Here is a 47,015-nt window from a genome sequence, read left to right on the forward strand (position 1 = left end):
GCGTGCGTGCGGCCATTTCCTGCTCGACGGCAACGGCGGCGGCACGGCGCACTTCGGCGTTGGCCTGGGCGATCTTCTTGTCCGTCTCGGCCTGCGCGGCCTGGAGTTGGGCGCCGATGTTCTCGCCCACATCCACGTCGGCGATATCGATGGAAATGATCTCAAACGCGGTGCCGACGTCCACGCCCTTCTGCAGCACCACCTTGGAGATGCTGTCCGGGTTTTCGAGCACGTCCTTGTAGCTGGCGGAGGAGCCGATACAGGTGACGATGCCCTCACCCACACGGGCAATGACGGTCTCTTCCGTGGCACCACCGATGAAGCGGTCCAGGTTCGTGCGGACGGTCACACGGGCGCGGACGCGGAGGGAAATACCATCGCGGGCCACGGCGTCGATCTTGCCGCCCTTGCCCATGTCGGCGCCGGGGCAGTCGATGACCTTGGGGTTAATGCTGGTACGAACCGCTTCGATGACGGTCTTGCTGGTGCCTTTGACAGCGAGGTCGATGGCGCAGGCGCGGTTGAAATCGAGTTCGATGCCGGCCTTGGCGGCGGCGATGAGGGAGAGGACGACCTGGGTCACGTTGCCACCGGCCAGATAGTGGGCTTCCAGTTCATCGGTGCCGACGCGGAGACCTGCTTTCACGGCGGTGATGCGGCTGTCCACGATGAGGGCATTGGGCACACCGCGGAACCACATGGCCAGCAGCGTGGGGATGCCGACGGGCGCATTGGACACCAGGGCGCGGAGCCAGAGATTGAAAAACTTAAGCAGGATGAGCAGGAAGACGAAACCGACGATGACCGCGATGCCGATGCCAATGTAGGGGAGCATATCCATGATGCGTGAGGTGTAGAGTGCTGTGGGGGGTGCGTTCAACAAGAGTGTCCGTGAAACCGCGCCAAGGACGCAAGCCTTTTAAGCCGGGCGGTGTTCGGAATCAACCCTGCATCGGCCGACAACTTTGCGCGGCATTTGTTTGATCTCTTTTTCACGACGGGATGGCTTTTCTGACATGATTGCTATTGAGTCAGGCGAGGAATGTGCCTTACCATTTTGGGAAAACATGATGCGGATCATTACCCTCTCTGTCCTGGTCTTCTGGGTGGCCATGACAGGGCTGCTGGTGCGGATGGTTTATTTCCCAGACCACTCCCGCTTTGTCGAAGTGCCACCACGGCTGGTGCTCAAAGGCTTCCTGGAAGGCGGGGCCACGATCAACACGCTCCACGTGTACAAGAAGGATCAGAAGCTGGGCCACGCCTCGGTGAGCACCCAGCGGGTCTGGACAGGTGGGGTGAACCAGTACCGGGTGCACTTCTCCGGGGTGCTGGACAAAGGGGCGATCGAGATGGTGGATGCCCCAATCAACTGGCGGCTGCAGCTCTTCCTGGAAGATCTGGACACCTGGGCCGGGGCCAAGGGGCAGGTGCGTCTGGGGGATACGAACACGGTGCTGGATTTCGAGTGGAGCAAAGATGAGCGGATGCCCCGCTTCACACTCAAGCAAAAGGGGCAGGTGGTGGCGGATGACGACAGCATCCAGCCTATGCTGGGAGCCTTCATGGGGCCGCAGGCCGCCGGGGCGGGGCCCGTGCTCCCAGAGGGACTGGGGCTGGCACCGGGGGCAGATGTGGCGACGCTCTTTCACCTGAAAACACTGCAGGGCGTGATGATGCTGGCCGGGACAGAGCGTCAGGCCTTCCTGCTGGAACTGAGTGCCATGGACCACTGGAAAGCCAAGGCCTTCTTCACCGACGCCGGAGAGCTGGCGCTGGTGGACCTGCCCGAAGGCTGGCGGCTGGTGGAGCCCGTGATCTATGGTCTCGTGCCCGAATATCCGGAAAATGAGGAGATCCCCGTGCCCCCCATGGAGCAGCCGGGGGCAGTGCCGACGCCTCCACCCTTGGACGGGACGGCCGTGCCAGCTTCTCCGGGTGGCGGCGCGACCTGAAGGCCGGGAATCGGGGCAAGGCAGATATCGGGTGACGCGAGGATGAAGGGAGCCGCTTGCAGCGGGCGGGGGACCGCGATACAAAAGAACGAGGGAGCGGAGCCGGGGCAGGCGATGAAGAACCTGGCCCACCTCATCATCCAACGGAACTCAGGCAACAAACATCACAGCAGTGACAACACACGGGCGGGCATAGCAGGGGAGACACAGGCACATGATTGAAATCAAAGACCTCACCATGGACTACGGGAGCTTCCGTGCTCTGGACGGACTCACGCTGACCATCCCCCAAGGGGAATTTTTTGCCTTCCTGGGACCCAACGGAGCGGGGAAGACCACCGCCATCAAGTTGCTGACCGGGCTGATGAAGCCGGTCAAAGGGACGGTGCATCTGGGCGGGTATGACATGCAGGAGGAACCTCTCCTGGCGAAGGCCCTGCTGGGCTATGTGCCGGATGTGGCGGTCTTTTATGAAAAACTTACCCCGCTGGAGTTCATGCGGTTCATCGCCGACATCTTTGAGATGGATGAGGTGAAAGCGGAGAAGACCGGGGCGGAGTTGTTTCAAAAGTTTTCCCTGGGTTCCTATGCGCACCAGCGCATCGAGAACCTGAGCCACGGCACCCGGCAAAGGCTGGCCATCGCTGCGGCATTGCTTCATGAACCCAAGGTGTTCATCATTGACGAACCCATGGTGGGGCTGGATCCCATCCATGCCCGGACGGTGAAGCGCGAACTGAAAGAACGCAGCCGGGCGGGCATGACGGTGCTCATGAGCACCCACCTCCTCAACATTGCGGAGGAGCTGGCAGATCGCATCGGCATCCTGCACAAGGGGCGTCTCATCGCGCTGGGCACCATGGATGAAATCCATCAGGTGAAATCGACCACGGGCAAGCGTCTGGAAGAAGTCTTCCTGGAGATGGTGTCCGATGAGACCGAGCAGAACGGGAACGCAGCGTCAGAAATCTAAGATCCAAGGGCAGAGAGAATGAGCAGACCAGGAACTTTCATCATCATGGGCGTGTCGGGCTCCGGCAAGAGCCTCATCGGCAGCAAGCTGGCAGAGGCCCTGGGGGCGGACTTTGAAGATGGGGATGACTTTCACCCCCCGGCTAACAAGGCGAAGATGTCTGCGAAGATCCCGCTGACGGACGAGGACCGCTGGCCCTGGCTGCGGGCGATGCGCGACCGGATCGAGGAAAAACGAGCCGCAGGCCGCAGCTATGTGCTGGCCTGCTCGGCCCTGAAGGCGGTGTACCGGGACCTGCTATCTGGTGGGGAGCCGCGCTCCTCGGTGGAGTTTGTGTTTCTGAAGGGATCTCCCGAACTCATCGCAGCACGCATGGCAGCAAGGAAGGGGCACTTTTTCCAAGGTGTCTCGACGACCGCCACGGCAGGTGGCACGGCGGCACCGACGCTGCTGGACAGCCAGTTCGCCACACTGGAGGAGCCGACGGCGGCGGAGGCCATGATCGTGAACGTGGATCAGACTCCAGACGAGATCGTGGGAGACATCCTCCGGATCGTGGGATAAGGGTGGGCTGAGGTTCGACACATGACCGGTGCAAAACCAAAACTGACATTCTGGGGCTGGGACGCCCCGGTTCTGCACAAGGCTGTGGCCGAGCTGGCTCGTGACTGGGCTGAAGGTGCGCTCGATCTCAGTGATACTCTCATCATCGTGCCCACGGCAGAGACCGTGCGACGGTTGCGGGAGGCGCTGGCGGTGGAGGCCGGTGGCCGGGACAGCGCGGTGACGGCGCCGCACCTTTGGCATGCGGGTCTGGTTTTCCAGCCGCGCACTCCCGGGTTGGCCCTGGCCTCACCCTTGCAGGAGCGGGCGGCCTGGACGGAAGTGCTGACGCGGGCGCCACTGAAGGAGATGGGGGCACTGTTCCCTTCTCCCCCAGAAGAGCAGGACCTCATCTGGGCGGCGGCGGTGGCAGAGACCATTGCGAATCTGCGCAAGACGCTGGGGGCTGGCGGACACAGTCTGGACACTGCCGGGCCCGGATTGGAAGGGCTGGACGAACTGGCACGCTGGGCCCAACTGGCCAGGCTGGAGGAGCTGTATCTCGCGACATTGAATGGTTGGGGGCTGGTGGACGGTGAGTCGGCCAAGAAAGCGGCCGCAGCTCTGGCAGTGCTGCCCGAAGGGGTGACGCAGATCAAGGTCTTCGCCGTGGCGGATGCGCCGCCACTGTTCAGCGTGTGGCTGGAGCAGGTGGCACAACGTGTGCCCGTGTCAGTGTATGTGCAGGCACCGGTGGAGCAGCGGCATGGGTTTGATGAAACAGGCATGCCGCGGGTATCCCACTGGGGTGATGATGCGCTGGTGGAGTGTCCGCTGGCTCATGACCGCATGCATCGCGTGCCGGGTGCGGAAGATCAGGCCCGGCTGGCAGTGAGACTGCTGGGGGAGATGGCGGCCACGGGGCAATCTGTGGCCGTGGGAGCCTGTGACCAGGCGCTGAACAGCGTGCTGGAAGGGACGCTCACCGCGCAAGGCGTGCGGGTCTATAACCCCGCAGGGCGTTCTGCCCGCCAGCACAGTCTGGTGCAGGTGCTGCGCAGCGGCTGGCGTGCGGCACGCAGTGCGGCATGGCGGGACTGGATGCCATTTCTCCGCATGGATGATGTGTCCCGTGCGCTGTGCGGTGAGACGGGGCTCCTCATTACGAAGTACTATGAGCTGATCGACGAGTTTGACGGCACGCACCTGCCTCCTACCATCAAAGACGCGCAGTCCATTGCGGGTCTGCACTCTGATTGGGCGGATTTGGTGCCGGTGCTGACGGCGGCGGTGAATCACGCGGAAGGCTGGGGCGCGGACACTTGTGAGGGCGCGGTGAGGAATTTCCTGGTCTGGCTGTATGGTGAGCGGGAGTTCGACAGCGCGCTGGAGCATCAGAAGTACCACGGCGAATTGTTCGGTGAGGTGATCCGGCTGGCCATGCAGGTGGATGCGGGCCGTGCGGCAGGCATAGGCTCCAGCGAGGCTGCTGCCTGGCTGGGCCTGGTGTTTGATGCGCTGGAAGAAGGCCAGCTCACCGACCTGCGCGGGGAGGCGGATCTGGTGCTGTACGGCTGGCTGGAGCTCCTGTGGGAGCCTGCTCCGGGGCTGGTCATCACCGGATTCAATGACGAACATGTGCCGGGCACGCTGGGGGCGGATGCCTTCCTGCCGGACAAAGCCAAAGCTGCGCTGGGGCTGCCCTGCCAGGCGGTGCGGCGGGCTCGTGATGCTTATTTCCTGAAGGCCATTGCGGAGCAGCGCGCTGCGGAGTGCACGCTGCATGCGGTGCTGGGGCGGCAGACGGCGGAGGGAGATGCCCTGCGCCCTTCACGATTGTTGCTGGATGCCTCTGATGCGGATCTGCCTCTGCGAGTGAAGCACCTCTTCCCGGCGGAGGATGAAGTTCACCCTGCGCCAAGGCCGCTGCGTACCCAGGCGTTCCAACTGACTCCGCAGTTGCGGCGGTGGAGCCGGAGCGCCATTTCACCCACAGCCCTGCGTCGCTACCTGGCTTGTCCCTACCGGTTCTATCTCAGTGAAGTGCTGGGCATGAAGGCGGTGAGCACCGGCCAGCGGGAGCTGACTCCGGCCACGCTGGGCAGCCTGACCCATGAGGTCTTCAAGGCCTTCGCAGACCAGCCGGAGATCGCTGAAAGCACGGATGCGGAAAAGATCGGGGACTGGATGGTGGCGGAGCTGGAGCGGCGGTCTGTGCTGATGTTTGGCCACGAACCGCTATTCTCTGTGACCTTGCAGGTGGAGTCGCTGCGTCAGCGTCTCACTGCGTTTGCCTCGCGTCAGGCGGAGTTGCGTTCAGAGGGGTGGCGGGTGCTGCGGGCAGAGGAGAAGATCCTGCCGACCTGGGGTGTGGACCTGGGCGGTGTTTCGCTCTCAGGCAAGATCGACCGGATCGACTACCATGAGCGTCACAATGTGTTCCGCGTGATCGACTACAAGACCTCCCGGAAGAAGCCTGAGGAAGCGCACCATAGGAAGGCACGCGAGGAGATGCTGGCGGATCCCAACCAGTCGTGGAAATGCTTTGATGACGCGAAGGGGCGGACCCGGTGCTGGGTGGACCTGCAACTGCCGCTGTATGCGCGGGCGGTCGCGGCACAACTGGCAAAGGGCGCACCGGTGGAGGCAGCTTATTTCCTACTGCCCGCGACCGTGGGTGAAGTAAAGCTGCACAGCTGGGAGGATCTGGGGACAACCACGCTGGATGCGGCGGAGGCGTGTGCTCGGGAGGCGGTGGGGCGGATTCGTGAAGGGATCTTCTGGCCGCCGTCGGAGGATATGCGGTTTGATGATTTCGAGGGGCTGTTTCACGGCGATGTCATGAAGGCGGCTGCACCGCCCGAGAAGTGGTTGGTGGAACCGGTTGCGGAGGTGCTGGCGCTATGACCGTGCTCAAAAATGAACTCATTCGCGCGTCGGCGGGCACGGGCAAGACCCACTCGCTGGTGCAGCGCTACCTTTGGCTGTTGGAGCACGGTGCAGAGCCGGAGCGCATTGCCGCCATGACCTTCACCCGCAAGGCGGCGGGGGAGTTCTTTGAGCGCATCCTCCAGGAACTGGCGACGCGCAGCATGAGTGAGAGTGCCGGCAGCCGGATGGCTTTGCAATTGCTGCGGAAGGTGGTGCGCCGCATGGACCAACTCCGCTTGGGCACCATTGACAGCTTCTTCGCCACCATGGCGCAGTGTCTGCCCTTCGAGCTGGGGCTTACGGGCAAGGCCGCGCTGATGAGCGAGGCGGAAACGACCCGGGCGGCTGAGGAGGTGATGGATGCCCTGCTGCTGGCCGTTGGGCGAATGAAGGACCATGCGGCCATGGATGAGCTGCGGGAGGCCTGGAAGGCGGCCAGCCACGGCAGTGAGCAAGGGCGGCCTGCTGAGGCTCTGGCCACGTGGTGTGGGCGGCTTCACCAGTTGCTCATTGAATGCCCCGATCCGGAACGTTGGGGTGGGGCGGAAGTGATCTGGGAGAAGGGGACATCGCTGCCTCTGCTAACGGCGGGTGATCAGGATCTGGCCGCCGCGGTGGAGCAGCTGGAAGGGGCGCTGGACTACAGCATCTTTGACAAACGGGCCCCGGCGAAGTGGGATGAATTCCTCCAAGCTGCGCGGGAATACGACGGTTTTCAGAAGTTCGACGGCACGCCGATCGCATACATGTTGAAGCCGGAGCGTGGTGATCCCTCGCGCCTGCGCCTGGGCGGGGCGGAATGGAAGATGTGGAAGTCCGTGCCGCTGGATGTGAGGACCGGTACGGCCCTGGCTGATGTGCTGGACATCCTGGTGGGGCGGGCGCTGCTCACGCACCTACGCCGCACCCGGGCCCAGCGGGGCATTGTGCGGATCTATGAAACGACCTACCACCGGCAGGTGCGGTCGCGGGGGCGCCTGGTCTTCAGTGATCTGGCCTGGCTGCTTTGTGGTCGCTTGAAAACCACGCCGATGGAAGTGCAGGACTGGGAGGCCTTTCGTACCGCGTTGGAGTTTCGCATGGATGCGCGGTATGACCACTGGCTGCTGGATGAGTTCCAGGATACCAGCGAGCGTCAGTGGGAGGTGATGTCTCCGCTGCTGGAGGAAGCCCGGCAGGACCCGGAGGAGCGCCGCAGCGTGTTCCTGGTGGGGGACGTGAAGCAGAGCATCTACCTCTGGCGGCAGGCGGAGCCGGAGTTGTTTCATCACGTCGAGTCGGCCTGGCAGGGCGACCGGCTGCAGACCACGCCGCTGAATGAGAGCTACCGCTCCTGCCCGCAGGTGCTGGCCATGGTGAACGGGGTGTTTCTCAATGCCGGGCGTGATCTGGAGGCATTGTTTCCCGGCTTGGGGCGGCTTTGGGTGTATGAGGAGCATCGCTGCGCAGCGCGGGTGGCCCGGCTGGCAGGTCATGCCGCACTGATCCATGCGGCTCCCCCAGACGAGGATGCTGAGGAAGAGGAAAATACCATCACCTTGGCGACGGCGAACCTGATCCGCGAGATCAATCCCATCGGCCGCGGGCTAACGTGCGCCGTGCTCGTGCGGAGCAATCGCACGGCCCGTGCCATCTCTGACGCCCTGCGTCGTCTGCTGGGGGTGGAGGTGATCTGTGAGTCTCAGGAAAATGTGGTGGTGGACAATCCCGCCACGCTGGTGTTGCTAAGCCTGCTGCAGGTGGCGGTGCACCCTGGCGATTCCATGGCGTGGCAGCATCTCCTGTTGTCGCCTCTTCGCCATGCCATCCACGAGCAGGAACTCAAGCTTCCGGCGCTCGCGGCGCGGGTGAGGTCGGACCTGTCTCACCTGGGATTCCTGCCGGTGTTGCAACGCTGGGCGGAGATATTGCGGCAGGCCTTGCCGGAGCAGGATGCCTTTACGGATCGTCGCCTGGCTCAGCTTCTGGATGTGGCGGCGGACTTCGATGAGAGCGGGAGTCGCGATGTGGAGGAATTTCTGGCCACGGCGCGGGAGCATTCGGTCCGGGAGGACAGCGCCTCCGCTCAGGCCATTCAGGTGATGACGGTGCACCAGAGCAAGGGCTTGCAGTTTGACGTGGTGATCCTGCCGGAACTGCAAGGGGAGGCGCTGGATGCCGTGCATCGGAACCGGCTCTTTGTGGCCCGCAAAGAACGCGGTGCCGTGGGCTGGATGTTGGACAAGCCGGAAAAGCTGGTGGTGGAGCGCGATGAGGTGCTCCTGGCGGAGCTGTCGCGGGAGAAAGCCCGGCAGGCTTTTGAGGGGCTGTGCCGCTTCTATGTGGCCATGACTCGCGCGAAGCTGGGCCTGTACGTGGTACTGGATCCTGCGAAGGTGAAGAACACCTCCAATGAAGGGCGCATCCTGGCCCAGCGGCTGGAGCCGGGCTTTGATCCCGTGGACTACGATCTGGTGGGCGCAGGCGGCATGGCAACTTGGGAAGTGGGAAATCGCTTCTGGTATGAAGCGCACGCTGCGAAAACGGTGGTGGCGGAAACACGGGCCGCGCCTGCCACGGAGTTGTCTCTCGGCAAGCTGATCCGCGCAGTGAACAAGCCTCTGGAGCGCCGTGCGCCATCCGGCGAGGAGTCGTTTGTGCTAAAGGGCGGGGAGTTGCTCTCCACCGCCCGCGAGGTGAAGCGGCAGCACGGGACCCGGGTGCATGAGCTCTTCTCTACCATTGCGTGGTTGGACGAGGTGGCGGACCCCGTCTCGATCTGGCGGGAGCGTGGCCTGGTTTCAGACGATGTGCTGGCAGACGGCACGGGTGACGATGCGGCGGCGGAGGTGCTGAGGGTCTTGTCCGCTCCAGAAGTGGAGCCTTGGTTTACTCTCGCGGGGATGAACCGTATGGCCTGGATGGAGCGCCGGTTTGATTTCATTGACCAAGGAAGCTGGGTCAGCGGCATCGTGGACCGTGTGGTCATTGAGCTGAACGCCCAGGGGAGCCCAGTCAGGGCCACCATCCTGGATTTCAAGACGGATCTGGTGGTGACAGACCAGGAAATGGCCTCCCGGGCGGCGGGCTACGCCCCGCAGTTGGCGCTCTATGTGCCAGCCGTGGTGCGGATGACCGGACTGAAGCCGGAGGCCATCGATAAGGCGCTGATTTTCACGATGACGGGCAAGGTGGTTCCCGTCTGAGAGGACGGTACCGCAAATGCCTCAACTTTCTAAACTTTTTGCTTAGTCGTGCTTGCGTCTCAATTTCTAGGTCACTAGAGTTGACCTCCCATGCCAAACCCCCAAGGCGCGGATTCCTCACTTTCAACCGGCAAAAAACTCCAGACCTGGGCCGCATGGCTCGTGGCGTGGATGCCTGCGCTGGCGCTACTCCTATGGCTGAACCAGTACGTGATGCCGCTTCCGTACCATGATGACTGGGAGTTCGTCAGCCAGTACCAGCATTGGACGGAAGGTGCCTTTGATCTGAAGGAACTCTTCAGGCCCATCAATGGGCAGCCTCTGGCGGTGCCGAAGATGATCTTCTTTGCGGCGCTCAAGTGGAACAATGGTGACCTTTCCATTCTGCCGTACCTGAGCTGGGTGATGTCGGTGGGCGTGGGGATTGGCCTGTGGTGGCTCAGTCGCTCGTGGCGGAAGGATCTGGCGGGGAAGGGTTGGTACGTGGTGTTGCTCTGGAATCTGGGCATCTTCTCGCCTGCCCAGGAGGGCACGTGGTTTTGGAACTGCACCTTCCATACTTATATCCCAGGTTTCTGCCTGGTGGCGGGGGTGGTGGTGATGCTGGGGGGGCTGCCGGTATGGGCCAGACTTGTGCTCGGCGGGCTGGCCTCAACAGTGGCGACCTTTTCTTTTGGCGCAGGGTTTGTGGTGCCCTGGCTGTTGATGCTGCTCATCATCGCCGGGATGCTTGGTCAGGAACGTCGCTATCGATGGTTTCATCTGACTGCATGGGCACTATTGGCGGCAGGGCTTGGCTATCTGGCGCTGTTTGGATTTCCGGAGTCGGGCGGGGGCGGTGGTCTGGGGGATCAATTGGCCAAGCAGGCAGGGCGGCCATTGCTGGTCGGGGGCTATTGGCTGGTGCTGCTAGGTAGCACCCTCGCGGATGCCGCACCTTTTGAGCCCGTCACGTTTGGGATGATGGCGGCAGGAGCATTGTTGCTGTTGGGAGCGGTGGCGACGGTAAAGCTGGTCCGTTGTGGGGAGTGGTCACAGGCCCTGCCCTGGCTGGTTTTCGTTGCTTGGGCAGGTGGAAACGCGGCGTTGATCTCGATTGTGCGGCTTAACAACCTGCTCGATACCGCGCTCGCTCCGCGATACGCCACGCACATGCATTTCTTTGTGGCAGGTGCGGTGGGGCTCCTGGCAGCGGGACTCTGGGTGAAGGGGCAATTCGGTCGCCTTGGACTGCCAGCCGGAGCTGCCGCGTTGCTCGTGATTCAGCTGTTTGCCTGGGGAGATGGGCAGCAAATGATGGAGGCGCAGTATCGGCGCATGCAACAGGACCGGGCGGTGCTCAGCTTTGTCAAAATCATTGAACCGCAGCGGGACTTGATCTGGGCGCCAGTGACCCCGTCTGAGACGGTAAACGTGGCCAAGTTCATGTCGGCTCACGGTCTGGTCCGCGGTTTGAAGTTCATGGACTCTCTGGATCCCGCGAAATACCGTCAGGGGCCACCTCTTCCGGAAAAGTGGGGTTCGTGGAAACTGATGCGTGAGGAGTCTGGGGTGCTGACTGCGACCGGCACCTGTGGATCCTCCAAGCACCTGGACGTGCTGCCTGATCTGGTCGTCCTGACGATCCCGGATGCGACAGGGGCCGAGCGGATCGTCCATTTGACCAAGCCTCTGCTGCCGGAAGATTTTGAACGCCGTATCGCGGCGCGCCGCCTGCATCCAGAACACTACTTTGGCTGGTCCTTCGAGCTGCCGCCTGGTACGCCAGCGAGTGTGAAAGCCTACGGCTTCTACGGGGAGAAGTACCATCTCCGTCTGATCCCGAAAGCGCAGGCAGCTGCAGATGGTGCAGCTCTGTCGAAACAATAATTTGCACAACGCAGTTTTGCGTCATCCGGCATGTCTATTCCGATGTCCCCACCGCCCACCTTCAGCGCCTACCCCCTGGAAGACTGCAACGCCCACCAGGAGGAGATCCAGGCGGCGCTGCAGGAGTTTCTTCGTGCCGGGAGTTATATCCTAGGTCCCGAGGTGGCGGCGTTCGAGCGCGAGTTTGCCCAGTTCGTTGGCGCATCGCACGCGATCGGGGTGGCCAACGGCACGGATGCCATTGAGGTGCTGCTTCGTGCGTTGGAGATCGGTCCGGGGGATCTTGTGGCGGTTCCCTCGCATACGGCCGTGGCGAGTGCCTCCGGGATCGGCCGGGCGGGTGCTCAGCCGATCTTTGTGGATATTGATCCGGACACTTTCACGATCAGTCCAGATGCTTTGGAGGCCTTGCTCGTGTCGCCCGCCGGGGCACAAATCAAGGCCGTGCTGGCGGTGCATCTCTATGGTCACCCCTGTGACATGAAGCGCCTGGGAGAGGTGGCACGTGACCACCATGTGGTCTTGCTGGAAGACTGTGCCCAGGCCCATGGCGCAGTGTCTCGCGGGCGCAGCGTCGGGAGCCTGTCGAGAGCGGCCGCCTTTAGCTTCTATCCTACAAAGAACCTGGGAGCGCTCGGCGATGGAGGGGCCATCACCACCTCCGATGCTGCCCTGGCCGAGGCTTGCCGGGTCGTGCGCCAGTACGGGTGGAAGGAGCGCTACATCAGTGCTTCTCAAGGAGTCAACAGCCGCCTGGATGAGTTGCAGGCAGCCCTGCTGAGAATCAAGCTGAGATCGTTGCCAGGGGGATTGAGGCGTCGTCGGGAGCTGGCAACGCTTTATGGATCCCTGCTCAAGGGATGCCCGGATCTGGTGACGCCGGTTTGCCGTGAGGAGTGTGAGCATGCCTATCATCTCTATGTGGTGCGCACCTCCCGTCGGGAGGGATTGATGAAACATCTCCTGAGCCGGGGCATCCCCGTGGCGTTGCATTATCCGGCGGCGATCCATCAACAGTCTGGGTACGCTGAGGTGGCGGAATGGTCCCCGCCACTGCCGTCTACGGAGACGGTCATGAAGGAGATTCTGACCCTGCCGCTGCATCCCTATCTGGATGAAGCGGCGGTCCGCTACACGTGCGCATCAATACGTGAATATTTGTCCGAGGAATCCGTCAATTAACGCCTTCCATGCTGAACAAAGAATATGAAACAATGCGCCAGGTGGAGGACACCTACTGGTGGTACCAGGTGCTGCATGGGTATGTGCCCCAGCAGGTGGCGGGCTTGCTGAAGGACGGTGCCGGGCGGGTGCTGGACGCCGGATGCGGTACCGGAGGTACGCTGCGGCACCTGAAGGACCGCAATGCAATGTGGGATCTGCATGGCTTCGACTTCTCGCCTTTGGCTGTGGAGTACTGCAAGTTTCGCGGATTCAACCAAGTGTGCCAGGGCAGCGTGGACGCCATCCCGGCGGAAGACCGCAGTTTTGACGTGGTGATCAGTCTGGATGTGCTTTGCCATGCCGGGCTGGATGAGACCAGGGCGGTGGCGGAGTTTGCGCGAGTGGCCAGACCGGGCGGGCATGTCATTCTGAACCTGCCGGCATTCTATTTCCTCATGGGCCGCCATGATATTGCCGTGGGCAGTGTGCGCCGCTACGACGAGCGGCGGGTGAGGGAGCTGATGGCGGGAGCCGGATTGCGGATCAAGGAAATACACTACTGGAATGCCTGGCTCTTCCCGCCCATCCTCCTCTGGCGGCAGTTCAGCCGGTTGCTGAGCTTTGGGCAGGAGAGAGAAGAGGCCAAGTCTGACCTCACGCAACTGCCGGGGTGGCTGAACAAGGTGCTGGCTGGAGTGGCCAGGATGGACATGAAACTCTGTCGATGGGTGGGGGTGCCGGTTGGTACCTCAGTCTTTGTCGTGGCTGAAAAGCCCAACTCCTGACGAACGAACATGGAACGGAATTTTCTGCACTCTGCCACGTCCGAAGCTCCCCGTGTGAGCTTCGTGGTGCCGCTGTACAATACGGGTGACGCCCTCGGCAGGCTCCTTCAGGCGTTTCGGGGGCTCGACATTGACGGTGGCTATGAACTGGTGCTGGTGAATGATGGCAGTCCTGACGGCACGGGCGACCGGGTGCCAGGGCTGATCAAAGACCTGCCCTACCCGGTGATCTTTGTAGACATGGCCAGGAACTTTGGCGAACACGCCGCCGTGCTGGAAGGGTTCCGGCATGCCCGTGGCAGGTTTGTGGTGAATCTGGACGATGATCTGCAGAATCCGGTGAGTGAGGCGCTGCGGCTGGTGGAGCATCTGGACCGGACGGGTGCGGACGTGGTGTACGCCTACTATGAGGAGAAGAAGCACGCCTGGTATCGCAATCTGGGCAGCCAGATGACCAACAGCATGGCGACGCTCCTCATTGGCAAGCCTCGTGATCTTTACCTGTGCAGCTTCCGGGCACACCGGCGTGAGCTGATTGACCGGTTGGTGCGCTACACCGGGCCCTATCCCTACATCGATGGTTTGATCATTGGCTCCACGAACCGAATCGAGCGTCTGCTCGTGGCGCATGAGGAGCGTGCGGCCGGCCAGAGTGGCTACACGCTGCGCCGGCTGGTGAGATTGTGGATGAACATGTTCTTTAACTTCAGCATCATCCCCCTTCGAATGGCGAGTGTGTTGGGGGTGGTATCGTGCCTGGTGGGGCTGCTGGGTTTCCTGGTGGTGCTGCTGGAGTACGCCTTTTTCAATGTTCAGTCCCCCGGCTGGAGTTCGTTGATGGCTGGCATAACGGTTTTCTCAGGGGTGCAGCTCATCATGCTCGGGCTCATCGGAGAGTATGTGGGGCGCACGTACATGACGTTGGCTGGAAAGCCGCAATCGCTGGTCCGAAGCGTCACTGATTATCGGGTCATGGCGAGTACTGGGATCGTGAGCAGCGCAACTGTGCAAGGCACAACCACTTCTGTGTCATGACCACGGCCTCCAACATAAAGCTGCACCCGGATGCCCGGTGTCACTCCCTGGAGGTGGGAGAGGGGGCCGAACTCGAGGCCTTTGCCTTCGTCGAGAGTGGTGCACGCGTGGGAAGGGACTGTTTCATCGGTGCGCACACCTATCTCGAACACGGCGTCAGTCTGGGCGACAAGGTGACGGTGGAGGGGGGCACTCGCTTCTATGCCGGACTGGTGGTGGAAGACGATGTCCACGTGGGGCGCAACGCCACCCTGGCCCGAGCTCACCATGGCGGTGCTACCCCAACTGCACAGACCACCCCTTCCATCCTGCTGCGTCAGGGCTGCCAGATCGGTGCCAACGCCACCATTTGCCCCGGGGTCACCGTGGGGGCTCATGCCATTGTGGATGCTGGCGCGGTGGTGACTCACTCGGTGCAGCACTACGCCATTGTCTCCGGAAATCCTGCCCATGTGGTGGGGTTTGTGAATGCGAAGGAACCAGTTTCAACCGGGAAAGGGAACATCAACCCGCAGGAGGTGGGCGTGACGGTTTCCCGGGTGCGCGGGGTGACTGCCTACGACATCCCGTACATCAGTGATCCCCGGGGAAACCTGACGGTAGGTGAGTTTGAGCGCACCCTGCCTTTCCAGCCCAAGCGGTACTTCATGACCTTTGACGTGCCGAGTGCCAAGCTGAGGGGGGAACACGCGCATCGCACCTGCCACCAGTTCTTGATCTGCATGCACGGCTCTTGCGCACTGGTGGTGGATGACGGGGTGAATCGGGAGGAGTACCTCCTCGACCGGCCGACGTTTGGCATCTATGTGCCTCCCATGATCTGGGCGACGGAGTACAAGCACACTTCCGATTCTGCCTTGCTGGTGTTTGCGTCTGAGTATTATGACGCGGGGGACTACATTCGCGACTACCACCAGTACCTGAAGGAGCTAAGGCCGCAATAGGGGGATAGAAGCTGGAAAGCCCATGCAGGCAAATCAAGGGCCTTTGGGAAATGATTGGATGAGAGGGGGGTGTGGGATTATTTTCGCCCCCGCTCAAATTCTATGTCTTCCTCAGTACTGTGCATTGCCCACCCCGGTCACGAGTTGCGTGTACTTCAGTGGCTCCGTGAGGTTCGGCCGGTGGTGTTGATTCTGACGGATGGCTCCGGATCGAGCAAGACGTCCCGTTTGGAGGCATCTCGAGCGTTGGTCACGGAAGCGGGAGGTACTGTGGGGAGGATTTTTGGGAGGTTTCCGGACCGGGGTCTCTATGAGATCATCCGCAACCAGGATCTCAAGGCGGTGATCGGGCTGGCGGATGACCTGCTCGCCACCCTGGAAGAGAATAATGCGGACGTCATCGCTGGTGATATGCTGGAGGGGTTCAACACCGGGCACGACTTGTGCCGGATGCTCATCCAGGCGACGGTGAGCCGATATGACCGACGGCGGGGTCAGCCGGTGAAGAACTTCGAAATCGTCCTGGAGCGGCTTTCCGCCACCATGGCGGAGCGCAAACCGGCAGTGACCCTCCAGCTGGGAAAGGAAGGGATCGCTAGCAAGCGGGCCTGCGTGGAGCACCGCTTCCCGCAACTGGTGGAAGAAATGGACCGGGCGGTGGCGAAATATGGCGATGTCGTGGTGGCCACGGAAGCCCTCTTTGAGGCAGCGGCGGGGTTGGATGATCGCTGGACGGAATCCGAGCCGCCGTATTATGAGACATTTGGCCGGAAACAGGTGATGGCGGGTCTCTACACGGAGGTGATCACGCATGAAACCCACATGCAGCCCCTCGCCCAGGCCTTGCAGAAATGGGCAGCACAGGCATGATGGGGTGTCGCCCGACGACTGAGCTATGCGAGTCCTCTTCACCAACCATGGCCTGAGTGTGCGGGCTGGTACGGAGCTCTATGTCCGGGACATCGCTGTCGCCCTTCTCAAGCGGGGGCACGAGCCCTGGTGCTGGTCCCCAGAGCTGGGTGTGGTGGCCGATGAACTGCGGGCCGAAGGAATCCGGGTGGTGCAATCGCTGGCAGATCTGCCCGGCAGACCGGATCTGATCCATGGGCATCACCGGCTGGAAACGACGGCAGCGGGCCTATACTTTCCTGATGTTCCCGTTGTTTCCTATTGCCATGGACCCAAGGCCTGGCAGGAGAGACCGTGCCGGTTGCCCAATGTGGCCTTCTGGATTGCGGTGGACGAGGCCTGCCGGGAGAGGCTGGTGAATAAGGAGGGGCTCGAACCCTCGCGGATCCGGGTGCTCTTGAACTTTTTTGATGCGGATCGCTTTCCCCAGCGAGGGGCGTTGCCATTGAGGCCGGAGCGGGCGCTGGTCTTCAGCAACTATGCCTCCCGGGATACGCATGTGCCGGTGCTGCGCCAAGTCTGTGAGGCAGCAGGCATCCGCCTGGATGTGGTCGGGCTGGCGAGCGGAAAGGTGGTGGAGGATCCCGGAGCTTTGCTGGTGCAGTACGACCTGGTGTTTGCCAAGGCGCGTGCCGCGATCGAGGCGATGGCGGCGGGTTGTGCGGTGGTGCAGTGTGACTCCTTTGGGGCTGGCCGGATGGTCACGCCGGATAATTTCCATGAACTCCGTGAGCGCAACTTTGGCTTCACCACCATGCGGATGCCGCTGACGGTGGAGCATCTCGCGGCGCAGGTGCGGCAGTATGATACCGTGGCCTGCGAGGCAGTGAGTGAACGAGTTCGGCGGGAATGCTCCCTGGACCAAGCCGTAGAACAGCTGCTGGGCCACTATCAGGACGCGCTCCAGTGGAAGGTGCCGTCATCATCCAGTGTTGAATGCCTGGAAGGTGCGGCCCTCTTGCTGGAGGGGGAGATTCCGTATGCACGTGCGGGCAGGGAGGTGCTGGATGTGCGGCGGGAACTGGACAAACTGCGTGGGGAGTTGGAAAGGGTTCGTGGGGAGCGCGATGACGCAAAGACGTCGTTGGCGGCGACCAAGGAGCGCCTGATCCAAGTCAAGGCAGAAGCGGCGACGCTCCAGCGGCGGAAGTCTTGGTGGGAAAGATTGACCCGGCGCGGTCGGTAGCACTGCTCCGGCCTCAACTGCGGGACCATTTGGTCAATTCCGGCCAAAGATTGCAAAAAAAGAGAAAGAACGGTCCGGCGGTCACGTTTCCGCGGCGACAAGGGACTTTTTGAACCTTCACCGCTTTGGTTATGAAACCGCTACTTCCTCTTCTGGCTCTCCTGGCTGCTCCCGCGTTGATCTCCGCCGCCTCCCTCCCGGAGGCGCAGAAGATCGATGCCCTCCTCGCCAAGGACTGGCAGAAGAACAACCTGACTCCCAATCCGACCGCACCTGACGCAGTGCTGGTCCGCCGTCTCTACCTCGACATTGCCGGGCGCATCCCCACCGCCGAGGAGACGCAGGAGTTCATGAAGTCTCAAGATCCGCAGAAGCGGGCGAAGCTGATCGACCGGTTGCTGGCTTCCGACGGGTACACCAGCAACATGTTCAACTACTGGGCGGACATCCTGCGCCTCACGGACAATGTGAAGGGCAAGATCACCGCGCAAGCCTATGAAGAATGGCTCAAGCAGCAGCTCAAGGCGAATAAGCCGTACGACCAGTTTGTTCGTGATCTGCTGACTACGGACGGCGGTGTGTGGGACAGCGGTTCCATTGGCTTCTACCAGCGGGATGAGAACAAGTTGGATCATCTGGCTTACACCGTACAGGTTTTCCTTGGCACGCAGATTGTCTGTGCCCAGTGCCACAACCACCCCTTCGACAAGTGGTCCCAGAAGGACTACTACGGCATGGCCGCCTTCACCTATGGGATGGACACCAAGGGGGGCGGGCTCGACTTCAAAGGCCTGGCCAAGAACGCGGGTAAACCGCAGGTGGACCGTGCGGCGCTCAAGAACATGACCCCCAAGGAGCGCAAGGCCTACATGGCTGATCAGCGCAAAGAGGGCGGGACAGTCGCAGCTTCAACCATGAGCCGCGAGGAGATGCAGGAGGTTCGCAAGACGCTGCAGGATGTGATGAAGCCGCTGCGCTACACTTCCATCCAATGGAACGACAACAAGCTGCCCAAGCTGCCGAACGACTACAAATACCCGGATGCGAAGCCGGGTGAGGAGATCGCTCCAAAGGTGCTCTTTGGTCATGACGCTGTGTCCAACGGCGTGGAGACCCGGCTGCAGGCGTTTGCGGACTGGATGACCTCGCCAGACAATCCCCGGTTCACCACGGTGATTGCCAACCGCATGTGGAAGAAGGCGTTTGGCATCGGTCTCATTGAACCCGTGGATGAGATGATGGACTCCACGGTTCCTTCCAATAACGAGCTCATGGAGTACCTCAACGAGCTGATGGTGGAGAAGAAGTACTCGCTCAAATCCTTCCTCCGCGTGCTCTACAATACTGAGGCCTATCAGCGCATGTCCACACGTGAAGAAGTGCCGCTGGGTGAGCTGTATCATTTCACCGGTCCGGTGCTGCGCCGCATGTCGGCTGAGCAGATCTGGGACAGCTTTGTGACCCTGGCACGCGGCAGCGTGGACGGCTCGGTGGGAGACAAGGATGAGCGCATGCACCAGTATCTGGGGGATCTGAAATACCTGATCGATACCGTGAAGGACAAGGGGGCGGAAGGGTTGGTGGAAGTGGCTCGCAAGGGAGCCGCGGATCGCGAGGCTACCAACGCCAAGCTGGAATCGCTTCGCAAGGAGATGGAAGCCGCGCAGGCCAGTGGCAATGCCAGCACGGCAGGTCAGCTTGCGAGAGAAGCCAATCGTCTTCGCCGGGAGAACTCCAATGGCATGCTTGAGGCCATTGTGGGTGAGGATCGGGCCGACGATTTGCGCCGAGGCTACAATCCAGACAAGAAGGGTGGCAAGAATGCCGTGCCCGCCGGGTTGAGCCGTGAACAACTGGCCACGATGTCCAAGGAGCAACGCCGCGATGCGATCAAGATGGGCAACAGCCTGAACTTGACGGCGCGCGCCTCAGAAATCGCTTCGCCCGCCCGTCCGGGGCACCTGCTGCGCACCTTTGGCCAGTCGGATCGCGAGCAGATCCAGAATGCGAGCGATGACGCCACGGTGCCGCAGGCGCTGGCCCTCCTGAATGGTCCCACCTCCGAGGTCCTGAACAGCCCGGTGAGCCGGCTGCGTCAGGATGTGGAGAAGGCGACCTCTCCCCAGGCTAAGATTGACGCTATCTATCTGGCGTGTCTGAGCCGTCTGCCCAGCAACAATGAACGGACCATGCTCAACGACGTGATCCACGAGCGCGGTGATCGCGCCTATGGCGACGTGATTCAGGCCCTCCTCACCGGCAGTCAGTTTGTCTTTGTGCAGTAAGCAACCCGTTTCTTCAGTTCTCAATTCCACCACCTCACGATCATGAAAAGTCTCCTTCAAAAAGCAGACGAGATCTCCCGCCGCGACTTTGTGATGCGCGCCGCCAAGACCTGTCTCGGAGTCTCTGTGCTGGATGTGCTGGCAGGGACGCGTGCCCACGGTGCCTTTGAAGGGGCCGCGAAGGTTCGCCAAGTGCCCACGGCCAAGAACGTGATCTACCTCTATATGAGCGGGGGCATGAGCCACCTGGACACCTTCGGCGTAGTGCCCGGTGCAGAGGAAATGGGGGCCACCAAAGCCATTGCAACCTCGGCTGACGGCGTGCAAATCAGTGAATACCTTCCCACCGTCGCCAAGTCCATGCATCATGGCGTGGTGTTGAAGTCGCTCACCTCCACGCAGGGTGCGCATGCTCAAGGAAACTACTTCGTGCACACCAGCTACACCATGCGGGGTGCCACACGGCATCCTTCCATGGGGGCCTGGATGACAGCGTTCCAAGGGCGGAACAACCCGGCTCTTCCCGGCAGCGTGATCATCACCGGCGACAGCAAGCACCCAGGGGGTGGATTCTTCGACGCCTCTATTGCTCCGCTCGTGTTGAACAATCCCGCGGGTGGCCTGGCCAACAGCAGCCGCTTGGCCTCGCTCACGGAAGGTGACTTTGACTACCGTCTGGGCCTCTCGGCCCGCTTGGACGCAGGCTTCCAGAATGCTTACAGCTACAAAGGTGTGAAGGCCTATGCTGATGTGTACCGTGATGCGGTGCGGGTCATGAAAAGCGAAGACCTTACGGCCTTTGACTTGAGCAAGGAGCCCGAGGCGGCCCATGAAGCTTATGGGAGTGATAACTTCGGCCAGGGCTGTCTGCTGGCGCGCCGTCTCGTGGAGCATGGGGTGCGTTTTGTGGAAGTGAACCTCGGGGGCTGGGACACGCACCAGGACAACTTCATTCGCGTGCCGGAGAAGTGCGCCACGCTGGATCAGGCTCTGGGAGCCTTGTTGCCGGACCTGGATCGTCGTGGGCTCCTCAATGAAACGCTCGTGGTACTGACCACTGAATTCGGCCGCACGCCGAAGGTGAACCAGAACGACGGGCGCGATCACTATCCCAAGGCCTTCTGCTCCGCGATGTGGGGTGGGGGACTCAAGGGTGGCCAGGTGTACGGCAAGACGGATCGCGGTATCGAAGTGGTGGAAGACAAGATCGGGGTGCCTGATCTCAATGCGACCATCGGCTATGCCGTGGGCCTGCCGCTCGACCAAGTCATCTACTCGCCCACGAAGCGTCCCTTCACGGTGGCCGATCATGGTCAGCCGCTGACGCAGTTGTTTGCGTAGGGGGCGGTAGGGCTCGGGAGAATTCAGTCCAACCACAGAGGCACAGAGAACACAGAGGTTCAGAGGAACCGAGTTCTTGATGTGCCCATGTGGTTGAATCGAGGGATGTTTTAGCCGAATTTCACGCCCGCTTTTTGCACCTCGCCGTAGGGCAGGAGCCAGAATTGCGGGGGCAGCGCCGCGAGAATAAAGGAGGCGGGGGTTCCCAGCCCCGCTGGTGAGCGAAGCGACAGAAGGTCGCAGATCCAGCGGCTTCTTGCCGTCTGTCGCAAGAGACGGAGAAGTCAGGGCTTGCGTTTTAGGTGACTATCTATCAGGCTTTCAGGTTCCGCTCTGGCATTGCAAGCGTCAACCCTCCGCTGAAGCTCCCATGATGCTCACTCCGCTTCCTCTTCTGTTGCGCGAAACGATGTCGGAACTTGGCTTGGATGCGGTGGAACGATGGTGGGAGGATCTCGATGAATCGGGACGTCGTGATGTCATTGAGCTTTGGCAGGAAACAGCTTCGGCCGGTCCAGTGGAGGTCCGGGTCTCAGGGGTGTTCGTGGATCGGGGCGAGCTTGGTGACGACTCAGGCTTCTGGCACAACGACTTCTATGAGTACCTCGTCAACAATGAGATCTACCTGCTCGATCCGATCCAGGCGCATGTCTGCACAAGACATCCGCTTGCACGTGCGGCTGTTCAGAGGGGGCTGATCCCGGACGATTTTGAGTGTCCGTTTTCAAATGGCAATTGCCCGATGCGAGGTCTTCTTGAGCGGGATCCGGGCAGATCGATTCGGTTGGGCGTCACGTTTAAGAGCAAGGTGGTCCGATAGGTGACGCCCACTTGAAAGGGACCGAGTTAACATGCTCTGATCTCACGAAATCGCCCCTGCCACCCCTTTGGCGAGGCGTACAATCTCCGGACCATCCGCAAGTCCCTCTATGAAGCGTGTCGGGATGCCGCTCAAGCCCACTTGAGCGCCGACCATGGCGCCGGCCAAGCAGGCGCGGGACATGTTTTGCCCGCCGCCATTGACGGCGTGGAGGACAGCGCTCTCGAAATCATTGTGGAAACGGGCCGCCAAGTGATAGGCCGCAGGAAGGACAAACTGGATGGCGCAGGACAATCCATAGACCTGCGAGACTTTCCATGCTGGCTCGACCCGGGTGTCCGGATCGGTGGCGGACTTCGCAACCCAGGAAGGCAGCAATAGGGCATCTGGGGATGCAAAACCAAATCCTGCCGCCGCGGCGGTCGATGATGAGGCGATGGAGGAAGGGGCGACAAACGGAATCTCTCCGTTGCGGACCCGGTCCATGAGTTTGTCAGAGAGTTCCTCGTCAAACGCTTCGCCGCGAATGAGCAGGGAAAGCACGCACGCATACCCGACCGTCTGTTGCTCGACCAGCGAGTCGGTCTGGGAAAGGTTGGTGTTCTCCCATGCATGACGGGCGGCCAGCCCGGGTTCCATGGCATAACGGGCAGCGAGCAGGGTGACGCGCTCGGCGGCTTCGGAGGTGTCTGCATTGCCACCGGTCTGCCCCCACGGTTTGCCCTCCTTGACCCGGGCCTGCCAGACTTGGCGGATGGAGTGGTTGGTGTATCCGCCGGGGCCGACATACGGCGTGCCGTCAAGCAGAGGGAGGAACTGTTCGTCGAGCCGACGGGTGAAGTCGGTCTCGTCATAACCTCCTTGATCGGCAAGGGAGCGCAGCAGATGAAGCATGATGATGCCGGTCTGCGACAAATCGCCGCCCTTCATCCCAGCGTGATATTTGGCGTGCGGTTTGGGGTCGGTGTAGCCGCTGATCCAGGGTCCGAAATCGCGCCGCATTTCATCCAGGTCATAGTACCAGTGAGGGCCGAGTCCCAGCGCATCCCCAATGAAAGCCCCGACGATTGCGCCTGCGGCACGATCAACTGACGATTCGAGCGAAGACGGGGACAGGGGCGGAGAGAGGGGGGCGGTCATAGAGGAAGGGGGGCGGGATCGAGACGGGTGTAGTGACTACGTCTGCGGACCCGTTCTGGGGTGGCAACGTTTTTGGGCGCATGCTGGTCATGAGGTGCGTAGAGGGAGTGTGAGCTTGCAACCCATCGCCGAAAACCTCTGGCTGCAGCACTATGCGTTGTCGGTGCTGGGAACCCAGCATGGACGCAACGTGAGCATCATCCGCCTCGCTTCTGGAAAGGTGGTGGTGCATTCCATGGCACCGTTTGCCTCAGGTGAGGTTGAGGAGATTCGGGCGTTGGGGCCAACGGGATGGCTGGTGGAGGCCATGCTGCTGCATGACACCTATGCCAAGGAAGGCCGTGCCGCGTTCCCTGAGGTGAGTTTCCTGGGGCCTCCCGGATTTGAAGCGGTGGTCGGCTTCCCGGTGGGGCCTCTCAGTCCGGCCCCGGACGAGTGGGCGGGGGAGCTGAAGGTGTTCCCGCTAGAGGGGGCACCCAAGCTGGAGGAGCAAGTCATGCTGCATGTGCCCTCCCGCACGCTGATTGTCGCGGATCTGGTGTTCAACTTCGATCCCCAAGAGAAAGGGTGGGATCGCTTCTTCCATCGCTATCTCGCGGGCTTCAAGCGATACCCCGGTATGAGCCGGATCTTCCGCCTTTTTGTGAAAGACAGGGCGCGATTTCTGGAGTCGCTGAAACCGGTGATCGCGGCCGACTTTGATCGCCTGGTGGTGGGGCACGGCACCTTGATCGAAACGGGGGCCAAGCAGAAGCTCCTGGAAGCCCTCCGGGATGCTGGCTTTGCGCTCGATTGAAGTTGTGCTTGAAGGCGAGGGCTGCTGATGCGAGAGCCTTTGCCCTTCTTTTCAAAAGGGGCCACCCTTCATCTTCGCAGCACGTGTCATTGCCATCCCCTGAAGAACGTTTCGCACCTGTCGCCCTTGCGACTACCCCGATCCGCTGGCTCCGCGCCGTCTGGTCTCGGCTGAGCAGACTGTTGAAGGTGGTCCCGCTGACTGGGCTGATTGGTTGCGGCGGAGATGGGCAGATTCCATCAACTCCCGGTCATGACCAGTCCGTCTCTGGAATCAGTGAGCATCCTCTGGCCGTGGTGGCTGCCAAGGTAGGGACTTATCCGGCGCTGGTGAAGTCTGGCGCGGGCTACTTTTACGATGACGTGCTTGAGTATCGCGTCTGGATGCATCCCGAGCGTGGGGCTCCGTCGCTGGACGAGGAGGGTGGGGATTACTTCGTGGCCTTCGCCCAGTACGAGAAGGCACTGGCCTTCTCCAAGGCCAGCCCCGGCGCTGAGGAACCTCTGGTCTTGGTGCGGCAGATGGAATACATCAATGAACCCGAAGAAGGCGTGTACGAAGCTGCCAAGGACGAGCGGTTGACGGAGTGGCGGGTAGAATGGCTGGAGGGTTCCAAGAGGCAACCTGACTCCATTGAAAAGTTTCTGCGGGAGCACGGCAAGTGAGGGCCTGCCTCGGAGGAGGCGTCGACCAGCATCATCGATTCAGGGACATGCGGAAATAGACCACACGCTCTGTTTCCTCGAATCCCAAGGCCTCGTGCATGAGGTGGCTGGAGGTGTTCTCCAAAAGGGCATCTGAGGCCAGCTCGCCGCAGCCCTGTGATCGGCCCCAGTTCATCACTGCGGCCACCAGCGCGCGGGCCACGCCGTGGCGACGCCAGGATGGGTGAACATAGATCCCCTCAAGGAACGCGACCGGGGAGCTGGAGGTGCCGTTCACGTAGTCGTGGCGCACGGAGGCCTCCGCCAATCCGACAGGCGTGCCTGTGGCATCCGTTGCGAGGAGGTGGTGGTGGCGTGATGAGAGGGAAAGCTGTTCTTCCATCTCCGCCAGATGTTCCTCCGCGGACGACTCGGGCCATAGAGCGAGCCTGAACTCCAGCCAGGCTGGATCGAGGCTGGAAGTGCATTTTTGCAGAACGAAGTCCATCGACGAGAAAGGCTGGGGGTTCGAGTTGTTGAAAATGCCTGAAGGCACAAAAAAAGCGTGAACCGGAGGTCCGGTTCACGCTGAAGCAGGGTGCTGGAGGGAATCCAGGCGATGCGACTACTCGACCAGACCGGCGAGGTTGTCTTTGCACCACTGGCCGTTCTGGCGGGTGACGCCATCCGGATCGCCGATGGCTTCGTGGCACTCATCTTCACAGATGATCCAGCCTTCGAACTTACGGACGACAAGCCACTCGGTGATCTTGTGGAAGTCGAGCTTGCCGGTGCCCATCTTCGCCCAGGGCTCAGGACCGTTGCCGGAGAAGTCCTTGTAGTGGATGTGGTCCACGAGATGGCTCCACTTGTCCAGCGTGGCGATGACGTCCATGCCGCCGCGCGCGATGTGGCCCACGTCCGGAGTCCAGCCGGTCACGGTGGGGTCCAGGCTGTTGATGATGACATCATAGTCTTCCTGGGTGCGCACCACGGAGGAGGGAGGGCTGTTCGGGTGGAAGGAGCAGGAGATGCCCTGCTCGACCGCGCGACGGCTCACGGCGTTCACATTTTTCACGAGGTTCAGACGGCGCTCGTGGATGTTCTTGCGGTTCGTCGGAAGGGGCACCGTGCAGAGCTTGGCACCGGGGAAGTTCTTGAGGATGGCGAAGGTGTCGTCCGCCTGCTTGCGCTCGTCGGCCGTTTCCGTGGCTTCGTTCCAGCCGCAGACCAGGGCAATGCCGGCCAGTTCCACGTTGTTCTTGTCCAGATGCTCCTTGAGCTTGGCGGGGTCGGCCAGGTCGCCCATCCAGAAGTGCATGGGCTCGATGCCGGCAAATCCGCTCTCACCCGCCACCTTGATCATGTGGTCGAGTTTGTTGTTGTAGGCTTGTCCGGAGCCCTGCATGAACCAGGTGTAGACTTCGGAGCCGAACTTGATTTTGGCCATAAGGTCGTGTGCTGTTTGGTTAGGATGTTGGTGGCTGAGAAAGGTGAAAAAATTCCGCAGCGGAGAGCCTCTTGGCTAGCGGAATCCGGTGGCGAAGTCCAGCGGGAACTTGGCGGGTGTTTCAGTACGCAGCGGTCGCCCAGGGATCATTCACCCGCTTTCTCAAAAAACAGGGTCAGCTCGTGCCGGTTGTAGGTGAGATGGGTCTGGGCAAAGAGCTTCAATCCAGCGGCGTCAGCCTTGGCCACGATCTCATCCCGCAGTTGGAGCGGAGCCTCCACCGTCTCCACCTTGGGCAGCTTGAGGGTGAAGACGATGATGCCATTCCTACGGAGCTGGCGGGAGAGGCGGATGACCTGGCGGATGGATTCCTCAGGCTCCCCGTTCATGTCATCGAGGATGGCGTCGTAGCGATCCTCACGGGCAGGGCGGAACTCCGCCACGTCCATCTGGTGGAAGACCAAGGCGGGATTCTGAAACAAACGCCGGTCCAGCGGGGAGCGGTCCAGCGCTGTCACGCGGAACTCCCGCACGAGCAGTTCCGAAGTCATCCCCCCTGGGCAGGCTCCGAGCTCCAGCCAGTGGCTGCCAGTTGGGAGAGCGGGGCGGTAGAGCTTCAGGTAGTGCAGAGCCTCGGCGATCTTGGCACCCGCCCGGCTGATGGTATCGGGCGTATCCTTGGCGACATAGAGGCTGCCGCCAGCATAGAAGCCATTCGCAGACTGCGGGGTGGAGATGCCGCAGAAGAGGCCCTCCTTGCCCACCAGACAGAAGAGTGTGGGGGCTTGGCTGTCCTGATCCTCCACACCCTTGGCTTTCATCGCCGGGAAAAGCTGGAGCGCCCGGCCGCGGAGGTTCGAGGCCAGACTCTTGTAGTAGGGATCAGGAGAACCGGGATTGAGCTGGCCGATGAGCAACTGCTGCGGGCTGCGGGGACCGAACTTCTTGACGAGGGTCTGGGCTGCCTTTTCCACGAACCCTTCCATCTTGGCAGGGTGGCAGGGCCAGGAGTGCTCCAGGGGAATGTTCCACCGGGAGAGCACTGATGCAGGGCTCTGCCGGATGGCCTCGGGCGTGGCGGTCTTGACGGAGTAGAAGTCTGCGCCCAGCCGGGTGTGGGTGCTGGCTCCGAAACGCGCCAGCACTTCCTCTGCCACCGGGGCAAACACTTCTGAAATGCGCACCAGCCACGGTTGCGGGGTAGCATCAGGGGGTGAAGCGGAGGAGGTAGCGGGATCAGCAGAGGACATGGGCAGGGGTGACGATGCCGATGGGTGGGGGTGCGGTCAATGTCAAACGGGTGGGTCGTGTGGCTCGGAAGGTCATCCAGACGAGGCTCCCAACTTAAATCAGCCCTCATAATGGGTCTGGCGCGATTGACCAAAAACGTGAAATCCAATTCGACACCGGTGGCCCGTCTGGGTAGCATGCCGGGCAATCCCGCCATCTTCCGCCCATGTTGCGATGCTTAGCCCTTGCGGTACTCCTGGCACTGCCAATCTCATTGGGAAGTTGTGCGTCCTCCGGCCAGTCCCGGGATCTGACCAATCAAGAGGCGCAGACCTTCCTCAAGCACGTACAGATCTGGGTGATGTCTCCCAAAAAAGGGCGGGCCTCCATTTTGCGACCACCTGCGGGTGCGGAAGTGGATGCCTCACTGGCGGTGCCGATCAGCAGTGACGGATATCTCCTCGCGACGGCCCATGGGATTCCGGCCCACGGGGTGGTGCTGACGCTGCGCGACGGGGAGAATCGTCCGGTGTACATCTCCCTGCTGGATGGAAAGGGGCCAGCGGAGTTTCAGGTGGTGATCCCAGGGACTGACGGAGATGCCGCCGCTTCAACGCGGACGACGGCGGTGAAACTCAAGGAACAGCGTCTGCGGGTGGTGAAGCGCTTCTACGCCAGCGACCTGGTCTTGCTGAAGGCTCCCTTCAGAACGCCTTCATACGTGAAAGTTCTTTCATCGGTCCCGGTGCCGAATGAGCCAGTGTACTTTCCCTCGAACCCCGTGCTGGGAGAGGCAAACGCCCTTGTGCTTTGCCCGCTGGACCGCGTGGCCATCACGAGTGTCAGTTCCTGGTTCATCGCCGTGGAGCATGCCGCCCGCCAAGGCTACAGCGGCACGCCGATGATGAATCAGGATGGGGAGTTGATCGCGCTGGGTGTGAAGAGCTCGCTTTCCAGCAAGCATCCGGTGCTGTGGGGTTCCGGGATCTCGAAGGAGACGCTGGATGCGGCAATGGCGGCAGATCGACGCCAATCGCGCGGGTGAGCGGTCGATAGCTGTCTCCGAAAAAAGTAAAGCACGCCAAGGAGAATGTCCCTGGCGTGCCAACGTAAGGTTTCGAGCTGGCGTTACTCGCGGGACCAAGCCAGCAGGTCCAGCGCGGCCTGTTTGATCTCAGCCTGCTTGTTGGCGTCCAGGTCTGCGAGCAAGGGCAACTGAGGGCCGGTGGCAGCGATACCCGCGAGGTCCACGGCGTGGTGAAGCACCTGGATGGGGTTGTAGCCGTTGCGGAGGTCTTCCAGCGCGAGGAAGCCTTTGCGCAGCGTTTCGGCCTTGTCGATGTCGCCCGCTTTCAGCGCCTCTAGCATCTGCTGGGAGCGGTTCGGGGCCACGCAGACGCAACCGGCGGTGTAGGCGTGCACGCCGAACTTCGTCCAGTGGATGATGGCAGGCTGCTCGCCGATGCCGCTGACCAGGAGTTCACGCGGAACTTCGTTGGAAATGGCTTCGAGAAGGGGGTCGTTTGCGGGGTCTTCACGCACCACGGCATACTTGATCCAGGAGATGGCACCTGCTTCCACAAGGGACTTCACGATGTCCACCGTAACGTAGCCTTCGTCCTTCACATAGAGCACGGCCGGGCGGCCGAATTTTTCCACGAACCGCAGGACTGCCGCACGCACGCCGTCCGGCTTGGAGACGGCGGTGGTGGGAAGAATCATCGCAGTGGGAAACTGCTTGCGCGCCAGGATGGCGGCCTGATCCATCATGGTGCCGAAGTAGGGGCCCACGGCGGGGATGATCAGGGAGTTGGCTCCGGCAACCTCCGCCAGCTGATCGAGAACCTCCTCGTATTCAGCCAGGGAGATGTTGTAGAAGTTGGCGTTGCCGCCGTAGAGGAAGATATCCACGCCGCCGTTCTCGATGTGGCGGACGAGCTTGGCGTTCTCGGCTGCGCTCACCTTGAAGTTGGCGTCCCGGCAGAGCGGCGGCACGGAGATGACGGAGCGTTGAAGATCTGAAGGCGTGAACGTGGTTTGCATGGGAAAAGGAGAGGGGAGCTAGGTTGGAGAAGATTTAGGTGGAGCGCAATGGGCAAAAGAGGGGGCTCAATGGATGCGGGGCTCCGGTGTGGGCGTGCCCGTGTGGTGAAGAAAACGGAAGTCGCAGCCCTCGTTGGCCTGGGTCACCTCGTTGAGGAAGAGGTGCAAGTAGCCGCGATCCACCTTGCGCTTCGGTGCCTGCCACTCGGCACGGCGGGCGGCCAGTTCTTCATCGCTGACGTCCAGTGTCAGGGTGCGCTCGGGCACATTCAGGGAGATGATGTCCCCATCCCGCACGAAGGCGAGCGGGCCGCCCACGGCGCTCTCGGGAGCCACGTGGAGGATGCAGGCGCCGTAGCTGGTGCCGCTCATGCGGGCATCGCTGAGGCGCAGGACATCACGCACACCTGCCTCAAGCAGTTTCTTGGGCAGGGGCAGCATGCCCCACTCTGGCATGCCGGGAGCACCGACGGGGCCGGCGCTCTGCAGCACCATCACGGAATCGGCAGTGATGGGCAGATCGGGATCGTCCAAGCGGGCAGCGAGGTCTTCATAGTCCTTGAACACCACGGCCGGTCCGGAGTGCGTCCAAAAGCGCTCTTCCATGGCGCTGTGTTTGATCACAGCCCCATCAGGGCAGAGGTTCCCGGTAAGCACAGCGGTGCCGCCCTCGGGTGACAGGGCCTGATCGCGGGAGCGGATGACCTCGGTGTTGTGGATCACGGCATCGGCCACGTTTTCACCCAGCGTCTTGCCATTTACCGTGGGGCACTCGGTATGCAGGATGTCGGTGAGCTGGTTCAGCAGAGCGGGCAGGCCCCCGGCAAAGTAGAAGTCCTCCATGAGGAAGCGGCCGGCGGGGCGCAGGTCCGCCAGACGCGGGGTAAGGCGGGAAACAGCATCAAATTCGCTCAGCGGCAGCTTGATGCCAGCACGACCCGCCATGGCGATGAGGTGCACGATGGCATTGGTGCTGCCACCGACTGCCATGTCTGCCACGATGGCGTTGTGAAAGGCCTCCTTGGTCAGGAACTTGGCTGGGTTGAGGTCATTCCACGCGTTCTCCACGATCTGGCGTCCGGACGCGGCGGCCATGCGCCAGTGGCGGGCATCGCTGGCGGGGATGCTGGAGGCTCCAGGCAGAGAGAGGCCGAGGGTCTCGGTGATGGCCGTCATGGTGGCGGCGGTGCCCATGGTCATGCAATGGCCGTGGGAGCGGGCGATGCCGTCTTCGATTTCACACCAGTCATCCTGAGTGATGTTGCCCGCGCGCAGCTCGGCCCAGTACTTCCAGGCGTCGGTGCCGCTGCCCAGCGTCTGGTCGCGCCATTGGCCACGCAGCATGGGGCCGCCCGGCACGAAGATGAACGGCATGTCTGCACTCAGCGCTCCCATGATGAGGGCAGGAGTCGTCTTGTCACAGGCACCCAGAAGCACGGCCCCGTCCACTGGGTGGCAGCGCAGCACTTCCTCCGCTTCCATCGCCAGGAGATTGCGATAGAGCATGGTGGTGGGCTTCATGAAGTTCTCGCTGAGCGAGAGCACGGGAATCTCGATCGGCATGCCGCCGGCCTGGAGAACGCCCTTTTTCACGTTCTCTGCCAGCACCTTGAAGTGCAGGTGGCAGGGGTTGATCTCTGACCAGGTATTGAGAATGGCGATTACCGGCTTGCCCTGCCAGTCCTCTGGTCCCAGGCCCAACTGGCGCGCCCGGGAGCGGTGGCCAAAGGAGCGGAGATCATTGGGGCCAAACCAACGGTAGGAACGAAGCTGATCAGGTGTGCGGCGGGTGGGCATGGGAGGTGGAGAATGGCGGGAACGGCGGTCGAGTCAAACGATCGGGAAAACCAAACGCTGGGAGTCGCTTCAAGCTTGCCACGATCCTCGCCCTGCATGTAAACAGGGCCGCATGGTACTGGAGTCAAAATCATGTGTGGTCACGGGCGCAGCGCGGGGCATAGGTCTGGAACTGTGCAAGGCCCTGGTGGCAAAAGGGGCCCGTGTGGTGATGGCGGATGTGGATGCCGCCGCGCTGGAGTTGGCCCGGAAGGAGCTGGGGGCAGCGGTCCACCCCGTGGTATGCGATGTGACGAGGGCAGATTCCGTGGCCGAGGCGGGGCGACAGGCTTTCGAGGCCTTCGGCGGAGTGGACGTGTGGATTAACAACGCCGGCCTGGCCCGACACCGCTGGATCACCGAGTACACGGAGGCCGACATCGACCTGATGCTGGATGTGAACCTGAAGGGGACCATCCTCGGCTCCCAAGAGGCTCTGCGGCGCATGATCCCGGAAAAACGCGGTCACATCGTAAACATCATCTCCACCGCGAGTTTGCGCGGCATTCCCTCTGAGACGGTGTACTGCGCCGCCAAATGGGGCGTGCGGGGCTTCACCCAGGGCTTGCAGGAGGAGGCTGGGGCTCATGGCATCCGCGTTACGGCCCTGCTGCCTGGCGGGGTGGACACGGCTTTCTGGGATGGGGCCTCCAGCCGGAAAGCTCCCGTAGAGAAGTTTCTGTCTCCCGCCCAAGTGGCGGATGCGACCCTCAAACTGCTGGAGTTGGACGACTGGTGCGTGCCGCGGGAACTGGTGCTGCGGGCGATCGCGGACACGGATTTCTCCGTCCAGCCGTAACACGGCTGATGTTGGTTCCTTGGCGATGCCCGCATGCGAGCATCAGTAAAAGGAGCGAGGGACATTCCTGTCCCGGTTCGCACCAAAAGTTCCATGAGATCGCTGTGGGTTGGGGGTGGGGACTACGATGGCAGTCATCCGGCGAATCCTTGCGTTGGAACGCCTGCTGGGTCCGGGACTGGAAAGTCCCTGCCTCCTTCTACTGACCAGTTTCACGGGCGTTCTAGGAATGTACTTTGAGAAGGTTCGAGGTGGTCAACTGTACCTAGCATGCAACAATAAGAGTCTAGAACCCAGGCGTGAGGGAATATCTGACCCTTTCGCCTGTATATCCTGATCATTGAGCCGCAAGGTCGCGAATATTCCTAATATGGCAGAGATCCTCTGCTAGGGAGGCGCGACTCGCATGACCGCCTCCTCCCCATTTCGCACCGTGGAGCTTTCCGACCCAGCCTTCACCGGCCCGGGGCTGCGCTTCGCAACTGTCAAGAGCAAGGCGTTGAAACGACGGGCGGACGTGGCGCTCTTCACTCCGCAGGGGTATGCGCCCAAGCGCCTGCCGCTCGTGATCCTGCTGCACGGCGTCTATGGCAGTCATTGGGCCTGGGCGCTGAAGGGCGGGGCTCACCGCATGCTGCAGCGTCTGGTGAGCCGGGATGAGGTGCCGCCCATGATGCTGGCCATGCCCTCAGACGGGCTGTGGGGAGATGGCTCCGGATACCTCACGCACCAGGAGGCGGACTATGCCTCATGGATCGTGGATGAGGTGCCGGCGGTGGCCGCCCTGGTGGCCCCGCAGGTGGAGGGAGCTCCGTTGTTCATCGGCGGGCTTTCCATGGGGGGCTATGGGGCGATGCGACTTGGAGCCCTGCATTCCAAAAGGTTCCGGGGAATAAGCGCGCACAGCAGCATCACCGACTACCGGCAGAAGCAGGAGTTTGTGGAGGAGCCACTGGATGACTTCAAATTGAGACCGGGTGAAGTGACCTGTGTGGCGGAGGCGATCCGGATGAATCGCGCCCATCTGCCGCCTCTGCGCTTTGACTGCGGCACCGATGATCCCTTGATCGAGCACAACCGGAAGCTGCATCAAACCCTGCGGGATGAGGGCATCCAGCATCACTACCAGGAGTATCCTGGTGGACACACCTGGCGGTACTGGAGCGCGCACCTCGCAGATACGCTGCGGTTCTTCGGCGGGCTGGTGGGGTGATTGTGGCTCAGTGACTCCTAGACCCCGACCTCACGGGAGGCGTTGCGGATCTCCTCAGGGGTGCTCTCTTTGCGATTGAGCGTCTGGATCAGGCTGCGTACCTCCGTGCTGCCAATCCCAGGTTCCTGGAAGATCGGGTGCTGCAAGAGATCGGTGATGGAAGGTCGCATCTGGGGATCGGGGTGGAGCATCTGATTGATGAGCCGGTCCAGGGTGCCGGCACCGCGACCCACAGGATTGCCAGAGCCATCGGTGCCCAGTGGGCGGGCGGTGTGGTCAGAATCCGTGCCGAACTGCAAGACTGCATCGTACACCTGCTGCTGGTACCTCGGGTCCTCTTTGTCCAGGGTGGCGAACAGATGTTGATTCCCGTGGAAGAGCTGGAAGGCGGTGACGCCCAGGGCCCAGGTGTCAGACTTGCCCGTGACCACAAAGCCTTCCTCCTCACCGGGCAACGGTGCACCGGACTCGATGGCGCGAGAGGACGAAAGGACCTCCGGTGCGAGGTGCAGGGTGTTGTCGATGGGTTTCTCCTGGAACGTCTGACGGGTGCCCTGGAGGGAGAATCCAAAGTCGGCCACCTTGGCGCGACCGTCCTCACCCACGAGGAAGTTCTCCGGTTTGATGTCGAGGTGGAGCATGCCCCGGGTTTCCTGCACATGCTGCATGCCTTCCAGCATGTCGCGCAGCAGCGTCAATCGGGCGAGGTTGGCGGACTCCGGGGTGATGTCGCCGCGTTGCTCCGCATCAGTGATGCGGTCGCCAACCTTGGCGACATCGCCGCCGGGAGCCAGCTCCATGGCCAGGAAGACGAGGCCATTGGGGGAGAGGAAGGCCCCTTTGTATCCCACAATGTTGGGATGGCCTTCACCGTGGGCAAGGTGGTGGCTGCGTGCCTCCCGGGCGGAGATCTCAAAGAAGGGCTGGGCGGTCTCTTCATCCAGCATCGGCATGTTCGCGATGGTGGGGTACTTCAGCACGATGCGCTCCGTCTTCTGCACCTCCTTGCCGTCCTCCACTTCCGTCCAGCGGGCTTCGTAAAGATCGACGATGCCGAGGCCCCCGTGGTTCAAGTAGTCAACACGATGGTAGGTGCGGCCGTTGAGCACGCAGGTCTCCGGATCCACCATGTGATTGGAGAGCTGGCTGACCGCGGCGGTGTAGGCCTTGTTGATGAAGAGCTGGACCCCAAAGGGAGCTGCATCAAAGGAGGCGCCCAGAGCATCCCGCCCATCGCCAAGGGTGGCGGCGAGCGCGCGATGCAGGTCTTCCTTGAAGGCGGGACCTTTGGAGGTGATGAAGCCGAGTTGCTGATCCTCCGTGAGCTGACGGAGGTCCCGGGCCATGAGTTCACCCAGTGTCTTGGAGAGATGCTCAACGGCGTCGTCGTCCCGATTAGCGACGGCTTCCTGAACGAGTCGTCCCAGGCCCTGGAAGGTCTCTGACTGCAGGGTTTCCTGGGAGACGTGCTGGAAGCTGGGATCCTCCAGAGGAGGCGGCGCATCCTCGCCAAGCACCACATCGGTGTGCGGTGTCACTTGGTGCGATTGCTGGCGGAAGGTCTCTGCGGCGGAGTCCAAGCCGGTGCGCTCGTGCGTGGTGACGTGCTTGAGCCGGTCGCGGGAGAAGCCCTGGATCTCCTGGTTGATCTCCCCCTGGGCGATCATGCGGTTGGGATCCTCACCGAGCTTGGCAAAGTAGATCTCCTGCTTGGCCGTGGCAAACTCATCGCCCCGGTCCACATGCGTGGGACGAAGGCGGGTGCCTGTATCCTGGAGTTGCTTGTCCAGAGGTTGGTAATTCTCCAACGGCACGAGCTGCCGGTGGGCCTCGGCCAGGCGGAGGTTGAGCTCATTATTAGTGCCCTCCGGATTGGCACCCTCCAGGTGCAGTTTCAGGGAGCGGAGTGTTTCCACCCGGGACTCCACCGGAGCCCTTTCGCGCTCCTGTTCTTGCAACAACGCAGCAAGCCGGTCGGCCTCTTCCAGGTGCTTGCAGGGCAGGGTCTGGATCTCACTTTCCACGAACCGGATCATCTCGAGGACGGGGCCCGCATCACCGTGGCCGTCTTCGCCGCGATGCCGCTGGATGATCTCCAGCTTGGCCTTGAGTTGATTGAGCACGGGGAGAAGCTCCGTGTCAGGAGCGCCCCGTGACTTGAGCTGGTGGTACTGTTCCCCCAGGCGGATCGCGGCCTTGTGATTGCTGCCAACGGCAGGATCGGGGGCAAGGTGGTTGTTGATCCGGTGGGCCAGTCGCAAGACGCCGTCCTTCAGGTTTGCATACCCAGAGGCCCGGCCTATGGCGGATTTGATACCGACGCGGCTCAGCAGGTTCTCCGTGGAGACGCGGTCTCCGCCCAGACGGGTGTTGATGCTGTCCACCACGGTCTGCTGAGAGGCGCGGGCCGTGCCATTGGGGCTGATCTTGATGCCGCCTTGCTGGTCCTGCTGCGGGGCATGACCAGGATTGAGATGCAGCTGCGACTGGGTGCGGGTGACGTTCATAGCGATGGCAGTGGGTGAAGGCGCGTGTGCCTTCTACTCAGCCTTTGTGGCTATGGCGGTTACACCTCGGTGGATTTGCGGGACTTGCTGGTGGGGGCGGGAGGGAGCACCTGACGCAAGAATCTCCCGGTCGGGCTGGCCTTGTTCGCGGCCAGTTTTTCCGGGGTGCCTTCAGCCACGATCATGCCGCCCTCACTGCCCCCACCGGGGCCGAGGTCGATGACCCAGTCGGCACACTTGATGACGTCCAGATTGTGCTCAATGACGATGAGCGTATTGCCAGCATCGCGGAGCTTCGTGAGCACTCCCAGCAGCGTCTGGATATCGGCAAAGTGCAGGCCTGTGGTGGGCTCATCCAGCAGGTAGAGCGTGCGTCCGGTGGCTTTCTTCGCCAGTTCTGCGGCGAGTTTCACCCGCTGGGCCTCACCGCCAGAAAGGGTGGCCCCGCTCTGGCCGAGCTTCACATAGCCCAGGCCGACCTGCTCCAGCGCATGCAGCTTGGGGAAGATATTGGGCTGACGATCAAAGAAGCGGCAGGCCTCGGCCACGGTCATCTCCAGTACCTCGGAGATGCTGCGCCCCTTGTAGGTGATCTCCAGGGTCTCCGCATTGTAGCGGCGGCCCTGGCACTGGTCACAGGTGACCTGCACGTCGCTGAGGAAGTGCATGTCGATGGTAAGCACGCCATCGCCGCCGCACTTCTCACAACGGCCACCGGCGACATTGAAGCTGAAGCGGCTGGAGTCATACCCGCGAACCCTGGCGGAGGGGAGCTGGGCAAAGAGATCCCGGATGGGCGTGAAGGCCCCGGCATAGGTGGCGGGGTTCGACCGTGGACTGCGACCGATGGGGGACTGGTCGATGACGACGACCTTGTCCACACCGTGCAGACCGGAGAGATGGTCGTGCTCGCCGGGCTCGTCCTTGGCACTGTAGAAGTGCCGCATGAGGGCTCGGCGCAGGATGGTATCCACCAGGGAGGACTTCCCGCTGCCGGAGGGGCCGGTCACGCAGACAAAGCTGCCGAGGGGGAAGGAGACGGTGACATTCCGCAGATTGTGCTCCCGGGCTCCGTGAATGGTGATGCAGTCCGGCTCGTCCCGGTGGGAGGCAGAGTCATCCACGAGGAGTTGTTTCTGCGATCCGCGCCAGGGGATGCGCGTGCGGGGCACGGGAATGGAGATGCGGTGATCCAGATACGCGCCAGTGGTGGAGCGTTCGTTCTGCATGACTTGGGCGGGGGTGCCCTCGGCGATGATGAGGCCTCCCTGGGGGCCGGCCCCGGGACCGAGCTCGATGATCCAGTCTGCGGCCCGCATGGTGTCCTCGTCATGCTCGACGACGAGCACAGAGTTGCCCAGATCCCGCAGGCGCTTGAGCGTGCCGATGAGGCGCTCGTTATCGGCGGGGTGGAGGCCGATGCTGGGCTCATCCAGCACATAAAGCACGCCTGCCAGACCAGCGCCTATCTGGGTGGCCAGGCGGATGCGCTGGGCCTCGCCACCGGAGAGGCTGCCGCTCTCCCGGTCCAGCGACAGGTAGCCGAGTCCCACTTGATCCAGGAAGTCCAGGCGCTTGAGGATCTCCTTTTGCAGCTCCTCGCAGTAGGTGCGTTGCAGATCGGTCAGGACCAGTTCTTTTACCCAGGGGATGGCATCGCGGATGGCCAGCCGGGTGATGTCATGAATGTTGAGCTGGGGGCGGGGCGTGGTGGCGGCGGTGGCCAGCAGCACGGCCAGTACTTCCGGGCGCAGACGGCGTCCGTGGCAGGTCTTGCACGGCAGCGGGTTCATGAAACGAGCCAGCATGGCGCGCAGCTTGTCCGTCTTGGTCTCCGCGTACATGCGCTCGACTTGCTGTACCAGGCCCTCAAAGGGCTTGGCCAGGCTGCGTTTGTTGCCGTCCAGCTTCCAGCCAGTGGGCACGGCGGTCACACCCGTACCCTGGAAGAGGGCCTCCTTGAAGGCAGCCGGCAGCTTCTTGAACGGTGTGTTCATGTCTGCACCGAAGTGTCGAGCCAGGGCCTCTACGGAGCGGTCATGCAGGGCCTTCAGGCGCGGCTGGCGCGTCCACCAAGTCTTCACCGCCCCTTCTGCCAGCGTCTTGGTGTCGTCAGGCACCAGCAGATGCGGATCTGCAGCCATGAGGGCTCCTACGCCTTCACAGGCAGGGCAGGCCCCCACGTGGGTGTTGAACGAGAAGTGTTTGGGCGTGAAATCGTCCAGCACCAGACCCGTCTCGGGGTTGGCATAGGCGGTGGTGAAGGCGCGGACTTCCTCGGCCTCGCCGGGTCCGGTGAGGAATCGCACCTCCCTCGGGTTCCATTTGAGCGCTGTCTCCAGCGCCTCCATGAGGCGGGTACGCACGCCCTCCCGGATGACGAGCCGGTCCACCACGATCTCAATGGAGTGGGGCTCGGCCCGGGGTGTGCGCAATTTTTCGTCCAGCTCCAGGATTTCACCATCCAGCCTCACCCGGACGAAGCCCTGACGCTGGAGTTTTTCAAACAGTCCCCGGAAGTCGCCTTTCTCGTGATCCACGGCCGGTGCCAGGACGATGGCGCGGGTGCCCTCGGGCAGGGCCAGGATCTCCTCGGCGATCTCGGCGGAGGTCATCTTCCTCAGGCGCACGCCGGTGGTGGGATCGTGCGGCTGCCCGGCCGCCGCGTAGAGCACGCGCAGGTAGTCGTAGATCTCGGTGACGGTCGCGATGGTAGAGCGCGGATTGTGCGCCACGGTGCGCTGCTCGATGGCCACGGCGGGCGAGAGACCGTCGATGAAGTCCACATCCGGCTTGTCGAGCTGGTCCAGGAACTGGCGGGCGTAGGCAGAGAGGCTCTGTACGTAGCGGCGCTGGCCCTCGGCGTAGAGCGTGTCAAACGCCAGGGAGGACTTGCCGGAGCCGCTCACCCCGGTGAGCACCACGAGCTGGCCGCGGGGGATGTCCACGTCCACATTGCGCAGGTTGTGCTGCCGGGCACCCCGTACGCGGATGATGTTTTCTGCTACAGGGCGGGAATTCATGGGGCAGGGGATTGCCAACATCCACCGGAAGGGGGGCGGCATCAAGGCGCAGGGCCGGGCTGAGGGCCAAAAAGTTCTGAAATATCAGCGCAACCTTCTCAAACACGGTGTGTTTACGATGTCCATGTCCACCCTGACCTTGCGAACCGTCCCAGCCTTACTAGCTTGGAACATGCCGGAATGGACTCCGACACCCGCAACGCCTCAACCTGCCGTGGACACCTCCGCGGACGAGGAGAGCGTGCGGCTAATGCTCAGGGTCAAGGAAGGGGACATGCGGGCCTTTGAACAACTGGTGGAGATGCACCAGCGCGCCGTGATCGGTACGGTGGCCCGGATGCTGAACAACATGGACGATGCGCACGACATCGCGCAGCAGGTCTTTGTGCGGGTTTGGCGCTCCGCCGCCCGCTATGAACCCAGTGCGAAGTTCACCACCTGGCTCTTCACCATCGCGCGGAATCTTGTCTTCAACGAGATGCGCCGTCGCGGGCGGAAGAAGGAAGTGTCCATGGAGGAAGACCAGGAGGAGCACCACCGGGAACATGCCACCTCGGCCCGGCAGAATCCTGACAATGTTGTCGCGCAAGGGGAGATGGAGTCCGCCATCGACCGTGCCATCCAGAGCCTGCCGGAGAAGCAACGCTTGGCGGTGAGTCTGCGGAAGGATGCGGATATGCCCTATGAGGAGATCTGCGAAATCCTGGGCATGTCCCTCTCAGCCGTGAAGAGCCTGCTCTTCCGGGCCAGAAACGAGCTCAAGGAAAAGCTGGCAGCCTACCTGGACGAGGCCTGAGGATCAAATTCCCCGGGGCGCCAACGGTGTGACGTGACTGGATCGTGACACGCTGCGGGCTCTCAAGGAATAATTCCGTTGGCAACTTGTCCCTGCGTGTGGCACCTCAGAAGTGATGCCCACGTCCCCCCTGCCAAGCATCCCTGCCGCCTCTGAGGCTGCTGAAGCCCAGCCCAAGAAGCCTCCCGCACTGTCGGAGCAGATCGGGGCGCTTTTGTCGTCGATGGGCGAGAGATCGATCCGCCTGCGCGACATCATAGAGGTGCTGCATGGCGGCACCTATCTCATGTTGTTGATTTTGCTTTCGCTGCCGTTTTGCATGCCCATCCCGCTTCTGGGGCTGTCCACGCCCTTCGGTGCGGTGATTGCCCTTATTGGCCTTCGTCTGGCCCTGAGGAAGGAGCCCTGGCTGCCGGACAGGGTGCTGAATGTGGAACTCTCGCCGAAGATGGCCGGTCGCATTCTCGGAGCCAGTCAGAAGGCCGTGCGCGGGCTGGAGAAGATGCTCCGTGTCCGCTGGTCGTTCCTGGTGGATCCTCCCGTGTTTCAGCACTTGTACGGTGCCATCATCTTTGCGTGCGGCTGCTTGCTGCTGCTGCCCCTGCCCATTCCCTTCAGCAATGTGCTGCCGGCCGTGCCAGTGATCCTGCTTTCTGGTGCCTTGTTGGAGCGGGATGGCAAGTTCGCCGTCGGTGGTATGGCGATGTTCCTCGTGAACCTCGCCTTCTTTGGCGCCATCTTCCTGGGCGGCGGCGTGGTCATCAGCTGGCTGGAAGCCTGGTTCAGCGGCATCTACGATCCCGAGGAACACCTCACGCCTGCCTTGGAAGAGATTCTGGAGTAGAGGAATTGATCCCTCGAACCGAAGACGCAAATCGTCTGGTGCGTCTCGGAACGCGGCAGGCGCTTGGAGGTCGCAATGCCAAAGGGATCCAAGGAGCGGCGGTTTGTGCCTGAACAACCGCCGAGGGAAAGCGGAGGGCTTGATCGCCAAAGAGCTACCACCGTATGTGGTCTAGCCGCTGCCTTCTTACTTGAAAACAAGCTTCCTCCGACAACCACCGGCGGTTGTGCAAGCACAAACCGCCGCTCCTTGTGAAGCTGTGGAGAAAGTTGCCTGATGTGACGCCAGGTGGTTGTGCATCACCTCGTTGTTGCCAAGGCGAGGGGAGTAGCCTTGATCTACACCCCCACCCAAGTCTGCTTCTCACTGCTCTGAAGGATGGCCTCGCAGAGCTTCACCTCATAATGGCCGTCATTGGCAGTCGCATACAGCACAGGGGTGGTCTTCCCACTAGCGATGTGCTCATACACGGCGCGGTAGTGCATCTTGTGCCCATCAGGGAAGCCCTCGGCATGGCCGCCGGGGTTGTCGGTGAAGTTCGCCACATCTTTGTCGAATCCGGCGGTGTTACGGGTGAGAACCTGATTGGGCTGGTCGCGATACCCAGCCTGGATTTCGTTGGGCTGCTGGAACTCCCACTGCACGCTGCCCTTGGTGCCGTAGATGCCCACATAAAGGCTGCACTTCCACCCCGCGGCCACCTGGGAGATGGCACAGTTCGCATGCGTGCCGGATACATGACCATGATCAGCGTCGCCAAACTTCAACAGCACGCTGCCAAAGTCCTCGGTATCCACTTCATAAGGGACCATGTTGGCGGGGTCCGCCAGGGAGGTGAAGGTCTGCACCTCGCCAGTGGGCCGGTAGCGGGTCTTGTGAAAGGTCTCGAGCGTGGCAAAGACGGACTCCGCCCGGGCCCCGAGGATAAAGGAAACGGCGTCGATCCAGTGCGTGCCGATGTCGCCGACGGCCCGCAGTTTGCCGCCCTCGCTGGAGAGCACACGCCAGTTGTAGTCCGTGTTCTTGAGCAGCCAGTCCTGAAAGAAGTGCCCCTGCACGTGGATGATGCGGCCTAGTTCGCCGCGCTGCACCATGGCGCGCATCTGCAGGATGGCAGGGTAGAAGCGGCAGAGATAGTTCACAGCAAAGACGCGATCACTGGCCGCGGCGGCGGCCACCACCTTGGCGGTCTCCTCAGTGGTCATGCCCAGAGGCTTCTCGCACACCACATGCTTGCCCGCAGCGAGGGCAGCCAGGGACTGCTCCACATGCACGCGGTTGGGCGAGGTGATGTGAACGACGTCCACATTGGGGGAGTTGATCAAGCTCTGGTAGTCGTAGTCACCGTACACCTCGGGGATGCCCCATTGGTCTGCCAGGGCCCGGGTGCCCTTGGTGGAGCCGCTGATCGCGGTGATCTGAACGCCCAGGCGCTTCAGAGCCTCGATATGGACGGGGGCGATGAAACCGGTGCCAATGATGCCAGCGCGGAGGTGATGCAGGGGAAGGGGCATGGGTGGAAGGAAGCGAGGAAAAATGAGAGGCAGACAAGAAGCGGGGATTCAATCGGATTCAGAGACTCTGGGCAAGCTCCAAGCACTTATGGCCGGGGCGGAGTCTCTGGGACGGCAAGAAACTGGACGGCATCCGCCACCACCACCTTGGTGGGATCGGTGCCTTCAGTGCTGATCCGCACGAAGCCGGACTTCCCGGCGGCGAATTCATAAACGCCCAAGCTGCGAAAGAGTCGGTCATGGGCAGGCTCCTCCTGCTGATTGATCCTAACGGTGGTGTCGCCTGCGGCATGGTGGATGGTCACCGGGGTGTTGGTCGCCCGGCGGACGTTGTAGCAATGCGCGACTCGCACCTCATAGCGACCCGTCTTGGGAAGATTGGGGGTGAAGGTGGCGGACTTGGTGCCTTTTCCCGTCTTCATGTCGTGAATGTAGCCCAGGCCGACGTAGGGTGGGGTGTGGGTGGAGTACTGCCAGTCGCCCACGAGTTCGGCGGCGGTCTCATCGACCACGATGCCTGGGAGTTTGGCAGGATCAGGCACGATGAATGGCACCAGCTCTGGTCGATCCACCTCGCCAGGGGCATGGGTGTTTGCCAAGGCCTTGGGGTGGGGTTTCAAGGTTGGAACGGGAGGGTCGGCATGCCCCGGGCCCACCAGGAGCAGCAACGTGGCTCCCACCCTGAGGGTGAGGGACAAGCGCCGCAGGGTGGCGGGAGGAGATGAAGGTCTCAAGTGGGGCACACCACCGATACGCCAATGTTGATGGAGGCTTGCAGAATTTGCATTGCAGGCAAGCCCGGGCAAAGCGATGAAGGAGGGGAATGTTCGGAAAAGGTGCTCCAGGAACAAAGCGCTTGTGTGCCCTCTATGCACTCAACGCGGCTGCCTTGGGGCTCTGGAGCGTGAACTTCCCCAGTGTGCTCAAGGCCCATGGGCTGGAGAGCCTGGTGCCCTATACCTTTGCGTGCAACGCCACTGCGGCGCTGCTCTCGCCCCTGGCGGTCGGGGCTCTGGCGGACCAGCGGATGGCTCCGGAGCGGGTGCTGCGTCTCCTCGGCCTGGGCACCATGTTCTTCCTCGGGCTGCTCTTCTTTGGCATTCAGCATCATTGGGGACCGGGATGGGTGTGGGCGCTGGCTCAGATCCACGCCCTGTGGTCGGTGCCCACGTTTGGTCTCACCACCAGCCTGGTGATGTCCCGCTTGAGCAAGCCCAAGGAGCAGTTCGGTCCGGTGCGGATCTGGGCCACGCTGGGTTGGATGGGGGCTTGTCTCATGGTGAGCTGGGTATTGCATGCGGACACGTCTGTCACCTCCGGCTACGCCGCGTGTGTGGTCTGGGCCATCACGGTGGGCATGACCTTTGCCCTGCCGTACAAGGAGCGTCTGCATCTACCCAAGCCCCGCCGCACGGTGAAGGAGATCATGGGGCTGGATGCGTTGCCGCTGTTGCGCCATCCTGATCACATTGTGGTGTTCGTCAGCGCTGCCCTGTTGAACATGGCGCTCGCTGCCTTCTATCCCTTTACGGTGCTGCATCTGGCCGACCGCGGCATCCAACAGGTCACCGCTGCCATGAGCCTGGGGCAAGTCACGGAGATTGTCGCCATGCTGGCGCTCTCCTCTATCATCACGCGAATCCGGCTTAAGTGGATCTTCCTCGCTGGCATCGCCTTTGGCGTCCTGCGTTATGCTTTGTTTGCTCTGGATAACGTCCCCGCGCTTCTCCTCGGCATCTTCCTTCACGGGTTCTGCTTCACCTTGTTCTTCGTCACCGCCCAGATTTATCTGGAACAGCGCATCCCCGGTGAAATGCGCGCCCGCGCTCAGGCCCTGCTCACCCTCATGATGGGCGGCTTCGGGAATCTCTTCGGCTATCTCGGCACCGGCTGGTGGCGCAAGTACTGTCAGTCCACCTCACCAGACGGTGCCATCACCAGCACAGCCTGGTCCACCTTCTGGATCGGTATGACCTTGCTAACTCTGGGCGTGTTTGTGTTCTTTGCCCTGGCCTATCAGGGGAGGAAGAGGGGGGCATTGGGAGAGGATGGTGAGGCAGGTCACGGTGGGCAGGAGAGGATGTAACCAGTGCAGCTTGGCCCTTGCACGCGAGAGTTGTCCAATCTGCATGGTCCTTCAAATATCAAGACACAAGCAGGTGAACCGTCTGGGCGGTTGAGTCTTGTGCAGTTGAGAGGCGTTTTTGAGAAAGTTATGTGGTGTGGTATATGGTAAAAAACACCCGTCTTGTTTACAAAACGATGGAAATACTATTGCAATTATTTGGGTGAATACACTATGGTGAATAAACCCCAAAAACCATGTTGAACTCTCTTTGCCTTAGGCGTGCTGTTCGTCTGCGCCATGGTCTTGAAACGTTGTTTCATAAATCCGTGAGCCCCGAGCCCTTGATTGTGAATCTGAGGGCGGGATGTCGGAAAGCGTGTGTTTCCATTTTGTTGGGGCGCGTGTCCAACAGAGCTGCATGATGTAGAATGGTGTGATGCGGTGACGCCACCTCCGCACGAGATACACCGTATTGCGCGCTTGATTCTTAGCCCTTGTGGCAGAGACCTGAGTTCTACTAAGGGGCATTGGATCTATATAGAAATTATGTCTCGTCCATTTTTCCATCTTGCATGGTTCTAATGGTTGGAGGAGTGCGTGTATTGCGGTGCAATGGAAAAATAATCATCACGAAAGGAACAAGATAGGAGATGAAATCGATCGCAATGTCCTTACGACTGGTTGATGGGGAACTTGGATTCTTGCATCTGCGAACTGCGCAATGGCAGAGGCGGCTGTTGGCCCTGTCCTTTTTTTTCCTGCTATCGCTAATTTCGTACTCTCAGATGGTTGATGCAGAGAGGGTCGGGTGTGGTCAGGGATTTACGTTAATTGTCGCAAATGACGGCAGTGTATGGGCAACTGGTGACAACGGCTACGGGCAACTTGGGCACAGCAATGCCACGGGGCAGCGGATTTTTGCGAAGTTGGATCAAATTAGCGATGTGAGGGCTGTTTCGGGAGGGCATCTTCATAGTGTCGCTCTCAAGAATAACGGAACGGTTTGGGCATGGGGATTCAATGCATCCGGACAGTTGGGCAGAGGGGACAATGCTCATAGCAGTGTTCCGATGCCGGTAGTTGGCCTTTCCGACATCGTCCGAATTGCCACCAGTTACAATCACAGTCTGGCATTGAAGTCTGACGGGACCTTGTGGGCGTGGGGCTATAACTTTGATGGCCAGCTTGGTGATTCAAGCAATTCTGACCGGAATCTCCCGGTCCAGGTTGCGGGACTCACTGATGTCGTCTCTATGTGCACTGGGGACGGACATAGTCTCGCCCTGAAGCAGGATGGCACTGTGTGGGCTTGGGGGCGAAACAACTCAGGCGCTCTGGGAGATAATACTTTCATTAGCAGTAATACCCCGGTGCAGGTCAGCACGCTGACGAATGTCGTGGCAATAGCCAGCGGCGGTGGAAAAAGTATGGCATTAAAGTCGGATGGCACAGTGTGGACTTGGGGCGCGAATTATGCCGGCCAGCTAGGTGATGGTAGCGCAAGTGACAGGGGACTGCCGGTACAGGTGGCTTCTCTAACAAATGTGGCGGCGATTGCAGGAGGATCGGGGTACAGCGTCGCCTTGAAACAGGATGGCACAATCTGGTCATGGGGTGATGGGACATTTGGTCAAATGGGAAACTATACCAAAGTTGGGAGTTATCTGCCCGTTCAATCTACCGAAACGAGCGGGGAAGTTGTGGCGCTTGTGGCTAATGGTATGCACACGATTGCCATCAGGAGCAATGGAAGTCTTGTTGCTTGGGGCTATAACGGTGTTGGGCAACTTGGGCAAGGGTTGCCATGGCAAGGCATCGTGCAGGAAAGCCTGCCACAAGTGGCCAGCGTCGCCACAAGAGGGGATCACAACCTTGCTATACGAGGCGACGGAAGCTTGTGGGCGTGGGGCTTCAATCACCATGGTCAGTTGGGCATAGGACACATCAATACCACAGGCATCCCGACTCAGGTTGCAGGCCTGACAGATGTCATATCAGCTGCAGGAGGCCGTTTTCACAGCCTGGCGGTGAGAGGAGACGGGACTGTTGTGGGATGGGGAAACAACAACTACGGTCAGGTCGGCGATGGCAGTCTTGTGAGAAGGAATGTGCCCACTTCGGGATCTGGATTAACAGGAGTGGTTGCGGTAGCCGGAGGCACTTTCCATAGCGTGGCTTTGAAGGGTGATGGAACAGTGTGGGCATGGGGCGCCAATTCGTACGGCCAGTTGGGTGACAATAGCACAACCAATAGAAGCTCTCCGATCCAGGTGGCAGGATTAAACAATGTGGTGGCAGTGAAGGCGGGGAATTTCCACAATCTGGCTTTGAAGAGTGATGGAACAGTGTGGGCATGGGGCGCCAATTCAGCCGGGCAGCTCGGCGATGGAAGTACTAGTAATAAACTGGTGCCAGTGCAAGCCAGCGGGTTGTCGAACGTGCTGGCGATTAGTTCCGGCGGACTTCATAGTCTTGCGCTGACCGCTGATAGAAAAGTGTGGGCTTGGGGGAGCAATTCCACCGGTCAGCTCGGTGATGGCTCTACAGCAAACAGAAATATACCAGTGGAAGTGAGTGGGCTGGTCGACGTGATGTCGATCGCGGGAGGTGGATCTCACAGTTTGGCAGCTGACCGGAGTGGTAGAATTCATGCTTGGGGTAGCAATTCATCTGGACAGTTGGGGGACAACACGTCGGCAGATCGTGTGCTCCCGCATGAAGTAAGTGAAATGCAGGGCGCTAAAAGTGTCGCTGCTGGAGTCAGTCACTCTATTGCACTTAAAGAAGACGGAAGCATTGCCCTATGGGGGGGGCATGAAAATGGGCAGTTAGGTGAAGGGATTTTGGACCCAGGAGAATGCACGCTGCCTGTAGGTATCGCCGATCACCTCAATATGTTGTCTGAATGCCCTCTTGCAAGTGTAGTTGAACCTGATGAATCAGGAACCTTGGCCTTGGGGGCCACACAGCGTCTGGTCGCTGAGGTGCTGACTGGGTCATCGCCAATTGCCAAAGTGCAGTTCTATCATCGTGGGGTTCTGATCGAAGAAGACCTGGCGACTCCTTTCGAATCGAATTTTTCGCCGACTACATGGGGTGACTTTAAACTTGATGTCGTGGGAGTGGATTCCAATGGGGTGCGTTCTCCGCATTCCGTTCCGGTGTTAATCAATGTTCCCTACGACAG

Annotated in this window: 35 protein-coding genes; 24 read left to right on the plus strand and 11 right to left on the minus strand. The window is 61.3% G+C overall.

Features of this window, described 5'->3' with window-relative positions; translation table 11 throughout:
- Positions 1–841, minus strand: an 841-nt coding sequence (locus BV106_RS22205; protein ID WP_038168423.1) for a flotillin-like FloA family protein, incomplete at its 3' end; no start/stop codon positions are given.
- A gap of 226 nt (positions 842–1,067) precedes the next feature.
- Between BV106_RS22205 and BV106_RS22210 the strand changes: the two genes are divergently transcribed.
- From BV106_RS22210 to BV106_RS22280, 15 genes are all read left to right on the plus strand, one after another.
- Complete coding sequence (locus tag BV106_RS22210; RefSeq protein ID WP_265595951.1) at positions 1,068–1,955, plus strand: hypothetical protein; 888 nt, start codon at positions 1,068–1,070, stop codon at positions 1,953–1,955.
- 214 nt (positions 1,956–2,169) lie between these two features.
- Entirely contained in the window at positions 2,170–2,928 is a 759-nt protein-coding gene (locus tag BV106_RS22215; RefSeq protein WP_038168389.1) for an ABC transporter ATP-binding protein, read from the plus strand.
- A gap of 18 nt (positions 2,929–2,946) precedes the next feature.
- Positions 2,947–3,492, plus strand: coding sequence for a gluconokinase (locus BV106_RS22220; protein ID WP_265595952.1), 546 nt, complete (start codon positions 2,947–2,949; stop codon positions 3,490–3,492).
- A gap of 21 nt (positions 3,493–3,513) precedes the next feature.
- Positions 3,514–6,378, plus strand: coding sequence for a PD-(D/E)XK nuclease family protein (locus BV106_RS22225; protein ID WP_038168393.1), 2,865 nt, complete (start codon positions 3,514–3,516; stop codon positions 6,376–6,378).
- Positions 6,375–9,587, plus strand: coding sequence for a UvrD-helicase domain-containing protein (locus tag BV106_RS22230; RefSeq protein ID WP_038168395.1), 3,213 nt, complete (start codon positions 6,375–6,377; stop codon positions 9,585–9,587). The genes BV106_RS22225 and BV106_RS22230 overlap by 4 nt, the downstream gene beginning before the upstream one ends.
- Before the next feature lie 90 nt (positions 9,588–9,677).
- Positions 9,678–11,456, plus strand: a complete 1,779-nt coding sequence (locus BV106_RS22235) for a hypothetical protein (protein WP_038168396.1) — start codon at positions 9,678–9,680, stop codon at positions 11,454–11,456.
- 42 nt (positions 11,457–11,498) lie between these two features.
- Positions 11,499–12,638, plus strand: coding sequence for a DegT/DnrJ/EryC1/StrS family aminotransferase (locus BV106_RS22240; protein ID WP_038168398.1), 1,140 nt, complete (start codon positions 11,499–11,501; stop codon positions 12,636–12,638).
- 8 nt (positions 12,639–12,646) lie between these two features.
- Positions 12,647–13,405 (plus strand): class I SAM-dependent methyltransferase, encoded by a 759-nt coding sequence (locus BV106_RS22245; RefSeq protein WP_051946192.1) that lies wholly within the window; start codon positions 12,647–12,649, stop codon positions 13,403–13,405.
- Between the two features lie 9 nt (positions 13,406–13,414).
- Positions 13,415–14,440, plus strand: a complete 1,026-nt coding sequence (locus BV106_RS22250; RefSeq protein WP_051946193.1) for a glycosyltransferase family 2 protein — start codon at positions 13,415–13,417, stop codon at positions 14,438–14,440.
- On the plus strand, positions 14,437–15,384 hold the full coding sequence (locus tag BV106_RS22255; RefSeq protein WP_038168399.1) for a WxcM-like domain-containing protein: 948 nt from the start codon (positions 14,437–14,439) through the stop codon (positions 15,382–15,384). The genes BV106_RS22250 and BV106_RS22255 overlap by 4 nt, the downstream gene beginning before the upstream one ends.
- Before the next feature lie 102 nt (positions 15,385–15,486).
- The gene (locus BV106_RS22260) at positions 15,487–16,254 is read left to right on the plus strand and encodes a hypothetical protein (protein ID WP_265595953.1); all 768 of its coding nucleotides are present in this window, start codon (positions 15,487–15,489) and stop codon (positions 16,252–16,254) included.
- Between the two features lie 25 nt (positions 16,255–16,279).
- The gene (locus BV106_RS22265) at positions 16,280–17,479 is read left to right on the plus strand and encodes a glycosyltransferase family 4 protein (protein ID WP_051946194.1); all 1,200 of its coding nucleotides are present in this window, start codon (positions 16,280–16,282) and stop codon (positions 17,477–17,479) included.
- A gap of 131 nt (positions 17,480–17,610) precedes the next feature.
- Positions 17,611–19,764, plus strand: a complete 2,154-nt coding sequence (locus tag BV106_RS36060) for a DUF1549 domain-containing protein (protein WP_051946195.1) — start codon at positions 17,611–17,613, stop codon at positions 19,762–19,764.
- A gap of 42 nt (positions 19,765–19,806) precedes the next feature.
- Positions 19,807–21,105, plus strand: a complete 1,299-nt coding sequence (locus tag BV106_RS22275) for a DUF1501 domain-containing protein (RefSeq protein WP_038168401.1) — start codon at positions 19,807–19,809, stop codon at positions 21,103–21,105.
- Positions 21,106–21,475: 370 nt separating this feature from the next.
- Positions 21,476–21,925, plus strand: coding sequence for a hypothetical protein (locus tag BV106_RS22280; protein ID WP_038168403.1), 450 nt, complete (start codon positions 21,476–21,478; stop codon positions 21,923–21,925).
- A 42-nt stretch (positions 21,926–21,967) separates the two neighbouring features.
- On the opposite strand, the gene BV106_RS22285 is transcribed toward BV106_RS22280, so the two are convergent.
- Complete coding sequence (locus tag BV106_RS22285) at positions 21,968–23,065, minus strand: ADP-ribosylglycohydrolase family protein (RefSeq protein ID WP_051946196.1); 1,098 nt, start codon at positions 23,063–23,065, stop codon at positions 21,968–21,970.
- 115 nt (positions 23,066–23,180) lie between these two features.
- Between BV106_RS22285 and BV106_RS22290 the strand changes: the two genes are divergently transcribed.
- The gene (locus tag BV106_RS22290) at positions 23,181–23,861 is read left to right on the plus strand and encodes a hypothetical protein (protein ID WP_265595954.1); all 681 of its coding nucleotides are present in this window, start codon (positions 23,181–23,183) and stop codon (positions 23,859–23,861) included.
- A gap of 83 nt (positions 23,862–23,944) precedes the next feature.
- Positions 23,945–24,526 (plus strand): GCN5 family acetyltransferase, encoded by a 582-nt coding sequence (locus BV106_RS22295; protein WP_265595955.1) that lies wholly within the window; start codon positions 23,945–23,947, stop codon positions 24,524–24,526.
- Between the two features lie 31 nt (positions 24,527–24,557).
- Here BV106_RS22295 and aac(6') read toward each other — a convergent pair whose 3' ends face one another.
- The 3 genes from aac(6') to BV106_RS22310 form a co-directional block, all read right to left on the minus strand.
- Entirely contained in the window at positions 24,558–25,013 is a 456-nt protein-coding gene (gene aac(6'), locus BV106_RS22300) for an aminoglycoside 6'-N-acetyltransferase (protein WP_051946197.1), read from the minus strand.
- Positions 25,014–25,130: 117 nt separating this feature from the next.
- Complete coding sequence (locus tag BV106_RS22305) at positions 25,131–25,955, minus strand: sugar phosphate isomerase/epimerase family protein (RefSeq protein ID WP_038168406.1); 825 nt, start codon at positions 25,953–25,955, stop codon at positions 25,131–25,133.
- A 146-nt stretch (positions 25,956–26,101) separates the two neighbouring features.
- Positions 26,102–27,205 (minus strand): SAM-dependent methyltransferase, encoded by a 1,104-nt coding sequence (locus tag BV106_RS22310; RefSeq protein WP_038168407.1) that lies wholly within the window; start codon positions 27,203–27,205, stop codon positions 26,102–26,104.
- Positions 27,206–27,411: 206 nt separating this feature from the next.
- Here BV106_RS22310 and BV106_RS22315 point away from each other — a divergent pair, with 206 nt between their 5' ends.
- Positions 27,412–28,230: a hypothetical protein gene (locus tag BV106_RS22315; RefSeq protein ID WP_265595956.1), complete on the plus strand. Its 819-nt coding sequence runs from the start codon at positions 27,412–27,414 to the stop codon at positions 28,228–28,230.
- 83 nt (positions 28,231–28,313) lie between these two features.
- On the opposite strand, the gene BV106_RS22320 is transcribed toward BV106_RS22315, so the two are convergent.
- Together BV106_RS22320 and araD are read right to left on the minus strand one after the other, a co-directional pair.
- Positions 28,314–29,228, minus strand: coding sequence for a dihydrodipicolinate synthase family protein (locus BV106_RS22320; protein WP_038168411.1), 915 nt, complete (start codon positions 29,226–29,228; stop codon positions 28,314–28,316).
- A 66-nt stretch (positions 29,229–29,294) separates the two neighbouring features.
- Positions 29,295–31,025 (minus strand): L-arabinonate dehydratase, encoded by a 1,731-nt coding sequence (araD, locus tag BV106_RS22325; RefSeq protein WP_038168413.1) that lies wholly within the window; start codon positions 31,023–31,025, stop codon positions 29,295–29,297.
- Between the two features lie 112 nt (positions 31,026–31,137).
- Here araD and BV106_RS22330 point away from each other — a divergent pair, with 112 nt between their 5' ends.
- Together BV106_RS22330 and BV106_RS22335 are read left to right on the plus strand one after the other, a co-directional pair.
- Positions 31,138–31,863, plus strand: a complete 726-nt coding sequence (locus tag BV106_RS22330) for an SDR family oxidoreductase (RefSeq protein WP_051946198.1) — start codon at positions 31,138–31,140, stop codon at positions 31,861–31,863.
- A gap of 406 nt (positions 31,864–32,269) precedes the next feature.
- Positions 32,270–33,076 (plus strand): alpha/beta hydrolase-fold protein, encoded by an 807-nt coding sequence (locus tag BV106_RS22335; protein ID WP_038168414.1) that lies wholly within the window; start codon positions 32,270–32,272, stop codon positions 33,074–33,076.
- 17 nt (positions 33,077–33,093) lie between these two features.
- Here BV106_RS22335 and BV106_RS22340 read toward each other — a convergent pair whose 3' ends face one another.
- Together BV106_RS22340 and uvrA are read right to left on the minus strand one after the other, a co-directional pair.
- Positions 33,094–35,583, minus strand: a complete 2,490-nt coding sequence (locus BV106_RS22340) for a protein kinase (RefSeq protein ID WP_038168415.1) — start codon at positions 35,581–35,583, stop codon at positions 33,094–33,096.
- Between the two features lie 59 nt (positions 35,584–35,642).
- Complete coding sequence (uvrA, locus tag BV106_RS22345; protein ID WP_038168417.1) at positions 35,643–38,606, minus strand: excinuclease ABC subunit UvrA; 2,964 nt, start codon at positions 38,604–38,606, stop codon at positions 35,643–35,645.
- 214 nt (positions 38,607–38,820) lie between these two features.
- On the opposite strand from uvrA, the gene BV106_RS22350 reads away from it, so the two are divergent.
- Both BV106_RS22350 and BV106_RS22355 read left to right on the plus strand, forming a co-directional pair.
- Positions 38,821–39,402 (plus strand): sigma-70 family RNA polymerase sigma factor, encoded by a 582-nt coding sequence (locus BV106_RS22350; protein WP_038168441.1) that lies wholly within the window; start codon positions 38,821–38,823, stop codon positions 39,400–39,402.
- Between the two features lie 115 nt (positions 39,403–39,517).
- Positions 39,518–40,246 carry an exopolysaccharide biosynthesis protein gene (locus tag BV106_RS22355; RefSeq protein WP_038168418.1) on the plus strand — a complete coding sequence of 243 codons (729 nt, stop codon included), beginning with the start codon at positions 39,518–39,520 and terminating at the stop codon, positions 40,244–40,246.
- 338 nt (positions 40,247–40,584) lie between these two features.
- Here BV106_RS22355 and BV106_RS22360 read toward each other — a convergent pair whose 3' ends face one another.
- Together BV106_RS22360 and BV106_RS22365 are read right to left on the minus strand one after the other, a co-directional pair.
- A complete protein-coding gene (locus BV106_RS22360) occupies positions 40,585–41,760 on the minus strand; it encodes a Gfo/Idh/MocA family oxidoreductase (protein ID WP_038168419.1) in 1,176 nt (391 codons plus the stop codon).
- An 86-nt stretch (positions 41,761–41,846) separates the two neighbouring features.
- On the minus strand, positions 41,847–42,458 hold the full coding sequence (locus tag BV106_RS22365) for a xanthan lyase (protein WP_265595957.1): 612 nt from the start codon (positions 42,456–42,458) through the stop codon (positions 41,847–41,849).
- 158 nt (positions 42,459–42,616) lie between these two features.
- Between BV106_RS22365 and BV106_RS22370 the strand changes: the two genes are divergently transcribed.
- Both BV106_RS22370 and BV106_RS37545 read left to right on the plus strand, forming a co-directional pair.
- Positions 42,617–43,846 carry an MFS transporter gene (locus BV106_RS22370; RefSeq protein WP_265595958.1) on the plus strand — a complete coding sequence of 410 codons (1,230 nt, stop codon included), beginning with the start codon at positions 42,617–42,619 and terminating at the stop codon, positions 43,844–43,846.
- 632 nt (positions 43,847–44,478) lie between these two features.
- The coding region (locus BV106_RS37545) for a hypothetical protein (RefSeq protein WP_265595959.1) at positions 44,479–47,015 on the plus strand (2,537 nt) is incomplete at its 3' end.

The organism is Verrucomicrobium sp. BvORR106, from assembly GCF_000739655.1.
Taxonomy (GTDB): domain Bacteria; phylum Verrucomicrobiota; class Verrucomicrobiia; order Verrucomicrobiales; family Verrucomicrobiaceae; genus Verrucomicrobium.

What these genes read in the sequence shown, in the direction of transcription:
- BV106_RS22210 (WP_265595951.1), top strand. Translation starts at nt 1,068, where the DNA reads ATGATGCGGATCATTACCCTCTCTGTCCTGGTCTTCTGGGTGGCCATG.
- BV106_RS22215 (WP_038168389.1), top strand. Translation starts at nt 2,170, where the DNA reads ATGATTGAAATCAAAGACCTCACCATGGACTACGGGAGCTTCCGTGCT.
- BV106_RS22220 (WP_265595952.1), top strand. Translation starts at nt 2,947, where the DNA reads ATGAGCAGACCAGGAACTTTCATCATCATGGGCGTGTCGGGCTCCGGC.
- BV106_RS22225 (WP_038168393.1), top strand. Translation starts at nt 3,514, where the DNA reads ATGACCGGTGCAAAACCAAAACTGACATTCTGGGGCTGGGACGCCCCG.
- BV106_RS22230 (WP_038168395.1), top strand. Translation starts at nt 6,375, where the DNA reads ATGACCGTGCTCAAAAATGAACTCATTCGCGCGTCGGCGGGCACGGGC.
- BV106_RS22235 (WP_038168396.1), top strand. Translation starts at nt 9,678, where the DNA reads ATGCCAAACCCCCAAGGCGCGGATTCCTCACTTTCAACCGGCAAAAAA.
- BV106_RS22240 (WP_038168398.1), top strand. Translation starts at nt 11,499, where the DNA reads ATGTCCCCACCGCCCACCTTCAGCGCCTACCCCCTGGAAGACTGCAAC.
- BV106_RS22245 (WP_051946192.1), top strand. Translation starts at nt 12,647, where the DNA reads ATGCTGAACAAAGAATATGAAACAATGCGCCAGGTGGAGGACACCTAC.
- BV106_RS22250 (WP_051946193.1), top strand. Translation starts at nt 13,415, where the DNA reads ATGGAACGGAATTTTCTGCACTCTGCCACGTCCGAAGCTCCCCGTGTG.
- BV106_RS22255 (WP_038168399.1), top strand. Translation starts at nt 14,437, where the DNA reads ATGACCACGGCCTCCAACATAAAGCTGCACCCGGATGCCCGGTGTCAC.
- BV106_RS22260 (WP_265595953.1), top strand. Translation starts at nt 15,487, where the DNA reads ATGTCTTCCTCAGTACTGTGCATTGCCCACCCCGGTCACGAGTTGCGT.
- BV106_RS22265 (WP_051946194.1), top strand. Translation starts at nt 16,280, where the DNA reads ATGCGAGTCCTCTTCACCAACCATGGCCTGAGTGTGCGGGCTGGTACG.
- BV106_RS36060 (WP_051946195.1), top strand. Translation starts at nt 17,611, where the DNA reads ATGAAACCGCTACTTCCTCTTCTGGCTCTCCTGGCTGCTCCCGCGTTG.
- BV106_RS22275 (WP_038168401.1), top strand. Translation starts at nt 19,807, where the DNA reads ATGAAAAGTCTCCTTCAAAAAGCAGACGAGATCTCCCGCCGCGACTTT.
- BV106_RS22280 (WP_038168403.1), top strand. Translation starts at nt 21,476, where the DNA reads ATGATGCTCACTCCGCTTCCTCTTCTGTTGCGCGAAACGATGTCGGAA.
- BV106_RS22285 (WP_051946196.1), bottom strand. Translation starts at nt 23,065, where the DNA reads ATGACCGCCCCCCTCTCTCCGCCCCTGTCCCCGTCTTCGCTCGAATCG.
- BV106_RS22305 (WP_038168406.1), bottom strand. Translation starts at nt 25,955, where the DNA reads ATGGCCAAAATCAAGTTCGGCTCCGAAGTCTACACCTGGTTCATGCAG.
- BV106_RS22310 (WP_038168407.1), bottom strand. Translation starts at nt 27,205, where the DNA reads ATGTCCTCTGCTGATCCCGCTACCTCCTCCGCTTCACCCCCTGATGCT.
- BV106_RS22315 (WP_265595956.1), top strand. Translation starts at nt 27,412, where the DNA reads ATGTTGCGATGCTTAGCCCTTGCGGTACTCCTGGCACTGCCAATCTCA.
- BV106_RS22320 (WP_038168411.1), bottom strand. Translation starts at nt 29,228, where the DNA reads ATGCAAACCACGTTCACGCCTTCAGATCTTCAACGCTCCGTCATCTCC.
- araD (WP_038168413.1), bottom strand. Translation starts at nt 31,025, where the DNA reads ATGCCCACCCGCCGCACACCTGATCAGCTTCGTTCCTACCGTTGGTTT.
- BV106_RS22330 (WP_051946198.1), top strand. Translation starts at nt 31,138, where the DNA reads ATGGTACTGGAGTCAAAATCATGTGTGGTCACGGGCGCAGCGCGGGGC.
- BV106_RS22335 (WP_038168414.1), top strand. Translation starts at nt 32,270, where the DNA reads ATGACCGCCTCCTCCCCATTTCGCACCGTGGAGCTTTCCGACCCAGCC.
- BV106_RS22340 (WP_038168415.1), bottom strand. Translation starts at nt 35,583, where the DNA reads ATGAACGTCACCCGCACCCAGTCGCAGCTGCATCTCAATCCTGGTCAT.
- uvrA (WP_038168417.1), bottom strand. Translation starts at nt 38,606, where the DNA reads ATGAATTCCCGCCCTGTAGCAGAAAACATCATCCGCGTACGGGGTGCC.
- BV106_RS22355 (WP_038168418.1), top strand. Translation starts at nt 39,518, where the DNA reads ATGCCCACGTCCCCCCTGCCAAGCATCCCTGCCGCCTCTGAGGCTGCT.
- BV106_RS22360 (WP_038168419.1), bottom strand. Translation starts at nt 41,760, where the DNA reads ATGCCCCTTCCCCTGCATCACCTCCGCGCTGGCATCATTGGCACCGGT.